Raw genomic sequence first — 57,671 nt, 5'->3', positions numbered from 1 at the left:
GTGTAGCTTACCGGCACCAGGGCCGCACCATCGGTGATCACAAAGTTCACGGCCATGCCTTGATTACCGCCCCGGCGGATGCTTTCCATCTGCACGATGCCTCCCACCCGAAACGTACGGTTTTCCGGGCTCTTTCCTTCGCTAACTTCGGTAGGCGTGAAAAAGAACACCAAACTGCTTTGGAAAGCATTCAAAATCAGAGCCGTAGCAGCCCCCAGCACCACCAAGGCTCCTAGGATCAAGGCCAGACGATTCTGTCGTTTAGTCATGGCGGCTGTCTCCCAGGGCACGCTCATCACGTACCCGTTGCCAGGCACGTGCCCGCCCTGCCCGGACGCTGAGCACTTCGCCCAGCATCAACACGGTACAGGCCAGAACCGAGCCCCACACATACACGGCGTAGCCGCCCATAGCGAAAAAATCGCCCACACTCGACCAATGCATCATCAGCCCTCCGTCAAGTTGCGAACCCAGGCGGTATGCGCCTCACGTTCAAGAATCAAATTGCGCACCCGGTACAGTGCGATGGCAATGCTGTAGCACCACATGGCCAGACTCATCAGCAACATGCCCGTCAACATGACGGTGGCCATAGAGGGTGAGCTGGTCAGCGATACCGAAGCCCCTTGGTGCAAGGTGTTCCACCACTGCACCGAGAAATAAATGACGGGTATATTCACCACCCCGACCAAGGCCAAAATGGAGGCGGCTTTATCCGCGCGGCGCGGATCGTCGATCGCACCGCGCAAGCCCATGAAGCCCATATACAAAAACAGCAGCAACAGCTCGGACGTCAAGCGGGCGTCCCAGACCCACCAGGCACCCCACATGGGCTTGCCCCACAAGGCTCCGGTGACAAGCGACAAGACCGTACAGATTGCGCCTGTGGGAGCCAGTGCAGCGGCCATCATGGCGGCGGTCCGGCTGTTGAACACCAGACAGAGCAAAGACCAAAAGCCCATAGCCAGATAAATCAGCATGGACATCCAGGACACGGGTACATGCAGAAAAATGATGCGGTAGCCCTCGCCTTGCTGCGCGTCAGTGGGAGCCAGGAAAAAACCTACATAGGCGCCAAGGACAAACAGCAGCAAAGCCAGGATGGCGGCCCAAGGCACAATGCGTCCGGCCAGGACATAGAAGTTTTGAGGGGCGGCGTAGCGATACAAAAAGTTCATGGAATTTACTCAAGAGCAAGACGCAAAGCAGCTGCTGTCGCAGGCGGCGCAAAAAACAAAGCCAACAGTAAAAAAGCGGCCAGAACGGACAAGTGCGCTTGCGCGCCTAATCCGGCCTGAACCGCTTGCACCGCCCCCGCCCCGAACACCAGCACGGGAACGTAAAAGGGCAAAATCAGTAAAGCCAGCAACACCCCTGCCGAGCGCAGGCCCAGTACCAAGGCAGCGCCAATGGCCCCCAACAAGGTCAACACAGGTAAACCCAAGGCCAGTGACAGCATCAACACACCCAGGCTGGACGTGGGTAAGCTAAATTGCAGCCCCAGAATGGGAGCCAGCAACAGCAAAGGGACACCCGTCAACAAGGTATGGGCCAAGACCTTGCCCAAGACCCACAGGCTAAGAGGTAGATGGGAAAACAGAACCTGCTCCAGCGCACCATCCTGCTCATCTTGCTCGAACAAGCGGCTTAGCGAGAGCATGGTGGCCAGCAAAGCCGATACCCACAGTACGCCGGGTGCCATCTTGGACAGCAAAGCGGCATCCGCCCCTACGCCCAAGGGAAACAGGCTGCACACCACCAGAAAGAAAACCAGGGGAATCAAGACATCGCCAGGACGGCGCACAGCCAAGCGCCATTCGCGCCTCATCAAGGCCAAAAAAAGACTCAACATGCCCGCCCCAGATCCAGCTGTTGCACATCCAGCTTCCACGGCAAGGTCTGGTGGCTGGTCAGAATGACGGCGCCCTGCTTTTCCAGATGTCGCGCGATCAACTCACCCAAAAACTTTTGACCGGCACTATCCAGCGCGGTCAGTTGCTCGTCCAAAATCCACAAAGGGCGATTGCTCAAGGACAAGCGAACCAAAAAAACACGACGTCGCTGCCCTGCCGACAACTGCCGCACAGGGACACGACGGTATGCCAGCAAACCACCGCTCAGCAGAGCCTGGTCACAGGCCTCCTGCTTCAGGGCTACCCCGTCTTGCAACAGCAGGCTGTCCAGATTCTCTTGGACTGACAAGCTGCCATTCAGCCCAGGGGCATGGCCGCCGTACACCACCTGCTGTCGATAATCGCTGTCGTTGCGGTGCACGGGCCGGTCCTGCCAAATCAGTTGGCCTTCATCGGCCTGGGTGATATTGGCCAGGATGCGCAGCAAGCTGGTTTTGCCGCTGCCATTGGGCCCACTGACCAAACAACATTGGCCAGCATCAAGCCTGAGGCTTAGCTCGGAGAACACACGGCGCTGGCCCCGTCTACAGGTCAGCGAAACAGCTTGGAGCACAGCAACCCCTTATCAAGAAAGCAGACAGAGCGAAGCCGCCTATGCATAAAGGCGGCTTGCTTAGCTCGCTAAGTAAAGACGAGCCTCTTTCAAGACAGGGGATGCCTCACTTAGTTCCGCAAAACCCAAGAGATGTCCGAGCTTTTTGATCTAGGCCAATCCTAGTGGGAAGTAGCATTCTTGCTAAGATGCTGCCTTACCGCTTTTTTTTGAGTGATTGACCATGAACACCCCTATCACCCTGACGCCCCAGTCTCTGAACCCCGAAGCATTTGCTCCTTATGGCTGGATGTTGGGTAAAGGTTTAGCCACAGCACCCGCTGCAGCCGCCTTTAGCAATGCCGCAACCGACTTCTGGCATGAACATGCTTTTGACACAGGACCAGGTGGTCAGACCGAAGTTTTATGGGTCAATTACCGCATCCAGGATCCCAACATCACGGCCCTGGAAATCCACCTGTTGACGCAGCAGGCCCTGATCCCGCTGACTGGTGAAGTGATCCATATCGTGGCAGATAGCAAGCCTGAGGGCGGCCCGGACCTAAGCACCTTGAAAGCCTTCAGAATTCCTCAAGGACAAGGCGTGTGCATGCGACCCGGTTGCTGGCATAGCAGCCGTGTTACCAGTGGCGAGGTAGCCTGTTTGATGTTGACGCGCATCTCCACCACGGTGGATTTAGTCGCCCATTTAAGCCAGAGTCAGCCCGCCGTAGAAAGCGAGCTTCGTCCCCTGGAACAGAGTGTCACGGTGACTCTATGAGGTTCCGGAGCAGAGCGTAAGGATAGCTCTACAAGTTGACTGAATTAAAACGTCGATGCCGCGCCGTATTTGAGTGCGAGCTCAATAAAGGCGCGCATCGCCGCAGACTGATAAGCACCCTTACGTTGCATCAAAATAGCCCGCCGTTGCGGCGGGGCCGGGTCAAGGCTGACAGCCACCAGATACTCGCTATTATTAGCAATGGCAGCTGGTAATAAGGTTGCCAAACCGGTGCGCCGCACCACCTCAATCACCGCGTTAAGCGAATTGGATTCCATCGAGACCTTCAAGTCCAGATCATGCTGGCGACAGTGCCGCTCGATCTGCCCACGTGTGGCAAATTCCGGCGTCAACAAGACCAGGGACTCACGCATCAAGGTGTCTCTATCAATGCTGCGTCGCTCGGCCAGAGGATGGGTCCGGCTCATTACCACCGCCAAAGTCTCCACCAATAAAGGCTGAAACTCCACCGCTGCTGAGGTCGGTTTTTCAAAAGCAATACCGATATCCAGTTCGTCCTCGACCAACTGGGTTTCCACGCGCTCTTGCAGCATCTCTTGCAACACCAGACGCACATTGGGATAGCGCCGGTGAAAGGCCTCGACCAAGGGACCGATCAGATACGAAGTGAAGGTAGGGGCTACCGCCACCCGCAAAGAGCCCCGGCTTAAATCACTGACATCATGTAAGGCCCGCCGCCCTTCTTCCAGGTCTTGCAAAGCTTGCCGGGCATAGCGCAGATACACCTCGCCGGCATCAGTCAAACGCACCAAACGACCGGTACGATCAAACAGTTGCGCGCCTAAGTGTTCTTCCAACTGACGCACCTGTTGCGACAAGGCAGGCTGAGACACATGCAGGGCCCGCGCCGCGCGGGTAAAGCTTTGATACTGAGCAACCGCCAGAAAGTAATTAAGATGGCGCAAAAGCATAAGGGGCCTTCGTATAAGTAAACCCAATGCAAAGCATCAGAAATCGGTATTTTACCTTATGACCATGAAGCGGTAATCTTCTGCCTAAGCCGAACAACAAGGACAAGGATGAAAGACATTATCGACGGTTTCCTGAAATTCCAACGGGAAGCCTATCCCAAGCGCGCCAAGCTCTTCAAAAATCTGGCCACGCAGCAAAACCCTCGCGCTTTGTTTATCTCTTGCTCCGATAGCCGTTTGGTTCCCGAGCTGGTGACACAGCGTGAACCCGGCGACCTGTTCGTGATTCGTAATGCAGGCAATATCGTGCCTTCTTATGGCCCGGAACCCGGTGGGGTGACAGCCTCGGTGGAATACGCTGTCTCCGCCCTGCGTGTGACAGATGTTGTGATCTGTGGTCACTCCGATTGTGGCGCCATGACGGCCATTGCAACCTGTCAGTGCCTGGACCACATGCCGGCGGTAGACCATTGGCTGCGCTACGCGGACTCGGCCCGCCTGGTGAACGAATCGCGCAAGCACGCCAGCGAACAAGATCGTATTTCGTCCATGGTGCGCGAAAACGTGGTGGCCCAGCTAGCCAATATCCAGACTCACCCCTCGGTGCGCCTGGGCATGTCCGAAGGCCGCCTGACGCTGCATGGCTGGGTCTACGACATTGAATCTGGCACCATCGATGCCTATGATGGCGGCAGCATGAAATTCGTGCCTTTGGCCGAAAACCCGGATGTGTGTGTGGCGCCGTTAGTACGCGGCTAAACGACACAGAATCGAGTAAAGGAACGCCATGCAACAGCATGGCGTTTTTTTATTTAGAGACAGCCAATCCTATTGTGCGTTTATCTTGTTCTCAACACCGTGTGCCCGTCTGTGTCAAAAATAAACGCCTTGTCACTATGATGGAGGTGATCCGATGATTTTTTTATCTACCTATTTCACCCAAGTCCCTCTTCCAAACTGAGCACCACGATAAAAAAAGCACAGGACTGTTCAGAAAATGTCACTCGGGGACTCTTTCTTTATTGGCTGATCCATGAAAAAAACTTGTCTCGCCTTGGCTTTACTGGCCCTACACACTGGCACACAGGCCCAAACTTTCTCCAATACCTACTTTATCGGTGACAGCCTGAGCGACAGCGGCCAATTCGGCTCCCGTTTCACCACCAACCCTGGCCAGGTCTGGTCGCAAGTGCTGGCGCAAAAACTGGGAACCGGGGCTGACCCCAGCAGTCAGAGCGGCAGCAACTACGCCGTGGGTGGCGCTCGGGTCGCTGTGGATGAGCTGCTTGACCCCACTAGCGCTCCGGGCCCCACCAACCCGCCCCTGCCCGCCATGACGACACAAACTGCACAGCTACTGGCTGCGCACAACGGGCGTTTGGACGGACAAGCGCTGTACAGCGTGTGGGGTGGCGCCAATGACCTGTTTGCCGTAGTGCAAGATCCGCTCAATATGTCCCAAATCGTGGCAGACTCCGTGGGCAATCAAGCAGCATTGATCAATACACTGTCACAAGCCGGTGCGCGCTACATTCTGGTCCCCAATATCCCCGATCTAGGCATGACCCCGGAATTTTCCGGCTCGGCTATCGGCGCTGGAATAGCCACCTTGCTCAGTGACACTTACAACCAAGCGTTTACTCAACAATTAAATAGCAGTCCAGCCAACATCATTCCGATGAACGTTTCGGCACTCTTGCACGAAGTCGCCGCGAACCCGCAAGCCTATGGTTTTAGTAACGTCAACACGGCAGCCTGCGGCAGTGTGTCCTCCCGCCTGTGCACACCAGCCGATCTGGTCGCTCCCGGTGCAGACCAAACGTATCTGTTTGCCGATGGCGTACACCCCACTGCAGGTGGCCATGCTGTCATTGCCGACTATGCCCACGCCATCGTCAGCGCTCCCAGTCAGGTTGCCATGCTGGCCTCCGCCGCGAACACGGTCGGTCAAATGCAAATGCAGCATATTGATCGTCGTCTGCAAACAGTGAGCTCATCGCAGGACAAGGACTTGTCGGTCTGGTTCCAGGGAGAGGCGGTCAACCGCAATAACAGCAGCGCGAACTCACGACTGGATGGTACACAGGCAGCATGGAAACTGGGTTTGGACAAACGCCTAGATGATTGGACGGTAGGTGCCTACCTCTCTTACGAAAATCTGGATGGCGATACAGACGAAGAAGGGACCTACAGCCAGAAGCGCCAGTCAGCCGGTCTGTACGGGCGCTGGCAGTCCGATAATCTGTGGGTCAACGCTCAGATTTTCTACAGTGACCTGGATAACAAAACTCGTCGCCATCTGCGTCTGGGCTCTGCCACGCGCGAGCACCAGGCCAAAGCGGGTGGTAAGCAGTACGGCGGTAAGATCAGCACGGGCTACGACTGGCAGGCCGGGACGGTTACCCATGGCCCACTGTTGAGCCTGAGCATGCAGAAATCCAAGATCAAAGCCTTGTCGGAAGATGGTCAGGGCCTATCCACTTCGATGGGTTTTGATGCTCAGGATCAGACCTCAGTACAAAGCAGCCTGGGCTACCAAATCAACGTGGCTGTCAGTAATCAGTGGTCCGTGTATGCCTCCGCAGAGTGGCTGCACGAATTCAAGAAACCCGCGGAACAACTGGGTGCGCGCTTGCAGGATGGCGTCTACAACAGTCGCCACTTTTACCTGCCCACCGGCCAGGAACGGGTACGCGACACAGGCCTGCTGGAACTGGGTACGGTGGGTCAGCTAAACAGCAAGTGGTCCCTGGGGGCAGGTGTCAGTACGCAAGTCGGTAAGGCCACCAGCTCGCAAACTTCGCTGTACCTGAATACGGCTTACCGCTTCTAAGTCTGTTTATCTTCAAACTTATTGCGGCATCCGGGCGTACCCTGGATGCCGCAATAGCAAGCTGTCTCGTATACCTGAGTTCTGATCAGGCCAGTAATGAGTCCAAGGTCTGATTCAGCGTTGCCAGAGGGGTGCCGACAGCCGGTAATTGCGTCACTTTTCGGCCATCAACAAACAGCAAGGTCGGGTAGGACTGCACGCCCAAGGCCCGCGCCAAAGCAAAGTCCGCCAAGGCTTGCTCCTTGCCAGAGCCATCGGTCAAATGACGCCGCACGGCCTCCACATCCAAACCATTGGCAGCGGCGATCTCCAGACAAACCTTCTGATCAGACAGACTGCACCCATTCAGGTAAAAAGCCTGCTGCAGTTCGTGTATCCAATGAATAGCCCGCTCGGGATCCTGGTCACGTAACACCGCCACCGCCGTCGCCGCATCCAGTGAATCCATGACGGTCGTGCCCTCCTCTGCCAAGGCTTTATAAGCGGCCCCAAAGGTCGCCCCTGTCATCTGAGCGATACGTTCGTTGGACTCGGAAATATAGGGATAACGGGACATAGGAGCTGCCCGGTCGCCCACGAACAGACCTCCCGAGACCGCTGTAAAGGGAATACGGTGCTTGTTGGCCGCCTCGAACTCAACCATGCGTTCGGCAAAACCCCAGCACCAACCGCAATACACATCCTGTACATACACAATCGAACGGGCGGGTAAATTGAACGTGTTCATGACATTCCTTCAAGACAATGCGGGGTTCTCGGAACCAAGGAAACCTGCTTGATAGTGGGTGCTGCCAGGATCAAAATCATCCAACAGGCACGGCGCGTATGGCTCCACTTTATTCAATAAAAACCCATAAATAAACGTCTTTTTTTAAGGCTGGATTTACATCAAACTACTGACGCCGTCTTTGCCCTGAAAGCCAAATGCTTTTATAGTGTGGCTTCGACTCATTTCCCGCGAGGTCTTCGTCCAATGCGCCACTAATGCCGCCGTCTCTTCGACGGCCAGTCTCGACCCGCCCCCACTACGCAGGGGGAGTTCTTGGCATTAATGGAAGCATCACGTATGACGAATCCTTATCTGACGCTGGAAGGCGTGTCCTATACCTTGCCACAAGGCAAGACTCTGTTTTCCCACCTGAACGAAACTTTCGACTCGCGCCGCACCGGTTTGGTCGGGCGTAATGGCGTGGGCAAAAGCATTCTGGCGCAAATCCTGGCCGGACAGCTCCAGCCCAGCAGTGGCCGTTGCCTACGTTCAGGCAAAGTCCATTATCTGGCCCAGCAAGTGGCCCCGGTCAGCGGCTTGCGCGTGGCTGATTTAGCAGGCGTAGGCCCGACATTGGATGCTCTCGGCCGAATTGAGACGGGCAGCAGTGCGGTGGAAGACTTCAATCTAATCGAAGACCGTTGGGACATTAGACAGCAATTACAAGAAGCGCTGGAACGCAATGGCCTGGGGCACCTGAATGCTGAGACGCCTGCCGATACATTAAGCGGTGGGCAGGCCATGCGGGTGTCCCTGATCAATGCCCTGTTATCGCAGGCGGATTTCTTGATCTTGGACGAGCCCAGCAACCACCTGGATCGGGACAATCGTCTTGCCTTGATCGAGCAACTAAAACACTGGCCCCACGGCTTGCTGGTGGTCAGCCATGACCGCCAACTGCTGGACACGATGGAACGCATTGTAGAGCTGTCGTCTCTAGGGCTGCGCAGCTATGGTGACAATTACAGCCACTACGCCGAGCAGAAAGCGCAGGAGCACCAAAACGCTCTGGATCAACTGGAACACCGCAAGCTGCAGAGACAGCGCGCAGAGAGCAGCATGCAGGAGCAGCGCGAGCGGCAGGAGCGTCGACAAGCGCGGGGAAATCAACAGGGCAAACAAGCCAATCAGGCCAAGATTCTGCTGGACAGACAAAAAGGCCGTAGCGAGGCCACGACCGGCAAGCTGCGCCAGCTACATGCCGCCAGCCAAAAGCAGCTTGCCCAGCGTGTACATGAGGCCGCTGAATTAATCGACAAAGACGAGACCATCAATCTGCATGCCCTGCCCTTGATGCCCTTAACACGCCAGCGTGTGGTGGAACTAAATGACGTACAGCTGCCTTTTGTCCCTGCGCATCAGAAACCGATCAATCTGCTATTAAGTGCTCAACAACGTGTTGGCGTCATCGGCCCAAATGGCTGCGGCAAATCCACTTTACTCAAAGTCATTACTGGACAACTGGTGCCCTTGGCAGGCAGTTGTAAAGTCGTGCCTCAGCATGTCTATCTGGATCAAGGGCTTGCCGATCTGGACCCTCAACAATCCGTGTTGGAGCAAATACAGGCGGTCAACCGCAAAAGCAGTGAAGGTGACTTGCGTATGCGTTTGGCACAGCTAGGCTTGGATGCGCAGAAAGTCACAGGCCCCAGCAGAGCCTTAAGTGGTGGCGAGCGCCTGAAAGCCGCTCTGGCCTGCGTGCTATACGCCGATCCACCACCGCAATTGCTGCTTTTGGATGAACCCAGCAACCACTTGGATCTACCTTCCACATTAGCCCTGGAGTCGATGTTGAGTAGCTACCAGGGCACGATGGTGGTGGTGTCACATGACGATGCTTTTATGAGCAATCTTGGACTGACGGAGCGGCTGGAATTTAAGGAAGATGGATGGGTATTGCGGCCTTGCTAAGGGTCGGAAAACACAAGAAGTACAAGGTACGGCTATAGGGCTGGTAGAACTGATGAGTGGCTAAATGCAGGTTGACTAATGCTTGGCGCCCAGCCCTCTCCACAAAGATCACTTTAAGCGGCACATTCACAAAACTAGCTTGAGACGTCTCACCAAATCCCGCGCCAGTTTCTCCACTTCTTCGGCCCTGCTCACCCAGTTGTCCACCACCTTGCCTAGATAAGCCAAGCGCGCATGCTCCAAGATGTCTGCCAGCTCAGGGCTCAGCAGCGGAATCGCCCACTCCGCTGCCTGATCCTTAGTCACAAAATCCCCTTGAACTGCGGTTCGCCACATCCGCGCCAAGGTCAGTAAGACATTGCGCTCGTCCCCCTCCAACCCTTCGCACAGGGACTCCAGGCCATCTCGCATCGCTTGGCGGATAGACGCCAGAGACGTAAGCGGTACAGTCGTCAGCACATCCTGCCCACATAGCAGGCGCGCCTGTTGACGGGCCTGGGCCAGAAGCAAGGTGTATTCAGGGTCAGCAGCCGTCTCTGACAGCTCCCCGGCCTTGAAGGCATCCCGCAGCCATTCACCGTAGATAAACTCCACCTTGGCGGGATAGGTGTTACTTTGAAGATCCGATAGACAGCAAACCACTAACTCGATGCACCGCAGGCCGCCCGGCGTAGCAGGATGGGGAGCGGAAACTGAGAGTAAAGCCGCAATCAAATCCTGACGTTGGGCATCTGACAAAGGCGCATCGACCACAGCCAGTAAATCCAGGTCGCTTTGCGGCTGAAGCCCTCCGGTCACAGATGAGCCGTGTAGATAGAAGGCCCGCAAATTAGCGCTCAACGTACGTTGAACATGCGCCAAGACGGTGTGCAATTGATCGCTGTGACTTTCCAGATCTGACATCAAACAATATCTCTTCAAAAGCAGAGTTGGGCGCATGAGAAAAGCATCATGCCCTCTTCGCAGTCCTTATGAATCTCTGTACATTGCCTCTTGCTGATCAACTGAGCCAAATGGACTTCTGACACACTCAACACATAAGCGACTGCCTGTTTGAAAGCTGTTTCCTCAATTCGCACGGTCTCTTTACGCAGAGCCATATGCAAAGAAGGCAGGCTCGTTGGGGCAGTAGAAAATAACTATGCGAAACCCAACGGACCTACAATGCCCTGCTTGCGGGCAAACCGCTCGAATCACGCATTTTTAAAAACTCCCCCTACCGCGACGAGCTTAATCTATACACCAGGTGTTATAGAAAATAGCAAAAAAATGGCAGGTCTCTGATTTCAGAGGCCTGCCACTTGGACACCCGATTGAAGACGCTTAGACGTTAAACAAGAAGTTCAGCACGTCGCCATCTTTAACCACATACTCTTTGCCTTCAGCGCGCATCTTGCCTGCCTCCTTGGCACCTTGCTCACCCTTGCAGGCCACAAAGTCGTCAAAAGCAATAGTCTGTGCACGAATGAAGCCACGCTCGAAGTCGGTGTGGATCACACCCGCTGCTTGAGGGGCCGTATCGCCCACACGAATGGTCCAGGCACGGACTTCTTTCACACCAGCGGTGAAGTAGGTCTGCAGGCCCAGCAAGCTGTAGGCGGCGCGGATAACGCGGTTCAAACCGGGCTCTTCCATGCCCAGGTCGGACAGGAACTCGATCTTGTCAGCATCGTCCAATTCAGCGATTTCAGCTTCCACAGCAGCGCATACAGCCACCACAGGCGCACCGTCAGCAGCTGCGTAGTTCTGCACAGCTTCCAGATGCGGGTTGTTGGTGAAACCGTCTTCTTTCACGTTAGCCACGTACATGGTGGGCTTGGCCGTGATAAAGCCGTAGGACTTGATCTGGTGTAATTCCTCTTCGTCCAGCTTCAGCGAACGCACGGACTTGCCTTGACCCAGGGCTGTTTCGATACGCTCCAGCAAGGCCACCAGCTTGCTCGCATCTTTGTCGCCAGAACGGGCCAGCTTATGATTGCGGTGTACCGCTTTTTCTACGATACCCAAGTCAGCCAGAGCCAGTTCGGTGTTGATGATTTCGATATCGGCCAGAGGATCGACTTTACCGGCGACGTGAATCACGTTGTCATCGGCAAAGCAGCGCACCACGTGCACGGTAGCATCGGTTTCACGGATATTAGCCAGGAACTGGTTACCCAGGCCTTCGCCTTTGGACGCACCTGCTACCAAACCGGCGATGTCTACAAACTCCACCACAGCAGGCAGGACACGCTCTGGGCTCACAATCTGTGCCAGAGCATCCAGACGCGGGTCTGGTACTTCGACCACACCCACGTTAGGCTCGATAGTGCAGAAGGGGTAGTTTTCAGCCGCAATGCCGGCTTTGGTCAGAGCGTTGAACAGAGTGGATTTACCAACGTTGGGCAGGCCAACGATGCCGCATTGCAGTGCCATGAGTATCCTGAAAATCAAAGAGTTATAAAACGATGCGCTATTGTAGCGCCCTTGGGCGCTACAGAGCCCGCAGGTGGCTCAGAACAGTCGTGTCGGGGACACAGGATAGCGCTTGAAAACGGGCGTGCTTAAACAGGAATGCCGTCAAAGAGCTTGAGCAAACCGATAATCAGCAGGACCGGGCCACCATTGAAGATGGCGTGCAGCACAATCGAGGCGCCAATGCCTCGACGCACACGCAGCCAAGCCAGCACCAGCCCCGTCAGACATTGAGGCAACACCAGCATGGGCAACAAGAACCAGCTCATGCTGTTGAGTTGGAAGTTATACAGATGCAGCGCGCCAAAGGCCAAGGTCGCCCCGTAGAACACCCATGGGAACCAGCGCCAATAACGTCGCATGGAAGAAAAACGCCATGCCCGCCCTTGCAGCGCACCCAAAAGCTTGCGCCACCAAGAGCTGTCCACAGGTAGTGCTGTACGTGACATGCCGGTATAGCGGCTGATCCATATCGCCAGTCCCAGCGCCAACAAAGCCTGCATGGCCCAACTAGGCCCTTGGAACATCAGGAACACCGCCAGCGGGACTACCGTCAGCCATTGAGAAGGTCGCCGCAGAACAAAGCGGAAAACTAGTTCCTCAACAATAGGGGCCCAGATAATAGCTTGCACCCATGGAATATTAGTAGGGTCCAGGCGATGTTGAGCACCACCCGCCCCCGCCACTGAGACCGCAATTGGGCCCAGCACCAACGCATTGATCAGCCACAGCATGCCCGCCCATTGCAACATGCGTTTCCAGGGCAAGGGAGCAAACCAATCCAGATACCAGCCATCCCCTTGCACTCTGCCGGGCAAACGCCGCGCACTGCGAGGGTTACGCAGGAAATGGAAGAAGTCTTTAAGCTCATCCCGAAAGCGCATCTGGCCACCTGCCACTGGCTTCATGCTTCAGGCCTTCTGCGGCGCATGAAGCTGCCGAGTCGCCTGCTCAAAATCCCCACGCAACAAGGCAGGCATCATGATGCGGCAACGATTCATCCCATCTTCAATCTCGCGCAGTTCTTCGTTGCGAGGGGTATGCAATACAAAGTTCACGACTTGCTGAGCCAAGCCCAGGGTACGCGGATGGCCGATACCCAGACGCAAGCGCCAGAAGTCCGGTGTACCAAACGCGGACTGGATGTCGCGCAGGCCATTATGCCCGGCGTGTCCACCACCTTTTTTCATCTTGACCTGACCGGGCAGCAAATCCAGCTCGTCATGCAAGACCAAAACCTGCTCGGGCTTGAGCTTGTAAAAACGCATCAAGGCTCCGGCTGCCTGCCCAGATTTATTCATGAAGGTAATGGGTTTGGCGATGATGACGTTCTCACCCTCAAAGCGCGCCTTGGCCACCCAGGAGAAAAAGGATTTTTCCAGGTTGAAGGAGGCATGCAGATCATCGGCCAACTGGTCAGCCAGCCAAAAGCCAGCATTGTGGCGGGTGGTTTCGTACTCGGGGCCAGGATTTCCCAGGCCAACAATCAAACGGATAGGCTCAGACATGAATGTTTTCGCAGGAAGCGGCTACACCACTAAGGTATAGGCACAAATAACAAACCCCCGCCAGCATACGCTGACAGGGGTTGATTCGCCAAGCTGCAAGCCGACCGGAGCCGGCTGGCAATCTTGATTACTCGGCGCTTTCTTCTGCTTCTTCCGAAGCAGCGGCACCACCAACTGGCAGAGCAGCAGCCAGCAGAGGGTTGGTATCGTTGCCAGCGTAAGTCACGCCCAGTGGCAGCTTGATGCTTTCCAGGTGCAAGTTAGCGTTGGCAGTCATGTTGCTCAGGTCCACAGTGATGGATGCTGGCAGGTTGCCTGGCAAGCAAGTGATTTCCAGATCAGTCAGGATGTGGCTGATAACCTGGCTGCTCAGCTTGACAGCAGGAGACACATCGCCACCTTCAAAGTTCAAAGGAACTTTGGTGGTGATGGCTTGCGAAGCCAGAACGCGTTGGAAATCAACGTGCAGAACTTGCTGCTTGTACGGGTGCCACTGAACCGAGCGCAACAGCACTTTTTCAGCCTTACCGTCCAGTTCCATCGTCAGGATGGAAGCGTGGAAGGCTTCTTTGCGCAGGTTGTGGTAAGTCTCGTTGTGATCCAGAGAGATCACGACGGGCTGTTCTTCGCCACCGTAAACAATTGCAGGAACTTGGCCAGCGTGACGCAGGCGGCGGCTCGCACTCGTACCTTGTACATCACGCGACGTAGCGGTGAATTTCATGGGAAACTCCATATTGCAGGGCCATCAGACCACTGCTAAAAAACGGTAGTGACCTACCTAGTTGACGTGTGCCGCGACCAGCACACGCTATAAAAACTTAATCGCTGAACAAGGAGCTGACAGATTCGGCGTTGGAAATACGCAAGATTGTCTCGCCCAGCAGAGCTGCACAGGACAATTGACGGATCTTTGTGCATTCACGTGCCTTGGCGGACAAAGGAATCGTGTCCGTGACAACCAGCTCGTTCAATTGGGAATTCGCAATACGCTCGACCGCTTCGCCCGAGAGCACGGGATGCGTACAGTAAGCGTAAACCGCTTTGGCACCGCGCTCTTTCAAAGCTTCAGCCGCTTTGCACAGCGTACCGGCCGTATCCACCATGTCATCCATCAGGATGCACGTGCGTCCGTTGACGTCACCAATGATGTTCATGACTTCAGAGACGTTGGCGCGCGGACGGCGCTTGTCGATAATAGCCAGATCCACTTCCAGCTGCTTGGCCAGTGCACGTGCGCGCACCACACCGCCGATATCAGGCGAGACCACAACCATATCCTGGTAGTTACAGCGCCAGATATCGCCCAGCAAAATGGGGGAAGCGTAGATATTATCGACAGGGATATCGAAGAAACCCTGAATTTGGTCTGCGTGCAGATCCATCATCATGACGCGATCAACACCGACCACTTGCAACATATTGGCTACGACCTTGGCAGAGATCGATACACGCGCCGAACGGGGGCGTCGATCCTGACGGGCATAACCAAAGTAGGGAATCGCTGCGGTGATGCGGCCGGCCGAAGCACGGCGCAAGGCATCGACCATCACCATGATTTCCATCAGATTGTCGTTGGTGGGGGCGCAGGTGGGTTGCAGAACAAAAACATCGCGACCGCGGACGTTCTCGTTAATTTCGACCATGGCTTCCCCATCGGAGAAGCGGCCCACCGTCATTTTTCCCAGCGACATATCAAGGTGGTTGACGACATCGACAGCAAGGCGAGGATTAGCCGTGCCGGTGAAGATCATGAATCGGTCTTGTGCCATGATAGGGAGATAGATTTTTGATGCAGGAAAAGCAAAGCTGTTGATCGGGACCTCGTTAAGGCAACGACTCAACAGCTTTACATTATCGCAGGCTAGGCCTGAAAGGTGGCTGGGGAAGAAGGATTCGAACCTTCGCATGCTGGAATCAAAATCCAGTGCCTTAACCAGCTTGGCGATTCCCCAAATACTTACTTTATCCAGTAGCGTAATGGATGATCTTGCAATCCAGAACAAACCCAAGTTTGTTCGACCAGCAATTTACCACTACTTGTTTCTGCGCTACCAGAAAAATCTATTTTACTGCGATTTCGGTCAATTTCAACTTGACCGTTCATGGCGCTTTGTTTGTCTCTGCACTCAACAAACAAACAAGAACCTGAGCCCGTCATTCTAGCATTCAATTTTAATCTTTGCAAACCCTGCTTCAAAACTTCTAAATCAGGATAAAGACTGAATGCGACTGACTCCAGATTGTTCCTGCCAAAATAAGGATTGTTGTCCTTGCCTTGCCAGAATTTTTCTTGCCAATCAGTAAAGAACGTCATTGTGGTGGGTTTTTCGTCTCGTGTCAAGCATTCGGAGCCGAATATTTTCCCCGTGGATATAAATTGCGGGGGCCGAATGATGAGGTAGTCCCGTGGCGGCATCTGAATGGCTTGCAACTGCTCGCCCACGCCTTCGGCAAAAGCGGCTTGGCCAAACACAAAAACCGGCACATCCGCCCCCAAGGGCAAGGCAATATCCATCAAGGCCTGACGGCTCAACCCTAGGCCCCATAAACGGTTCAAGGCGATCAAAGTCGTGGCGGCATCGCTGGAACCCCCTCCCATTCCCGCACCTGAAGGAATGTTCTTAATGCAAGCGATGTCTACACCCTGCTGTGTGCCAGTCGCCCGCTGCAAGGCACGCGCGGCTTTCACCACCAGATCTTGCTCGGGTTCTACATCGCTTAAGGTGGTGTGCGTCCGATGGATCTGCCCATCACTGCGCGGCACAAAGCTCAGGTAATCATTCAGATCAATGAAGCGAAAGGCAGTTTGCAGGAAGTGGTAGCCGTCTTCACGACGGCCCGTGACATGCAAAAACAAATTGATCTTGGCCGGAGCCGGGACATGATAGAGCGCCATTAGACAAACCTGCTCGGGCTTTATTGATCCACAACCAGACGCACACTAATAGAGCGGCTGGCTTCATGGCGGTTCAACTGCAACAAGCGCGGGCCTTGTTCATCGTAACGCGACAGCGTCACGCGCCAGCCCGACTGCTCAAAGCTGCTTAATTGTTGCTGTTCATCTAAACGCTGATTTTGAACGGCGGACGGCCCTGTCCGACCATGCAGCCAGTCACGTAAACCGGCAACCGGCACTGGGCTACCTAACACCTGCTCCACCAAGGCATCGGGATGTGAAGCCACTTCCTGACTGCCATCGGTACGTTCCAGCATGGCCTGACCAGGCAAGACCCAAACACGCGCCAAGGTATTACCCAAGGGATTGCTCAGGTCCAGCATCAGCTTGCGGCCATCATCGCGCCAGGAAAAACCACCCTGCACGGCTTCCACCTGGGAGCTAGCATGGGTCACGCTCAAGGCAAAACGACCAGAGCGTGACAGGGCTGAGTCGGCGGTAGCCGCATCTGTGCTGCCGACAGCCTCAGGTTTAGGAGGAGTTGCACAAGCGCTCAGTAAGGCTGCCAATGCCAGTGCGCCCGCACGAGCCCAGATTCGCTGTTTCAAGATACTCACGGCAGCGGTACTCCCAGGCGCTTGATGGCTTCAGTCAATGTGCGGTTCTCTGCGTCTTTGCTCAAGCCCGCGCGAAATACCAGCATGGCATCATCGCGGCGGCCCTTCACCCACAAGACTTCACCCAAGTGCGCCGCCACATCAGCCTCCGGCAAGCGCTCGTAAGAGCGCTGCAAATATTCCAGCGCCGCTTGCAAATCACCAATACGAAACAGATACCAGCCCACGCTATCCAGAATATAAGGATTGTCCGGCTCCAGCTCCATGGCACGTTCCAGCAAATCCTGTGCCTCATCCATACGGCGATTCTGATCCGCATAGGTATAGCCCAAGGCGTTATACGCATTGGCATGGTCTGGACGCAGCTCAATCACGCGGCGCATCAAGGTTTCAAACTGATCGTGCTTGGCACGCTGCTCGTAGAGCATGGCCAGGTTGTATTTGATCTCGGGACTGTCAGGCAATTCCCGGTCAGCGCGTTCCAGCGCTTCCAGAGCTTGATCCGTACGACCACTATCTTGATAGATAGAGGAATACGTCAAGGCCACCACGACTTGTTCGCTCATGTCGCGCGGACGAGAGTTTTCCAGGGTACGACGCGCCTGGGGCAAATTGCCCTGGCGAGCTTGCAAGACGGCTTTATGAATTTGGGCCTGAAAGCGCAAGGCGGGTTCTTCGATCAGATCCAGCTGACGAATCGCCTCGTCCATATTGCCCTGGGCTTCGGCAATCTGTACCAAAGACAGGCGTGCTTCGGAAATACTGGCCAAAGCGGTGCTGACGGCATCATTCAAAGACTGACGACGCTGTTGCTGGACCGTAATGTATTGCTCCAGCAATTGGCGAGCCTGATCGAACTCCTGGGCACGAATATGAATCTCGGCCTGGGTATAAAGCAGATCAAAGTCTTCGGGGTTAGCACGCTGCAAGGCGGTGACAATAGCCTGGGCCTCTTCAAACTGCTGACGCTCCACCAGGCGATTGGCTAACAGTAATTGCAGCTTGCGGCTGTCTGGATTGGCTCGCACAAAGTTGCGCGCGCTTTGCAAGGCAGCCGATGGGTCAATCTTAATACCGTATTCCAGCACACGCTGTGCAGCCGCTTCAGAATGCGGGTCCAGCTTCAGGGCTTCGCGGGCTTCACGCTCTGCACGCGCCATATCGCCTGCACTCAAGGCCGTATCGGCCAAGGCCAGACGGGCAATAGGAAGTGAACGCACCGGTTGCTGCAAGGCTTTGTCCAACACTTCCAGCGCCAGACGACGATCCACCATTTTGCTGACCATACTCATGGCTTGCACCACGGCCTGCTCTTTATCCTGGGCGCGAGAAATACGCAGCCACAAAGCATCAGCCAAACCTTCGGTCTGACCGCTGGAGGCTTCCAGGGCCAGGGCGGTAGCTTTGGCTTCAGGATCATTGGGTGCCAGCAAGGCCCATTCTTTGGCAGCACGCAAGGCACGCGCCAAGTCACGGTCAGCCATCGCATATTGAAAGGCGTTCTGAGCCAGTCGAGGATCGCTGGTGTCACGGGCCAGAGACAAAAAAGTCTGGCTGGCAACATCAAACTCGCCTCGCGAGGCAGCCACTTCGGCGACCAGAATGCGATACAGAATGTCCGGGGTCAGACCTACCAGGGGCAATTGCCCTCCGCGCAAGCGGATGGTATCAGCAGGCGGCTCCGCCTTGAGGATGGGAAGTGATGGTTGTGCTTGCACCGAAACCGCTGCAAGCAACGACATCAGGCCCAGCTTTAGTGCTAAGGTCAGAGCATTCATCCAGAAAAACCCGTGCCGTGATACGCGCGAAAAAACGCCCGATGGCACAATAAAGGAATCAGATTTGTTGATGGTATCACCCCCCCATGCCTGAACTGCCAGAAGTTGAAACAACTCGTCGCGGAATTGCGACGGTTATCCAGGGAAAAATTGTCCGGCAATTCCTGGTCCACGAGCCACGTCTGCGCTGGCCCGTGCCTGTCTCCTTACCCAAATGGATTGAGGGGCAGACTGTCCAGAGCTGCGAGCGTCGCGGCAAATACTTGTTGTTGCATTTTGAACAAGGCGTCCAGATCATCCACTTGGGTATGTCCGGTTCCTTACGTCGCGTGGCCCTGGATGAAGATCGTCGCAAACACGATCATGCGGAATGGATTTTTGATGAGGCCCGCTTCCTGCTGCACGACCCACGACGATTTGGTGCGATATTATGGCACGCCCATAGCGATGGCCCCCTGGAAAACCACCCTTTGCTACGTACTTTAGGCGTAGAACCTTTCGATCCTTTGTTTACCCCGGAGTATTTGCACCGGCACTTGCAAGGTCGACGCATCGTGATCAAACAAGCCCTGCTAAGCGGTAAAATTGTGGTCGGCGTAGGCAATATTTATGCCTCTGAATCGCTGTTTTTAGCCGGTATCCATCCAGAACTACCCGCAGGCGAAGTCTCTTTGCACCGCTGCGAAAAACTGCATGCGGCTGTCTTGAGCACACTGCAATCCGCCTTGGACTCCGGCGGCAGCACCTTGCGCGACTACGTCAATGCCAGTGGGGAACCAGGCGCTTACTTCGATATCCACGCCAATGTCTATGAGCGTGCCGGGAAACCGTGCTCGCGTTGTACTCAGCCTATCAAGCGCATCGTGCAAGGCCAACGGGCGACCTATTACTGTTCGCGCTGCCAGCGCCGCTAACCCTATTTATGACAGTGCCTGATGCCGGATAAGGCAGGCAGGCGCTCGTCTGCCTTGTCTGACTATTCCTACCTTATTCAGGTATTCACCTATATCTAACTGATTCGCCATAAACTAATCTGACTCCATCCCTATCGACCGTGGAGTCATTTTCATGAGCAAGTCCTTCGCCTCGCATAACGACCTGGAAGACAAAGTCGTTGCCTTTGAAAAACTGTCCGATAACGCCTACGCCTATACGGCCGAAGGTGATCCCAATACCGGCATCATCATCGGTGACGAGGCCATTATGGTGATCGACACCCAAGCCACCCCCGTGATGGCTGAGGACGTGATCCGCCGCATCCGCGAAGTCAGCGACAAACCCATCAAGTACATCCTGCTGTCGCACTACCATGCCGTGCGCGTGCTGGGTGCCGCCGCCTACGATGCGCAGGAAATCCTGGCCAGCCGCGACACCTACGATCTGATCGTAGAACGCGGTGAACAAGACAAGGCTAGCGAAATTGGTCGCTTCCCCCGCCTGTTCCGCAACGCAGAATCCATTCCTCCTGGCCTGACCTGGCCCACCATGACCTTTGAAGGTCACATGACGGTGGACCTGGGCAATCTGGAAGTCCACCTGATGCAAGTGGGCCGTGGCCACACCAAGGGTGACACCATTGCCTGGTTACCCAAGCAAAAAATCCTGTTTGCCGGTGACTTGGTTGAATATCAATCCACCCCGTATGCGGGCGACTGCTACTTCCGTGAATGGCCTCGCACGCTGGACCGTCTGGGCGAGTTCAACGCCGAGCAAATGGTGCCAGGCCGTGGTCCGGCTTTAAAAAATGCCACGGAAGTGCGTCAAGCCCTGGCAGGTACTCGTGCCTTTCTGACGGACTTGTACTCCAGCGTGCAGCAAGGCGCTGTTGCCGGTAAGGATTTGAAGACCATTTACCGCGAAACCTACGACTTCATGAAACCACGTTACGCAGACTGGGTCATTTTTGATCACTGCATGCCCTTTGACGTGTCCCGTGCCTACGACGAAGTCAACGGCCACGAAGACCCACGCATCTGGACCGCCGAGCGCGATCTGGAAATGTGGAAACAGCTCGAAGGCCAGTAAGACGCGCGACCAGGGAGAAAGAAAATGGGAGACATTAATTACCAGACCCTGGAGCTGACGCAAGCGCCCCCACCAGCTACCCACACTCGCCACCCTGTTGTGGTGGTGGGCGCTGGCCCGGTGGGGTTGACTATGGCCCTGGATCTGGCGGCTAAAGGCCACCGGGTCGTGGTTCTGGACGATGACACCAGTTTGTCCAAAGGATCACGGGCCATTTGCTTTGCCAAGCGCACCCTGGATATCTGGGACCGGCTGGGTGTAGGTTCACGCATGATGGAAAAAGGCGTGTCCTGGAATGTGGGCAAGGTTTTTTTTCGCAACCAGGAAGTCTGGAGTTTTAACCTGCGGCCCGAAGAAGGCCACCAGCGCCCCGCCTTTATCAATCTGCAGCAGTACTACTGCGAAGGCTACCTGTACGAGGCTGTCTGCGCGCAGCCGCTGATTGAACTGCGTTCCGGCCATAAAGTGCTGAACGTACTGAATCAGGCTGAAGGCGTACATCTGGATGTAGAAACCGAGCAAGGCAGCTACACATTGGAAGCTCAATGGCTGCTGGCCTGCGACGGCTCACGATCAGCCATACGCCGCGCCTTGGGTGAAAGCAGCAGTGGACGCGTGTTCAAAGACCGCTTCCTGATCGCTGACGTGCGCATGCAGGCCGACTTCCCGGCAGAACGCTGGTTCTGGTTTGATCCACCCTTTCACCCCAATCAATCTGTTCTGCTGCATAGCCAGCCGGACAATGTCTGGCGTATCGACTTCCAATTGGGCTGGGATGCCGACCCAGAGGAAGCCGTCAAACCAGAAAATGTGCTGCCCCGCATTCGCGCCCTACTAGGTGCCGACGCCCCCTTTGAGCTGGAATGGGTCAGCATTTACACCTTTGCCTGCGAACGCATGGAACGCTTCCGTCATGGTCGTATTCTGTTTGCTGGGGACTCGGCCCACCGTGTCTCGCCTTTTGGTGCACGCGGCGCAAATAGCGGCATTCAAGATGCTGACAACTTGGCTTGGAAGCTGAATCTAGTTCTGAACGCCCAAGCGCCCGACTCTCTGCTGGACAGCTACAGCCACGAACGCGAACTGGCCGCCGACGAGAATATTCGTCACTCCAGCCGCTCAACAGACTTCATCACGCCTAAAAGCGAAATCAGCCGCCTATTTCGCGATGCGGCTCTGATTCTGGCCCGCCGTCACGCCTTTGCCCGTGTGCTGGTTAATAGTGGTCGTCTGTCTTTGCCTAGCGCTTACCCAGACAGCCCCTTGAATACAGCGGACGAACACGAGTTCGCCCCACAGGCCACACCACTAGGCGCCTGCGTGCCCGATGCCCCTATCGAGCAAAACGGCCAGCAAGGCTGGTGGCTGGCTCAACTGGGTCGCGGCTTTACGCTACTGGAATTTGGTGAAGGCGCCAGCAGCCATCTGGAATCCGTAGACGAACTGGTCGCCCAAGGTTTGTTAACCCGTCTGCGCGTCTGGCCAGCTGGCACTAGCCCAGCACAAGCCCAAGGTGGCGTGATCGATAGCGAGGACAGGTTGCGCCAGCGTTACGACGCCCTGTCCGGCAGTTGCTACCTGATCCGCCCCGACCAACACCTGTGCGCCCGTTGGCGTCACCTGGATGGGCAAGCTGTCCAGGCTGCCTTACACAAAGCCTGTGGCCATTTCCTGGAGAGTGCTTCATGTCTACACTGAATACCGATACCCCCCTGGAACGAGCTGACGATTTCTACCAAATGTTGATCGACGCGCACCACGGCCTGAGCACGGCACAAAGCCATGCCATGAATGCGGCATTGGTGCTTTTGCTATGCAATCATGTCGGCTCGCTGGATGTGATCAAGCAAGCCTTGGATGCCGCCCGCCAGACCTGCCTGGAGCAGGCTGCCTGAATCTGGAGACCCACAATGAGCTCGTTGAATTATCAGATTGGTTTTGGTAACGCCTTTGCCACCGAGGCCCTGCCTGGTGCCTTGCCTGTTGGACGCAATTCGCCGCAACGCTGCCCCTATGGCTTGTATGCCGAACAATTGTCCGGCACGGCATTTACTGCGCCACGCGCCGAGAACCGTCGATCCTGGCTGTATCGCATTCGCCCCAGCGCCAAGCAAGGCGCATTTGCGGCATTTGAAGGGGCGCCTCATTGGAATGAAGACTTTGGCCAAGGTCCAGCCAACCCCAACCGTTTGCGCTGGAGCCCACTGACGCCACCCAGCACCCCTACCGACTTTTTGACTGGGGTACATACCTGGGCGGGCAATGGCAGCAGCGATTCACAAAGCGGCATTGCTATCCATCTGTACGCCATCAACCAGTCCATGGAACGGCGCGTGTTCTACAACGCCGATGCTGAAATGCTGTTCGTTCCCGACCACGGCCGCCTGCGTCTGGTCAGTGAACTGGGCATTATGGACATTGAGCCTTGCGAGATTGCCGTCATGCCCCGCGGTGTACGCTTCAAGGTGGAATTGCTGGACGATACGGCTCGCGGTTACTTGCTGGAAAACTTTGGTGCTCCACTGCGCTTACCCGAACTGGGCCCCATCGGCTCCAACGGTCTGGCCAATGCACGCGACTTCAAAACACCGGTCGCCTGGTACGAAGATATCAGCGAGCCCCATGAGCTGATCACCAAATTCACGGGCGGCTTCTGGGTTGCGCAACTGAGCCACTCCCCACTGGATGTGGTGGCCTGGCATGGGACCCACGCCCCCTACAAATACGATCTGCGCGACTTCAATGTCATCGGTTCGATCAGCTACGATCATCCCGACCCCTGCATATTCAGCGTGCTGACCTCGCCGTCCGACACGCCCGGTACCGCCAATCTGGACTTTGCGATTTTCCCGCCCCGCATTCTAGCCATGGAAAACACGTTCCGCCCACCGTGGTTCCACCGTAACTTCGCCAGCGAATTCATGGGCCTGATCCAGGGTGTGTACGATGCCAAGGCCGACGGCTTTGCGCCCGGCGGCTCCAGCCTGCACAATTGCATGAGCCCGCATGGCCCCGATGCCAGCACCTTTGACAAGGCCAGCAGCGCGGATCTGAGCAAGGCGGATTATCTACGCGGTACCATGGCCTTTATGTTCGAGACCCGCAAAGTCATCCGCCCCTCCCCGCAGGCCTTGCATAGCAGTAACCTGCAGGCCAATTACGATGCCGTCTGGGACGGATTGGAAAAACACTTCTCTACGGAAGCAAAGGCATGACCCGTATTTATCTGAATGACACACACGACCCCAAGCTGCAAAGCTGGGTACACGGCGCGAACGAGGCCGATAACGGTTTCCCCATCCAGAACCTGCCCTTTGCCGTGGCCCGTCGCCGTGACAATCAGGAAGACTTCCGCGTCATGGTAGCCATTGGCCCTTACGCGCTGGACCTGGGCCTGTTGGCCTGCGATACCCCCTGGAAAGGTAAGGCCGCTGAAGCCTTGGCCGCTTGCGTCAAACCGGCTCTGAATGCCTTGATGGCATTAGGGCAGGATCACTGGAGTGCCTTGCGCGTTGCTTTGTCGCACGACCTGCGCCAAGGCTCGTCCGCCGAATCGCGCCTGCGCCCCATGCTGATCGAACGCACAAAGCTGGAGTACGCCCTACCCGCACAGATTGGCGACTACACCGACTTCTACATTTCCGTGCATCACGCCACCGCCATCGGCAAGCAGTTCCGCCCCGATGCCCCGCTGCTGCCCAACTACAAATGGGTACCCATTGGCTACCACGGCCGTGCATCCAGCATTGGCGTATCCGGCCAACAATTCCCCCGTCCGCTTGGGCAAACCCGCCCGTCAGAAGGTCAGGAAGCACCCAACTTCGGTCCTTGCGAACGTCTGGATTTCGAGCTGGAAATGGGTATTTTGATCGGTACAGGCAACGAAGCAGGTCGCCGTATCCCTATCGGTGAGGCCAACGAACACGTCTTTGGCCTGTGCATCTTCAACGACTGGTCGGCACGTGACTTACAGGCCTGGGAATACCAGCCCTTAGGCCCTTTCCTGGCCAAGAACTTTGCCTCCACTATCTCGCCTTGGGTGGTAACACTGGAGGCTCTGGCCCCATTCCGTCGTCCATTCAGCCGTCCTGAATCCGACCCTCAGCCTTTGCCCTATCTGCAAGATCAGGCTAACAAGGACAGTGGTGTTCTGGACGTGGAGCTGGAGGTGTACTTGAGCACCGAACAGTCCCGTCAGCAAAAGAAAGACCCGGCTCTGCTGTCGCGCAGTAACTTCAAAGAAGCGTATTGGACCGTGGCACAACTGGTGGCCCACCACAGTGTGAACGGCTGCAATTTGCAAACCGGCGACTTGCTGGGCACAGGCACCTTGTCCGGCCCGGCCAAAGGACAGGAAGGCTCTTTGCTGGAAATGAATCAGGGCGGTAAAAACCCCATTGACCTGCCTTGGGGTGAACAGCGCAAATTCCTGGAAGATCAGGATGAAATCATTTTGAAGGCCCAGTGCCGTCAGGAAGGTTACCCGACGCTGTCTTTTGGCGAATGTGCCGGTCGCGTGTTGCCTGCCGTTCTTTAAGCTCAGGTCCGTAAAGGTCTGATTGGTAAGATGCGCTTGCCTGTCAGCGACACCCCGAAACCTCTATCTGGCTTCGGGGTGTTTTTACGTAACGCCTATCGCAGTGGGACTCGTAAACAAAAAAAGGGGACTTCAAGTCCCCTTTTCCAGATTCAGAAAGCCACTAGACGGGCAACTGCTTGCGTCTGGCCCAAGACCACAATATATAAAACAGCACGCAACCATACAGCCCCAGCACAGCGCCTGAAGCCAGCACCTGGCTAAGAAAATGGTAGCCCTGCATGATGCGCAAAAAGCCAAATACGAGGCCAGCGCTGATACCCAGCACAAAGCCCAAGGCCGCAAGTTTGCGGCAGCCTATCAGCACACCCACAAAAAACAGTGATAAGAGGACAAAGCCGGATGCGGCGTGCGCGCTGGGCAAGGCATTGCCTGCTTCGGCCCAGGAGTGCGCCCAAAAATAAGTAGGCATGGACTCCACGCCACCAAACATGGCCAGATTAAAGGGGCGTGGCATGGCAGTGAGATGTTTGAGCACACCGACTAACAAAGGGCCGCTGCCCATATAGAACGCCGCCCCCGCCCAAGCCAATTGGCGGCGAGAGCCTTGGGGCTGCCGCCAAGCCACAATCGCCCAAACGACCGCACCGCCAAAGGGAACGAACCACACCAGCCTGCGCCCGAACAAATCAATAAAGGGCTGCAAGCGCCAGGAAAAATCCTGTACTTGCGGATCGTAGAAATAGGCGCTGAGAGACAGGTCCGTCGCAGACCCCATCGTCACAAACGCGGCGATTCCTAAAACAATAAATAAGACAGCGCTAGCCAGGATATAAGGGCGAAAGAACATCTTAATACCAAACAACGGCAATCAATCAGGCAAAACTTTACCGGGGTTCATGATGCCCAAGGGGTCCAACGCCGTCTTGATTTGCTTCATCAAGCTCAGCGCAACCGGATCTTTATAGCGTGGCAACAGCTGACGCTTGAGTTGGCCCACACCATGCTCCGCACTGATGGAACCGTGGAAGCGGTGCACGCTGTCATGCACCAAGGTGTAAATCTCGTCCTGGCGCTTTAACAACTCTTCTTCTGTAAAGGCCGTGCCGCGTGCCACGTTGTAGTGCAGATTACCGTCGCCCAAATGCCCGAAGGTTACGTTTTCCAGACCGGGGAAAGCTTCTTGCAGAGCCTTATCCGTTTCGTGCACAAACTGGGACATCACGGACACCGAGATGGACACGTCATGCTTGATGCTTTTGCCATAGGCTTTTTCAGCCAGTGGAATGCTTTCGCGCAAATGCCAAAGTGCCTTGCTCTGCGCGATGGTCTCGGCGATCACCGCGTCTTGCACCAGTTCTTGCTCCAGCGCCTGCCCAATCACGGTTTCAAAACGCTCACGGGCATGTTCCAGGCTTTCGCTATCCGATAGCTCCAGCAAAGCGTACCAAGCCGCCTTTTCTGCCGGGCCTTGGAAAGGCATGCGTTGATCAGGATAGCAATGCAGCACAGCTTGCAGACAATTACCGGCGATCAGCTCAAAACCAGTCAAGGACGCGGCCAAGCCCTGGCGCGCCAAAGCCAACACCTGCACCGCATCTTCAATGGTGTTCAGCGCCAACAAAGCAGTGCACGACGCCACAGGTTGGGGGTACAGCTTGATGGTAGCGGCGGTGATGATACCCAGCGTGCCCTCACTGCCAATAAACAGATTACGCAGATCGTAGCCGGTGTTGTCTTTGCGCAGGCCGTGCAAGCCGTGCAGGATTTCGCCTTGGGCGGTGACCACTTCCAGGCCCAGGGTCAGATCTCGCGCATTGCCATAACGCAAAACTTGCGTCCCCCCCGCATTGGTCGCCAGATTACCGCCAATGGTGCAGCTGCCTTCTGCTGCCAGACTCAGGGGAAACAGACGCTGGTGATCTCTAGCCGCCTGCTGCACATTTTGCAAAATGCAGCCTGCCTCCACCACCATAGTGTCGTTATCAATGTCCACACTACGAATCTTGTTCAGGCGCTCCAGGGACAAAACCAATGCAGTGGCACTGTTATCCGGGGTCGCGCCCCCGCACAAGCCCGTATTGCCACCTTGAGGGACGATAGGCACCCGATGCTCGGCACACAAGCGCACAACCAGAGCGACTTCTTCCGTGCTCGCAGGCCGGGCAACCGCCACCGCCGTACCGGTATAGCGTCCGCGCCAATCCTCCAGATACTGCTGCATGGATTGCCCCGTCAGCACATGTTGCTGACCAATACGCTGTTCAAGTTCGTTTAGAAAAGTCATGACCCAAGCCACTCAAGAAAAACAATCAGGCGCTCTTGCTGTCGCGCTAAAGCTCTTAATGGTAACTCACGAAAGCCAGTGGCATTCGCGCTAAACTGGTTTCTTTGTTTATCTACCCAGGACGCAACAGTGACCCAAACCCCTGCCCTACCGACCGCTGTGTTCAAGGCCTACGATATTCGAGGCACCGTTCCCGAACAACTGAACCCAGACTTCGCCTATCAATTAGGCCTGGCCCTGGCGGCCTCTGCCCGCGAGCAGGCTGTTCAAACCTTGGTAGTGGGCTACGACGGTCGCCACAGCAGCCCGGCGCTGTCTCAAGCATTGCAAAAAGGGATTCAGGCCGGTGGAGTCAATACGGTCGATTTGGGCATGGTTCCCACTCCCGTCGTGTATTTTGCAGCCAATGTGCTGGAAACCGGCTCGGGCGTCGCCATTACAGGCAGCCACAATCCGTCCAATTACAACGGCTTCAAAATGATGATGGCTGGCAAGACGCTGCACGGCGACGATATCCAAGCCTTGATGAAGCGTATGCAAGCCGGTATTGAACCAGCGGCCCAAGAGGGTACAGGCCAGAAGAAAGACGTGCTGGATCTGTACGTCACCACGATCACTGAACGTGTGAAGCTGGCCCGCCCCATGAAAATTGCGCTGGACTGCGGCAATGGCGTGGGTGGTGTCGTAGCGGCCCGCCTGTTCAAGGCCCTGGGCTGCGAAGTGGACATGCTGTTTGAGGATGTCGATGGCAGCTTCCCCAACCATCACCCCGATCCGGCTGAACCACACAATCTACAAGACTTGATCGCCCATGTTCAAAACACAGACTGTGAAGTGGGCTTGGCCTTTGACGGCGATGCCGACCGCCTGGGTGTGGTGACTCGTTCCGGAGAGATCATCTGGCCTGATCGCCAGTTAATTCTATACGCACGCGATATTTTGCAGCGCGAGCCTGGCTCCACCATTATTTTTGACGTGAAATGCAGCCGCCACGTGGCCCTGGAAATTACCAAGGCCGGTGGTCAGCCTTTGATGTGGCAAACCGGCCATTCATTGATCAAGGCCAAACTGGCTGAAACCGGCGCTCCCCTGGCTGGCGAGATGAGCGGCCACGTGTTCTTCAAGGAAGGCTGGTACGGTTTTGATGATGGCCTGTACACCGGGGCCCGTTTGCTGGCGATTCTTTCGCGCGGCAACGATCCCACATCGGAACTGGAAGCCTTGCCCCAAGATCTGTCCACACCAGAGCTGAAACTGCCGCTGGCCGAGGGCGAACCTCATGCTTTGATCGCACGCTTGCAAAAAGAAGGCCGTTTCCCTAGCGCCAAGCAACTCAACACCATTGATGGCGTACGTGCGGAGTACTCGGACGGCTTCGGCTTGGCCCGCGCCTCCAACACTACACCAGTGATTGTGCTGCGTTTTGAAGCCCAGTCCCAGGATGCTCTGGATCGTATCCAGGCCGAATTCCGGACCGCTTTACTGGCTCTCAAACCTGATGCCGCTCTGCCTTTTTAAAAAGGCAGAAACTCGCTCCAGGCGCCAACGCAGTATAAAAAAGAACGGGCTGAACTGCTCACTCTAGATGGGACTTAAACCCAAAATTCCAGAGGCAGTTCAACCCATGCTTTTTAACAGATCAATCTAGGCCCAAAGCGGGAAAACTTAGCGGCTCAAGTACTGGTACAGATCCAGATGGGCCTCGCTGATACGTTCAATATCAAAGGCTTCTTCCGCTAAGCGACGGCTTGCCTCACCCATCGTCTGACGCCGGGCCGTATCCTCACCCAGTTCCATCACTGCCGTGGCCAAAGCTTGTGCATTGCGTACCGGTACCAATACACCCGTGACACCAGGCTCGATCGCATCCCGGCAGCCGGGCACATCGGTGGTGACAACCGCCCGTCCGCAAGCCGCCGCTTCAACCAGCGATTTGGGCAAACCTTCTCGGTAAGAAGGCAGCACGGCAATATGTGCTTGGGCGTAGAGCTGCGCAATATCGCTGCGTTCGCCCAAACACTCCACCACGCCCTGCTTCTGCCAGCTCTGCCATTCCTGGTCGCTGATGCTGGCTGGATTACCGGGATCTGGGCTACCTGCCAATACCCATTTGACCGGACTGCCTTGAGCCGCGCTGATACGAGCCGCTTCCACAAATTCGCGCACCCCTTTATCCACCAAGAGACGCGAGACCATCAAGGCCACAGGCGGGCCTTCAGGTTCCGGTAGGGCCTGGAACTCGTTCAAGTCCACTCCCGAACCCCGAATCAGGATGCACTGATCACGCTTGACCACACGATCTTCCAGCAAGACATCGCGATCATTGCTGTTTTGAAAAATCACGCGGCTATTGGAATGTCCCAAAGCCATGCGGTAAAGCTGCAAAGCAATCCAACGCACTGGGTCCACGGACTTGTCGCGCTTGGTAAACACATAGCCCAAACCGGAGACCGCTGCCAGAAAACCCGGCACACCAGCCAGCCGCGCGGCAATACCGCCATACAACACGGGTTTGATGGTGACGGCGTGCACCAGCTCGGGGCGTTCACGGCGAAACAGCCGCCACAACGCCCAGATGGTTTGCAGCTCTTGCAAAGGATTCGTCCCGCTACGTGTCATGGGCAAAGCATGGTGCTGCAAGCCGTTGCGCTCAATCTCTGACACGGCCGGGCCGTCCATGGTGGCCACGTGTACGTCATAGCCCTCTTTTTTTGCGGCCAGAGCCAGAGGCAAGCGATGCGACAGGAAAAATGCCGGGTTATTAACCACGAACATCAGCATGCGCGTCTTGTTACCGGAGTCATCTGTCAGCACATTCAAGGTTTGTCGACTACGCTTGCGCTTGGGCGGGTACTGTGCCGTCAAGGTTTTCCAAGCCTGCGTGTAGTTTTTGACCATACCTTCCAGAGAAAACAGGCGGGCAACGCGTTCACGCGCATGCTCGTGCCGAGCCTGCCAGGAAGGCGCACCTAGCTCATCGACGGCGCTATTAATGGCACCGGCTAAGGCTTCGGCATTGCTGGGAGGCACAATCCAACCTTCATTGCCGACGATCAAGGCGGCATCACCCACGTCGGTGACAACATTGGACACGCCCGCCGCCATGGCTTCACACACCACATTGGGGAAGCCTTCTGCCGAGCTGGACAGCACGTGTACATCCAACGCGTTCATCAAGCGAGGCACATCGCTGCGCCGTCCCATCAAGATGACGCTCTCGCGCAGCTGATGCTGATCCAGCAAACGCATCAAAGTCTCGTTACTGCTGTCCATGCCGTCGCCAATCAAGAGGCAACGCAGGCCAGGATGACGATGCAGGCTGCGAGCCAAGGCCGCCAACAAATTAGGATGATCTTTCAACGGATTCCAGCGGGCCACACTACCAATGACCGGTGTATCCAGCGACAAGCCCAGCTCCTCGCGCACTTCTTCGCGAGCTTGCTGATCAGGATGCCAACGGCTTAAGTCATAGCCATTGGGAATCACCTTCATGATGTCTGCACGATAGCCCCACTGCTTATGACGTCGGGCGGCATTTTCGGCGCAAGACACAATCAGCTTGGGAATAAAGCGCGACAGGCGGGCACACAACCAGGCCACCATGCGGGCTTTGGGGCTACCTTGGTACAGGTTGGCCCCGGAATTACGGATGCCCCAAGAAACCGCAGGAATACCAACCACACGCGCAGCAGCGCCACCAATCAGGTCAGAGTGATACATCCAGGTCTGCACAACGTCCGGCTGAACCTCGCGTAGCACGCGCGTCAAGGCGCGCAAGCCTTTCAAAAAGCCCAAGGGTGAGTGCATGTTCAGGCAATACAAAGGAATACCTGCAGCACGCAATTGCGGCCCAAAGACGTCCTCTCCGCCCAACGAAATCACAATATGTTCGGTTTCCTGCCCTGGCGCTGTCGCCAAACGGAACAAGACTGTTTCTGCACCGCCCTGCCCCAGCCCCGCAATAATATGCACGACCCGCAACGGCGGACTTGTTTTTTCCGGTTTGCCGTCCACGGCATCCGTCTCATGATTCAAAGACGCTGGCTGCAATGCGCTCATGCTTTGGCTCCTTCTTCTATACCGCCACGGGCGGCCTGAAAGACCTGGTCCCAGTTAAGCAATACCTGCTCTAGTTCATAACGCTGACGCACCGCTGCAGCGGCACGGCGTCCCAATACACCCCGAAACACGCCATCGCCCATCAGTTCGGCCAGGGCAGCGGTCAAAGCGCCTTCGTCTCCTACCGGCACCAGCAAAGCATCTTTGCCATCAGAGCTGATCTCACGCGGGCCGCTGGGGCAATCAACCGTCACCGCTGGCAGGCCCATGGCCATGGCTTCCAACAACACATTGGGGAAACCCTCCACTTCGGAGGTCATGACAAAGGCGTGGGAACGTGCCATCTCCTGCCAGGGTTGAGCCGTCTTTCCGGCCAACTCGATACGGTCTCCCGTACCTGATAGGGCAATCTGCTGCACCAAATGAGCACGCTGCGGACCATCACCCCAGATCTTCAGCTTCCATTCGGGATGCTCAGCCGCCAAGCTGGCAAACACACGAATCAAAACATCGAAACGTTTAGACGGTACCAACCGTCCCATTGCCATCAAAGTGCAATGGCGGTTTTCTTCCACCCGCACTTCACGTTGGACTGCATCCAGCGCTTGCGGCAGAGGGTTCGGTACCACCATGACCTGTTTCATACCGGGCACCATGGCCTGAAAAGCTGCCACACTGGCGCGGGTCTGGACTGTGACTACCTGCGCTTTAGGATACAAGCGGCGTCGCAGGCTTTGCAAAAGTTTGCCCGCACTGCTGCTGAAAGCCGGGTTAGTACGCTCACCCACCACAATGGGGACGCCCATATTGCCCAATCCCAGCAAGACATTGATATTCACATTGGTCAGAAAGGACACAATGACATCGGGCTGTTTTTCACGTACCAGCTTGCGCATGGCACGCAACTTGGCCAGCGGCTTAGGCAGCCAGCTACCGCGCATGCGATGGGCCAGCCACACCAGCTCTACTTTGGAGTCGATAGGATAAAAGGCACTGCCACCACCGCCATAGGTAGGTACCAAGGTGACCTGATCTCCCCGCAAACCCCAGGCATTAGCCAGGGTGGAGGCGACTCGCTCAGCGCCACCTGCATTCAGGGAGCTGACAAAAAACAGAATTTTCACTGGGCCTCCGTGGGCTCATCGACCGGGGCAGATAGGCAAAGCGCCATTTTAAGGCCGACGCAAGCACTGTTCCAGCACTTGCTGCCACAAGGCCAAAACACGGGCCGAGGAGAAGCGGTCACGCACATCCGTTGCACGCCGCGCCAGACGCCGGCGCTTGTCCTCGTTGGACATCACGTCTGACAAATGGGCGGCCAGGGCTTCGACGTCGTCCGTTGGGCGCACCAGGACGCCGTCAATATTGGCGCGAATAATCTCGCGCGGGCCGGTGTCACAATCAAAGGCCACGGCACTTAAACCACTGGCCATCGCTTCCAGCAAGCTATTCGACAAGCCTTCCATATGCGAGCTGAGCACATACAGATCAGACTGTTCGTACCAGTCCGCCATATTGCCCACCCGTCCAGGCAGCTGAACACGCTCTTGCAGAGCCAACTCTTCAATCCGCGCTTCCAACACTGCGCGCTGCTCGCCTTCACCCAAAATCACCAAATCCCAATCTGGGAAATAGTTGGACAACATGGCAAAGGACTCAATCAAAGTGTGAAAACCTTTAACTGGGTGGAGTCGTCCCACAGCCAGCAGACGCTTACGTCCTTCTGGCAGTTCGGGTACCGGCACAACAGGCTCGGCGCTATCCATAGGCCAACGCACTGCATTGGGGATGACTTGCACTTGGCTACCCGGCACATTTTCCCGCAACCAGTCTGCCGTACCCGCAGTCAGCGCAATAACAGCATGCGCTTGCGGATACGTGCGCAGACGGGCTTTTTGCCAGAAAGCAGATAAAGACTGGGAAGGAGGATGGGTATGTTCAGTAGCAATGACCTTGCAAGGCAGGCCCTTGGCCGCCGAGATCGCCAGCACGGACGAGGTCGTCATCATGCCCAGAACCACATCTGGCTTAGTCTTGCGTATCAAGGAACGTACACGGCTGACTCGACGCCAGTTTTTCCACAAGGCATCCAGACGACCACGGCTACTCCCCGCCGTCCCCAAGGCATGACGCTCTACGCCATCGGCCACGGTATAGGCATCTTTATCGCGACCGGCCTGGGTCACCAGGGACACTCGATAGCCACGCGCCACCCAGGCGGCACTTAGATCGACTGCGACACGTTCTGCCCCGCCCCCACCCAAAGAGTGGATGAGCAACATGATATGCGGGCGAACTGCGGAATGACTGTGCACGTTTTCCTATTCCTGCGAACCAGGCGTGATCGCTCTGGCTGGTTTTAAGGCCAAGATGAAATAACAAGTGAAAGAAGCCGCGTACATCAGGCTGGTAGCCAGCATGATGCCCGACGGCCCCATGTGTTCGGCCAGCACCGGGTTCAGGGCGGCTTTCACCAAAAAATTGATCACGGCAATGATAGCCATGGACTTATAACGGTTCTGACTGGCCAGCAGCTGCACCAGAATCAGCACCCCAAAATAAAAGGGCAGCTGCACCAGCCCCCAGCTAAAGACCTGGGCGACGGTAGCGGTATCCTGGGCAGTGAAAGCACCGCGCTCAAACAACAGGGCCACTCCCCAGGGGGCCAGCACGACACCGATCGCAGCCGCCACGGCACCTGCCAGCACCATCATGACCGACCACTTCAAGGCCATGGAGCGGGCGCGGGCATTATCGCCACGGCTTTGAATATCGGCCAGCACAGGCAAGGCGGCACGGCCTACCGAGGCCGCTCCCACGCCCAGCACCAAAGCCAGCAAACGAGTGGCATAGCCCAGGGTGGCGTTGGCATTGGCGCCCAGATTGGCCGCCGTATATTGGTCAATCGGCCCCACGAAACTCATGGCGACCTGCCCGACCAACATGATGGTGGCTGCCTTGAGCAAATCCGGCCATTGTTCGGCACGCAGGCTGACCGTGGGGCGAGCCCAAATCTGGTCGGCCCGCGAGGCCAGAATCATCAGCCAGACCGCTTGAATTGTCATGCCCAGCAAGGTGCCCCACAGCAAGGGACCAATACCGGCATTCCCGCCAGCGGCCAGCACCCAGATCAGGATGACAAAGGCTGGAACGCTTTCCAGCAAGGTGTTGATATGACGCTCATGTGCCCGTAACCGGGCAGCACTCAGGCCAATCATCAAGGTCAGGACTGCCGCCGGGGCAAAGGCAAACAACAGCTCCTGGCTCATTTCGTGGACGGCGGGGCTTAGCCCCTGCCCGGTCCACTCCAACACCCAGGGCCAACTAATCCAGATCAGCACTCCCAGAACACAACCCAGCACAATGCACCAGGCTTTGAGTTCCCCCAGGAAACGGCTGCGAGCCGCCGGTTCCAAGCGGTGCAGACGGACCAGAACCGGAATCAGCACCACCGACATGGAGCCTACGATGGTAACGGGCAACCAGTTGGCCATGACCATCGTGAACTGATAGGCATCGACCACATCGCTGACGCCGTAGCGATACGCCACGGCCATTTCTTTGAAAGCGCCCGCTGCCTTGCCCAGCAATAGAAAAAACGCCACCCGCATCGCCCCAAGGGCGATGCGACGATGGTCGTCGTGCAGACTAGAGAGGCGTGCTTTCAGGCCGAGCCAAATCAACTCAGAAACGCCACATACCAGGGCATGGCAGTGTTCAAGCCCTGCAAGATCGTGTGAGTCGGCTCGTAACCCAGCTGCGTGCGGGCCTTGGAGATATCAGCCTGCGAGTGCAGCACATCACCCGCGCGGAAATCCGCATAGACGGGCTGCTTGGTGTAGTTAATACCGTTACTGCTCAAGGTCTGCTTCAAATGCTCGAACAATTCGTTCAGACTGGTGCGAGCATTAATCGCCACGTTATAGACCTCGGCCACAGCAGGTTTTTGCTGCACAGCGGCCAAAATATTCATTTGAATAACGTTTTCGATAAAGCAGAAATCGCGGCTGGTCTGGCCGTCCCCATTGATTTGTACATCCTGGTTCTGGATCATGGCCGAGACCCACTTGGGAATCACTGCCGCGTACGCACCGTTGGGGTCCTGACGCTTACCAAATACATTGAAGTAACGCAGGCCAACGCTGGAGAAACTGTAGGCACGAGCGAATACATCCGCATAGAGTTCGTTCACAAATTTGGTGACTGCGTAAGGCGACAGTGGACGGCCAATCGTGTCCTCCACTTTGGGCAGTCCGGGATGATCGCCATAGGTGGAGCTGGAAGCGGCGTACACAAAGGCTTTGACCTGTTCATCACGCGCCGCCACCATCATGTTCAAGGCACCGTTCACGTTGACTTCATTGGAAGTCAGCGGATCGTTCAAGGAACGGGGCACCGAGCCCAAAGCCGCCTGATGCAGGACATAGTCCACACCCTTGACGGCCTCACGACAGGTTTCCAGACTGCGGATATCCCCTTCGATGAAGCGGAAACGCGCCCAACGTTCAGCCCCAACCTGGTCGCGTACTTCGTCCAAATTGTACTGATGGCCAGTTGCAAAGTTATCCAAACCCACCACCTGCTGGTCCAGCGTCAGCAGTGCTTCTAGCAGGTTGGAACCGATAAAGCCGGCACAACCGCTAACCAGCCATGTTTTAGGCTGATTACGCAGTTGCTGGCTCGCCTGCTCAAATGCAGAGCTCATAATGCTTTCCAAAATTAAAGGCGCAGATCGGACTGTTCGCGATCAAACACATACTTCAAGTCGTAGAGCACATGCTCGGGCTTGCCCCATTGGCGCACGCCCTCCACACCCAGTTCCTTGAACTGCTTGTGGGCCACGGCAACGATCACACCATCGTATTCGCCCGCTTTGGGGGTCTCGACCGGTGTAATACCGTATTCGTGCTCAGCTTCTTTAGGATCAACCCAAGGATCGTAAACGTCCACATGTACATCGTACTGTTTCAGTTCATGCACGATGTCCACGATACGGGTATTACGCAAATCCGGGCAGTTCTCTTTAAAGGCCAGCCCCAGCAGCAGCACACGCGCACCTTGAACCTGAATGCGGCGCTTGGTCATGGCTTTGACCAGTTGGGAGGCTACATAACCACCCATAGAGTCGTTCAGTCGACGGCCCGCCAGAATGATTTCGGGGTGGTAGCCAATAGCCTGGGCCTTGTGGGTCAGGTAATAGGGGTCCACGCCGATACAGTGACCACCCACCAGACCAGGGCGGAAAGGCAGGAAGTTCCACTTGGTGCCCGCCGCTTCCAGCACGTCCAGGGTATCAATACCCAGACGATTGAAAATCAGAGCCAATTCATTGATCAGAGCAATGTTCACATCGCGCTGGGTATTTTCAATAACTTTGGCGGCTTCAGCCACACGGATGGAACTGGCTTTGAAGGTGCCCACTACAATAATTTCGCGGTACAGCGAGTCCACCAGCTCAGCGACCTCTGGGGTCGAGCCCGACGTCACTTTCTTGATGGTGGAGACGCGGTGCTCTTTATCACCCGGATTGATGCGCTCGGGGCTGTAGCCCGCGTAGAAATCTTCGTTAAAGCGCAGTCCCGATACTTGTTCCAATACAGGCACACACACTTCTTCGGTCGCGCCAGGGTAGACCGTGGATTCGTAAATCACGATATCGCCGCGCTTGAGCACCTTACCAATGGTTTCAGAGGCACGCACCAGCGGGGTCAGGTCGGGCTGTTTGAATTCATCAATAGGCGTGGGCACCGTCACAATGAACACGTTGGCCTGAGCCAGTTCATCGGCCTCGCAGGAATAGCTCAAGCCGCTGGCCTCGGCCAACTCTGCGCTCTCGACTTCCAGGGTGCGATCCACACCTTCCTTGAGTTCGGCGACACGACGCGCATTAATGTCAAAACCGACTACGGAACGCTTTTTGCCAAATTCCACTGCCAAAGGCAAACCGACATATCCCAAGCCGACAATGGCCAGTTTTACATTCTCAAGTTGCAACTTCATTCTCCAGTTAGCGCAATGCGCAAGGAATAATCTTGAACATCGGACAGTATCAGTCCCGATCGACTCGCCGCCGTACCGAGGGCAGCAATAACCAGGAGGGGCGACGCCACGACACCAGACGGGAATACAGCCAGATATAAACCAGTGAGAAGACCAGCATGCTGGCACACAGAATCCAGGTATTGTCCCACCAGATCGTGGCTGGAACCAAACCGATCAAAGCCAGCACCCACAGGTAGGGCGAGGTCATGGCATTGCAAAACGCGGGCAAGGCCCCGCCACTGTCACGGCTGAACGTAGAGCGCACCAAACGACGGAACACAAGCTGGTGCAGGTGCAGCGCGTCCGGTTGATCCACGGGCACACCGCGTTTGAAACGACGACGCCAGATCGAAAACAGGGTTTCAAAAACAGGGTAGAACAGAACGGCCAAAGCGTAAAACGGCGAGACACTGGGGTTACGCACCACCAACTGCACGGCCAGTTCGGCCAGCATAAAGCCCAGAAAATACGCCCCGCCATCCCCCAGGAAGACCCTCCCGAAGGGAAAGTTCCAGACCAGAAAACCCAGGGTGGCCGACGCCAGTGAGGCCGCAATCAGGAAAATCGGGATGTCCTGCACCTGCAAGGCCACCAGGGCCAACGACAAGGACATCAAAGTGGCAATCATGCCCGCCAGGCCATTCATACCGTCAATAATATTGAGAGCATGGGTACAGCCACCCACGGCAATCATGGTAAAGAGCAGCGAAATAGGCCAGAAACCCAGGATCCAGTCTGCCCAGGTCACACCAACTCGCGACACGCCGCCCAATAGCCACCAGGCAATAGCCGCCGACAGAAAGGCGGCCAGCAAGCGTTTCAGTGATCCCACATCCTTAGTGATGTCCTCGACCAGACCAGCCACAAAAACGGGCATCGCCGCCAGAAACAACACCGGCCACAACCAGGTCAGCGTCATATTGCTGGGTCCCAGCACCAACAAGCCCGCCAAACTGCCCGCGACAACCGCCAGGCCACCAACACGAGGCGTGGGACGGGAATGGGACGCTTGGGGTTTACTGAGATCGCTATCCCCGGTTAAGCGGCCGTGCCAACGTTCGGAGGCCACAATAAGCCCGCCGACCATAAAAGCCACGACACAGATATACAACCAGGTAAAGGATTCCCCCATCTGAGGTAAAGACACCGCGAAACACCTGCAAGGTTAGGAACTACTTATTATCAACCTGCCTTCCGGCTTGTGCCCGTGACCAGTCGCATTAAATGCAACAATTTTCGTCAAGTTCCGTATCACTTCCATGTCGGCAGGAGTAGCTCGCTAATTTGCCCGAGCGCGAGCCCGAAAGCAAGTATTTTGCGGGATTGAGGCTCAGGAATCGGGCTGTGCCAAAGGTTCAGTGGAGGCCAATTGATTGCCGCACTCAGTCAAAAGTCGCCGTAACCAGCGATGGCTGGGCGAATGCCGGTTACGTTCATGCCAAAGCTGGTAAAAGCGCATAGGCGGAAACTCCAGCGGAGCTTCCAAAATCGCCAGAGGCAATAAACGGCAGTAAAACTCGGCAAAGTGACGCGAAGTAGTGAAAATCAGGTCTGTATTCTGTAGCAAATAAGGTGCGGCAGAAAAAGACTGCACCGCTACGCTCTCGTCACGCTGGATACGCAAAGCCGACAAGGTCGCGTCAATAACCCCGCGCTGATTGATCGAATAAGGCATGGGCACCACATGGCGGGCCCGCACATAATCGTCCATGGTCAGACCTTTACGGGCCAGCGGATGCGTGGCGGCAACCAGACAAACAATCTGATCTTCCAGCAGCACCGATAAATGCATGCGATCCGGGGGCTCGGGCCAGTTGCCGATCACCATATCCAGATCCCCCTCAGCCAAAGAACGCTCAAAATCAAAACTGGCGTCCAGCGAGTGCAGGTTCAGACGGGCGCCCGGCGCTTCACGACGCATGCGCTCGACGACACCGCCAATAAAAACAGGCGCCAGATAATCTGGCGCACCAATATGGAACTCGCTACGGCTGACCTGGGGATCAAAACTGTCTGGTGCATTAACCATACAGTCGATCTCTGCCAAGGCTCCTTTCGCGTGAGCCAACAGTCCAATGGCCCGTTCGGTTGGCACCATACCGCCTTTTTCCCGAACCAGCAAAGGATCGCCAATAATGTCACGCAAACGTCGTAAGGCCGCACTGATGGCAGGCTGCGACTGGTTCATTTTGAACGCGGTACGCGAGACACTACGCTCGGTAACGAGTAAGCAAAATACCCTCAGAAGATAGGTATCAAGCGGGTTATCCCCACGTCGGGCGGCCATCTTATTCTCTCCTTCTTATGCTTTTTTCCAGCATGATAATGACACACATGCACAATATGAGATGGCATATATCATTTATACGCCTAATTCTATTTTATTTATAAACAGAAAACTTAAACTGGTCCCATATAAGAAAATCATAGCCCACAGGCGGCAGCTTATAAGGGTTTACATAAATCAAACAGCCCTTGTAAACGCCCTCTCACTACCCTTGAAAAATGGCCTTGAGGCAACCGCCTGAAGCCGCTTCGGCTCGCTCTATTTACGCTTAGATAATCGGACTGACACATGACCACTCAAACCCTCACCACCACACAGGCCCTGACCGAACTCTCCAGCCTGGATCAAAGCCAGTTCGTCGACAAGCTCGAAGGTATTTTTGAACACTCGCCCTGGGTGCCCGAGCGTAGCTGGAACCAGCGTCCGTTTGAAAGTGTGGATCAGTTGCATGCCTGCATGGTGCAAGTCGTTAAAGAAGCATCGCATGACGAACAAAAGAACCTGATCTGTGCTCACCCGGAGCTGGCTGGCAAAGAAGCCGAGCAAGGCACACTGACCAGCGCCTCTACCGGTGAGCAACGTGGTGCGGGCCTGGACCAATGTTCGACCGAAGAACTGGCCCGTTTGCGTGGTCTGAACGCTCAGTACCGCGAACGCTTTGGTTTTCCCTTCGTGATTGCCGTTAAAGGTTTGAGCCGTTACCAAATCATGGATACAGTGGAAGCACGCCTGAACAACAGTGCTGACACCGAGTTTCAAGCCTGCCTGACCGAAATTGGCAAAATTGCCCGCTTCCGTCTGGATGCGCTGCTGGGCTAATTCTGTTGCATGCTGGATCAAACCGCTTGATTCATGCTTTTCGCGGGGTAGCGCCGGCCCACAGGCACGCTACCCTATTGTTTCTTCTGACTGCACGTGGTGCGGCTGCTTTCAGCCCCACGCCGGTCTGCCTAACAAGGACCTGCCATGACTATCACCTTGAAACTGGAAACCCTGACAGCCGAAGCCTTCGCACCTTTTGGCGATGTAATCGAAGCCTCCGACACCGTTCAGCACTTCACCATCAACGAAGGCAACACCGAGCGCTATCACGACCTGGCCAAGATCGAGCCCGGTCAGGACGGCCAGGCGATTGTGTCCATTTTCCGTGGCCAGCCGCGCAGCTTGCCTTTTACCGTGGAAATGATGGAACGCCACCCCAAGGGTAGCCAGGCCTTCATTCCCCAGTCCGGCCAGCCTTACCTGGTGATCGTGGCGCCTGCGGGCCCAACACCCAAAGCCGCAGAGCTGCGCCTGTTCCTGGCCCGTGGCGACCAGGGCGTGAACTACGCAACTGGCGTTTGGCACCACCCCTTGATGGCTCTAAACCAAGTGGCAGACTTCATCGTGATCGACCGTAAAGGTCCCGGAGACAACTGCGACGTCATTCAGCTGGAAGAAAAAGCCATCATTGCTGAACTGGAAACCACAACAGCGTGAGCCAGTCCTGTCCTATCACGCCGGACATAGAGGCTATTTACGCTCATCGTCCGACAAATATTGATCCCGAGCATTGGCGCGCCCGTGTCAATCTGGCCGCTGCTTACCGGCTGGCGGCCCGTCAAGGCTGGGACGATATTATCTACACGCATATCTCCCTGCGCCTGCCCGGCCACGATGACATTTTCCTGATCAATCCCTTCGGCCTGCGCTTTGATGAAATCTGCGCCTCCAATCTGCTGCTGATTGATACCCAGGGAAAGGTCGTCGACGGCACCGGTCATCGTGCCAATCCCAGCGGTTTTGCCATTCATGGGGCCGTACACCGTGCCCGTGACGATGCCCACTGTGTCATCCACTTACACACTGACGCCTCCATTGCGGTCTCGGCCTTATCCTGTGGACTGCTGCCCCTGTCACAACACGCCATGCGTTTTTGGCAGGATATTGGCTATCACGACTACGCAGGACTGGCCTTCCCGGCAGAAGAACAAGCAACTCTGCTTAAGCAATTAGCGTCCTATCCCGCCCTGCTCTTACGCAATCACGGCGCGCTGACCTGTGGCCGGACCGTTGCGGAAGCCTATGTCTTGATGGATGCGCTGGAGCGCGCCTGCCGCATTCAGCTCTCGGCCATGGCGGCCAGCAAGGAGCTGCACCTGCCGCCTACCGATGTGCTGGATTTGACACACCGCCAGCTTTTACCTGGGGACGAACCAGAGGGCTTGTTAGAATGGCCAGCCTTGCTGCGCAAGCTTTACCAGAGCGAGCCGGATTTTTGCAGCTAGCCCCTTTGCCACCCCTACGGAGCTTTTATGCCTTCTATTAACGTACAACTATTCGACGGCCGTCCCGTGGAAATCAAACGTGAACTCGCTCAGGCCCTGACCAAAGAAGCCTGTCGCGTGCTTGGCTGTACGCCTGATGCCGTCGATATCGTCTTTACCGACGTCAAACGCGAAAACTGGGCCACCGCTGGTGTCCTGTGGTCGGACAAGTAAACCAGACCCCTCAAAAAAGCGGCCAACAGGCCGCTTTTTTTATATCTTTCATTAACTTAGATCGACTCAAAACCTAGGTTCATAAGGGCATTCTGAGCTGGTTAACATAGATTTTTGTAACAGACTAGGTGGGCAATACCCCTAGCGCCTTAAAACCCATGAAAAAAGCAGGAATCTGCTAGAGGCCAGCATGAACACAGCCCCTATCTACCGGGCTTATATCCTTCCGCCCCGTGAGGCGCGGCCTGCCATACGCTTTTCCGTATTCTACTTATCAAGTCGTACTGCCTTCCAGTGATACGGCCCATCCGATAACTTTATGCTTACGCGGCCCAGGCATCGGCTGCGCATAACGTATTAATAAGGAGACCCTGATGTCCGCCAACCCAGAAGTGTCCACACCAGCTGATTGTGACGGTGTAGACGAACGCCTACCAACGGGACGCCTGGCAACCCTTGGTTTGCAGCACGTCATGGTGATGTACGCGGGCGCAGTTGCTGTCCCCCTGATCATTGGCGAAGCCTTGGGCCTGACCAAAGAGCAGATTGCATTCCTGATCAATGCCGACTTGCTGTGCTGTGGCCTGATCACCATCATTCAGGCGCGTGGCGCCGGTATCTTCGGCATCAAACTGCCCGTGATGATGGGTGTGTCGTTTGCCGCCGTCAGCCCTATGGTCGCTATCGGCCTGGACCCCCAACTGGGCCTGCCCGGTATTTTCGGTGCCACGATTCTGGCCGGTATCTTCAGTATTCTGATTGCCCCGGTATTCAGTCGCCTGATGGGTCTGTTCCCCCCGGTCGTCACCGGCATCATCATCACCGTTATTGGTGTGACTTTAATGCGGGTAGGCCTGAACTGGATTGGCGGTGGCGCTCCCACGATTACGGATCCTGTTACCGGCATGTCCATGCCCAACCCGGATTACGGTTCACTGGAAAACCTGGGCATTGCTCTGATGGTCCTGACCGTTATCCTGCTGATTACCAAGTTTGCCCGCGGTTTTCTGGCGAACGTGGCCGTGCTGATTGGTTTGCTGGCGGGTTTCTTCGTCTCCCTGGCCATGGGTCGCATCAGTTTTGAAGGTCTTGACCAAACCAGCTGGTTTGCCATCGTGACACCATTTCACTTTGGCGTACCCACCTTTAGCTGGGCCTTGCTGGGCGCGGCTGCCGTGCTGTCCCTGATCATGGTGGTCATCATGGTCGAATCCCTGGGCATGTTCCTGGCACTGGGTTCCATTTGTGGACGCCCCACCGACCGCGAAGCACTGGTCCGTGGTCTGCGCACCGACGGCCTGGGCACCCTAGTGGGTGGCATCATGAACACCTTCCCACACAGCTCTTTCTCGCAAAACGTAGGCCTGGTCAGCGTGACCGGTGTACGCAGTCGCTGGGTATGTGTGATGGGCGGTGCATTCCTGATCATGCTGGGTCTATTTCCCAAGATGGCTTTTGTTGTCGCCTCCATTCCTAACTACGTATTGGGCGGCGCTGGCATTGTTATGTTTGGCATGGTGGGTGCCACTGGCATCAAGATCCTGATGTCTGCCAACCTGAACCGTAACCCTTACAACCCCTACATCGTGGCGATCAGCCTGGGTTTTGGCATGATCCCTCTGGTTGCCGAGCACCTGCTGGACAAGATGCCTCCTGCCCTGGCTCCCTTGCTGCATAGCGGAATTTTGCTAGCTGCCGTGTCGGCCATCGTGTTGAACCTGTTTTTCAACGGTATTGAAAAATACGCCGATCAAGGCCATACCGTTGAATCGTCCGCTGCCACTCAGGCCCGTAAACAGGCCAACGCTGAAAAAGCAGCTGAAGAAAACAGCACTCAACTAGCCTCGCAAAACGGCTAAGTCCCCCTTTTTGAATCGCCGCCCGAGCTTGAAACAGGGCGGCGATTCAAATTTCTGCAGTACCCATGTAAAAGTATCGACTGTCCATAATTAATCTAAGTAAGGCCAGTAACACCCACACAAAGAAAACCAAAGCCGCAGGCCATAAGGGACATCAGATCCCAAGGACCTGTTTGCGCTCAAACAAAGAGGAGACACTATGAAACACCTACACCCTGCACGCTGGGCATGTGCCCTGCTGGCTGCCCCTATCCTGTCCACCCCGGCCCTGGCGGCAGACTGGAGCGACACCTTTCTAGGCTATCGTTTCAGCACGCAATACACCGAGCCCATGAATGATCGGACGATCCAGAAGCACATCCTGAGCCTGACGCACGTTAACGGCTACAGCCTGGGGCAGAACTTCTTCAACCTGGATATTCTGCAGTCTGACCGCTACGACCCCTCCAATGGCAACGGCAGCAATGGCGCCACCGAGTTCTACGCGACCTACCGCCATCAGCTCTCCATGGGCAAGGTCTTTGACAAAGACATCAGCTTTGGCCCGATCAAGGATGTGGCCGTTACCGCGGGTTTTGACCTGAATACCAAGAACACCGCCTTTGCCCCGCGTAAACGCCTGCTGGTGCTGGGCCCGACCTTCAAATTCGATGTACCCCGAGGCTTTGTGGACCTGAGCTTGATGGTGGGTAAGGAATGGAACCATTGCGGTCTGGGCGCCCCAGCGTGTCCGAATAGCCGCAGCTCCTTTCACACCCAGTTCCTGGCCAGCCTGAACTGGAACCTGCCCTTCGATGTGGGCTCAGTCCCTCTGAAGTTCCAGGGCTTTGCCAACTACGCGGGCCCCAAGGGTGACGACTACGCCGGCATCAGCACCAAGTCTGAAGTGCTGGTACGCACCTCCTTGATGGCGGACGTTGGTAAAGTAGCCTTCGACAAGAAGAACACCCTGTGGGTGGGGATTGGCTACGAGTACTGGTACAACAAATTCGGCAATCGCTACATGGCGGATGGCCGCGTGAAACCCGGTATCAAAACCAGCGCACCTACTGTGCAGGTGGAATGGCACTTCTAAATGCCATGCCAAAAAAAAACCGCTTCGAGAAGCGGTTTTTTTTGGACTACTAGAACTGCACCTCACCATCCCAGTAGCCGGGCGTGTTGTAGATGGCTCGCAAATAGTCAATAAAGCGTCGTACTTTTGCAGGCAAATAGCGCTGCTGCTGGTACACCGCCTGAATGTCATAGCTGGGAATTTCAAACTCGTTCAGCACCGTCACCAGCTCACCGCGCTTGAGTTCAGGCTGAATCTCCCAGGTGGAACGCCAGCCTATGCCCCAACCTTGCTTTACCCAGTTGAAGAGCAATTCACCATCGTTGCAATCCAGATCACCATCCACCCGCACCGCCAAAGGACGACCATCACGCAGGAAGGTCCAGCCACGCTGCTGCCCACCTTGCAGATTGAAGGCCAAGCAATTGTGACGAGCCAGATCCTCGGGCACACGTGGCACACCATGACGCTCAAAATACTCTGGCGTGCCACAGACTACACGTCGGTTCGGGTACAGGCGTACCGCCACATAGTTGGGGTCGGTCACCTCGCCAATACGCAAGGCCATGTCATAGCCTTCGCGCACCAGATCGACCACACTGTCCGTGAAGTTAAAGGACAGCTTCAATTCGGGGTAACGCTTCTTGAAGGCCAGGGCGTGCGGGGCCACATGACGACGGCCGAAGGCTGCCGGAGCAGAAACCACCAAGTGCCCACGCACCACTTTACGCTGTGCGCTGATACTGGCTTCCGCCTCCTCAAAGTCCTTCAGAATTTGTTTGCACTGCTCCAGAAACTGCTCACCCAGATCAGTCAGGGTCAGCCCGCGCGTGGACCGGTGCATCAAACGCACACCCAGACGCTGCTCCAACGCATCCAGGCGGCGACCCATAACGACGGGGGTGACACCTTCGACCACGGAAGCAGCCGCAAAACTGCCTTTTTCAGCGACCAGCGCAAAGCTTCTAATTTCGGTATAACGGCTCATTCAATACTCCAAGTATCGATAGAAACAATCGTACCACCATTTCTAGGGCCGTCCATCACTCCTTATTATCGAGGTGTGAATTTCGTCAAACGATGATCTAGGAGATATCAATGGCTCGAATGAGAGCAGTGGACGCCGCCGCCGCAATTTTACGTAAAGAAGGCGTGAGCACCGTATTTGGCGTGCCCGGCGCCGCCATCAACCCCTTCTACTCTGCAATGCGTAAAGAAGGTGGCTTTGAGCACATTCTTGCCCGCCACGTGGAAGGCGCTTCCCACATGGCTGAAGGTTTCACACGTGCCAACCCCGGCAATATCGGCGTGTGTATTGGTACATCCGGCCCTGCCGGTACAGACATGATCACCGGCCTGTACTCCGCATCGGCTGACTCGATCCCAATCTTGTGCATTACTGGCCAGGCTCCCCGCTCGCGCCTGTACAAGGAAGACTTCCAGGCGGTGGATATTGAATCCATTGCCAAACCTGTGACCAAGTGGGCCGTGACCGTGCGCGAGCCAGACCTGATCCCACGCGTGTTCCAGCAAGCATTCCACATCATGCGCTCCGGCCGCCCAGGTCCTGTGCTGATCGATATGCCTATCGACGTGCAGATGGCTGAAATCGAATTCGATCTAGACACCTATTCGCCGCTGGAAGCCTACAAGCCTATCGCCACCCGCGCCCAGGCTGAAAAAGCTATCGAACTGCTGAACGCCTCCGAGCGTCCACTGATCGTATCCGGAGGTGGCGTAATCAACGCCGACGCCGCTGGCCTGTTGCAAGAATTTGCTGAACTGGTGAACGTACCCGTGATTCCAACCTTGATGGGCTGGGGCACTGTGCCGGACGATCACCCGCTGATGGCTGGTATGGTCGGTCTGCAAACCTCGCACCGCTATGGCAACCAAACTTTGCTGGCATCGGACTTTGTATTCGGCATCGGTAACCGTTGGGCCAACCGCCATACCGGTTCCGTGGACGTTTACACCGAAGGCCGCAAGTTCGTGCATGTGGACATCGAACCCACACAGATTGGCCGCGTATTTGGCCCTGATCTGGGTATCGCCTCGGACGCAGGTGCCGCACTGAAACTGTTCATTGAAGTGGCCAAGGAATACAAGGCCGCCGGCAAGCTGAACGATCGTGCAGCCTGGGTCGCCGACTGCCAGAAACGCAAAGCCACCTTGCAGCGCAAGACCAACTTCGACAACGTGCCCTTGAAACCCCAGCGCGTATACGAAGAAATGAACCGCGCCTTTGGCCCCGCCACCACCTACGTCAGCACCATTGGTCTGTCGCAGATTGCCGCCGCTCAGTTCCTGCACGTGTACAAGCCACGTCACTGGATCAACTGCGGTCAGGCAGGCCCGTTGGGCTGGACCATTCCAGCCGCGCTGGGTGTGGTTGCTGCCGATCCAGGCCGTGAAGTGGTGGCCATTTCGGGCGACTACGACTTCCAGTTCATGATTGAAGAGCTGGCCGTCGGCGCCCAGTTCAAACTGCCTTACATCCATATTCTGGTCAACAACGCCTACCTGGGTCTGATCCGTCAGGCACAGCGGGGCTTTGAGATGGACTATTGTGTACAGCTGGCCTTTGACAACATTAACGCCCCTGAGACCGAAGGCTATGGTGTGGATCACATCACCGTGGTTGAAGGTCTGGGTTGCAAAGCCATCCGCGTACACAAACCTGAAGACATCCAGGCCGCCATTGAACAGGCTCGCGCATGGATGAAAGAGTTCAGCGTGCCGGTTGTGATCGAACTGATCCTGGAGCGCGTCACCAACATTGCCATGGGCACCGAACTGCACAATGTGACGGAATTCGAGTCCCTGGCCGAGGCGGGTATTGACGCCCCCACCGCCATCTCGCTGATGGACTGATTGTTGATTTAAAAAACGGAGTAGCACTATGCCAAAATTTGCCGCCAACCTGACCATGCTGTTTAACGAGCACGACTTCCTGGATCGCTTCCAGGCAGCGGCCGACGCCGGGTTCAAGGGAGTGGAATACCTGTTCCCCTACGCCTACGACAAACAGCAGCTGGCCGACAAACTGCAACAGCACGGCCTGACCCAGGTTTTGCACAACCTGCCTGCGGGTGACTGGGACGGCGGCGAACGCGGCATTGCGATCCTGCCCGAGCGCGTAGGTGAATTCCAGGACGGCGTAGGCCGTGCCATCGAATACGCCACCGCGCTGGGCTGCAAGCAAGTCAACTGCCTGGCCGGCAAGCTGGCCCAAGACGCTGACCGTGATGCGGCACACGCAACCTTGGTCAGCAACTTGCAGTTTGCTGCGGCCAAGCTCAAGGATGCCGGTCTGCGTTTGCTGGTTGAACCCATCAATACCTTCGACATTCCAGGTTTCTACCTGAACCGCACCGAACAGGCCGCGGCACTGTTGCAAGACGTGGGTTCGGACAATCTGTTCATTCAGTACGACGTTTACCACGCCCAACGCATGGAAGGCGAACTGGCCGCCACGATGAAAAAGCACCTGGACAAGATTGCACACATCCAGATCGCAGATAACCCCGGCCGCAACGAACCCGGCACGGGCGAGATCAACTATGCGTGGCTGTTCAAGTACATCGACAGCCTTGGCTACCAGGGCTGGATCGGCGGCGAGTACAAACCCGCTGGCGCCACCAAGGACGGCCTGGGCTGGATGACTGAGCTGACTGAAGTCACCGCCTGATCGTCGGACATCTGTACATAATTACTAGGAGATTACACAATGGCTAAAATCGGTTTTATTGGTTTGGGCATCATGGGCGCACCCATGGCCGTCAACCTGATCAAGGGTGGTCATGAGTTGTTTGCCTACACCCGTGGCGATTTCCCCAAAAGCGTGAAAGAAGCAGGTGCAACCGTTTGCGCCAACGGCACCGAAGTCACCCGTCAGGCTGACATCATCATCACGATGGTGCCTGATACCCCTCACGTGGAAGACGCACTGTTTGGCGAAGACGGTGTTGCTGCTGGCCTGAGCGCTGGCAAGATCGTGGTGGACATGAGTTCCATCTCGCCTGTTGCCACCAAAGGCTTTGCCGAGCGCATCGTCAAACTGGGTTGTGAGTACCTGGACGCTCCAGTATCCGGCGGCGAAGTCGGTGCCAAGGCAGGCTCGCTGACCATCATGGTGGGCGGCAAGCAAGAAGCCTTCGACACGGTCAAGCCTTTGTTTGAACTGATGGGCAAGAACATCACTCTGGTCGGCGCTTACGGTGACGGTCAAATCACCAAAGTAGCTAACCAGATCATTGTGGCCTTGACCATTGAAGCCGTGGGTGAAGCGCTGCTGCTGGCTTCTAAGGCGGGGGCTGATGCAGGCAAGGTCCGTGAAGCACTGATGGGCGGTTTTGCAAACTCGCGCATTCTGGAAGTTCACGGCGAGCGTATGGTCAAACGTACTTTTGATCCAGGCTTCCGCATCGAACTGCACCAGAAAGACTTGAACCTGGCCCTGACCACCGCGCGTCAACTGGGCGTGGCTCTGCCCAACACCGCAACGGCACAGGAACTGTTCAATACCTGCGCCGCTCACGGTGGCGCAGGGCAGGATCATTCGGCTATGGTTCGTGCGCTGGAGATCATGGCCAACTACGAGATTGGTCAGTAAGATCGGCTCAAGAAGGTTCCCGTCCGCGCTGGCTTGACTCCTGGACCAAGCCGGCCTTGTCGGTACATTTTGCAAGCGGGCTACAGCCCGCTTTCTTTACCGCCGGGCCACTCCAAGGCGCGAAGCTCCTCGGGGCAGCAAGCCAAAGGGGTAGCATGGGAGCCTTTTTAAGCGCTGTATGCTGGGCCTGACCCAGTCTTTGCGCGTATTCTAGTTCGTGCCCAAAGATGCCCTGCACCGATGCAGCGGCATCCATATTGCGCAGTGAGATGTCCCACGCCGCCATCACTCTGCCTTAGGATTGACCCATGAAGATCGAGCCACAAGACTTACTCAGCAAAATGTTTCAAGCTGCCGTCAACGCGGCTCAACCTGAACATTGCATCCCCCCTTATCTGCCCGAGGCCCCAAAAGGGCGCACGATTGTAATCGGTGCCGGCAAGGCATCGGCGGCAATGGCCCAGGCGCTGGAGCGTCACTGGGACAAAGGCCCCATCAGTGGTGTAGTGGTTACCCGTTATGGCTACGGCGTGCCCTGCGACCACATCAAGATTCTGGAAGCCTCCCACCCCGTTCCCGATCAGGCCGGTGAAGACGCGGCCCGCGAGATTTTGCGCACGGTCAGCGATCTGAACGAAGATGATCTGGTGATCTGTCTGATTTCCGGCGGTGGCTCGTCCCTGCTGCCCCTGGCGGCAGAGGGCGTTACCCTGGCCGACAAGCAAGCCATCAATAAAGCGCTGCTGAAATCGGGCGCTTCGATTGGCGAGATGAATACCGTGCGCCGTCACCTATCCGCCATCAAAGGTGGGCGTCTGGCAGCGGCCTGCGCCCCTGCCCGTGTTCTGAACCTGCTTATTTCCGATGTCCCCGGCGACAAGCCCATGGACATCGCTTCTGGCCCTACGGTGGCAGATCCCACCACGTGCGAGCAAGCGCTGGAAATCATTGCCCGCTATGGCATCGAGATTCCTGCCGCAGCCCGTGCCCTGCTGGAAAGCGGCGACGGTGAAACCATCAAGCCGGACGACTCACGCCTGGCTCATGTCACTACCCATCTGGTCGCCACTCCGCAACTGGCTTTGCTGGCAGCAGCCCGCGTAGCAGAATCGTGCGGTGTGCGCCCGGTATTACTGGGTGACAGTATCGAAGGCGAAGCCCGCGATGTGGGTAAAGTCATGGCCGGTATTGCACTGAGCGTGTCCCAACACGAGCAACCTGCCCAGGCACCCTGCGTGCTGCTGTCAGGTGGTGAAACCACCGTGACCTTGCGCGGCCAAGGCCGTGGCGGTCGCAATGTGGAGTTTCTGCTATCCACCGCCATTGCCTTGAATGGAGCCCCCGGTATCTACGGTTTGGCAGGCGATACAGACGGCGTTGATGGCCAGGAGGAAATTGCTGGAGCCTTCTGCAGTCCCGATACTTTGGAGCGAGCTTGGCAACAAGGTATACGCCCAAGGGACAGTCTGGACAATAATGATGGTCATGGCTTCTTTGAAGCCCTGGACGATGCCTTGGTTACGGGCCCAACCCTGACCAATGTCAACGATTTCCGTGCAATTCTGGTTTTACCCCCTAGCGATTAACGCTTTTCATAAAGGAATGGACATGAGAGACACGAAAGTACTGACCCTGAACGATGTCAAAAAAATTGCCGCCGCTGCCGAACAAGAAGCGCTGAAGAACAACTGGGCTGTCACCATCGCTATTTGCGATGCAGGCGGTCACGCACTTTGGATGCAGCGTATGGATGGCGCCCCTATGATGAGCGCCACGGTTGCTCCCGAGAAAGCGCGTACCTGCGTGCTCAGCGGTGGCAAGCCCAGCAAGGTATTTGAAGACATGGTGAACAACGGTCGCTTTGCCGCTCTGTCCATGCCCATCACGCCACTGGAAGGCGGCGAACCGATTTTGGTGGACGGTCTAGTCATTGGTGCTGTCGGCGTGTCCGGCGTGAAAGCACCGGAAGATGCTCAGATCGCCCGCGCCGGTATCGCTGCTCTATGAGCTCTCGATCCCCAAAGGACAACAATTCATGAAACGTCAACGTCATTCCCGCATTCTGGCCACGCTGGGTCCTGCCAGCTCCACGCCAGAACGCATACGTGAACTGTTCGAGGCCGGAGCTGATGTATTCCGCCTGAACTTCAGCCACGGCACACACGAGGACCACGCCGCGCGCTATCACACCATTCGTCAGATTGAAGAAGAGACGGGGCGCAGCATAGGCATCTTGATGGACTTGCAAGGCCCCAAGCTGCGCGTGGGTAAGATGAAAGACGGCCGTGTGACACTGGAAACCGGCCAGAAATTCCGCCTGGATCTGGACCCTGCTGAAGGGACCAGCCAGCGGGCCTACCTGCCCCACCCCGAGATTTTTGCAGCCCTGGAAAACGGCACGGCCCTACTGCTGGACGACGGCAAACTGCGCCTGCGTGTAGACAGCTTTGGCCCTGATTTTGCCGAAACCACGATTATGGTCGGTGGCCCCTTGTCCGATCGCAAGGGTGTGAACGTGCCCGGTGTGGTGCTGCCTATCTCGCCCCTGACCGAAAAGGATCTGATTGATCTGAAGTTCGGTCTGGAGCTGGGTGTGGACTGGGTCGCCCTGTCGTTTGTACAGCGTCCCGACGATATCCGCGAAGCCCGCGAACTGATTGGCGACAAAGCCTGGATCATGGCCAAGCTGGAAAAACCGCAAGCGCTGGAGCACCTGGAAGAAATCGTCCAGCTGTGTGACGGCGTGATGGTCGCCCGTGGCGACCTGGGCGTGGAAGTCCCACCCCAGCGGGTTCCTGTGCTGCAACGTCAGATCGTGCGTACCGCTCGTGCAGCGGGCCGCCCGGTAGTTGTAGCTACACAGATGCTGGAATCCATGATTACCTCGCCAGTTCCTACACGCGCCGAAGCATCGGACGTGGCAACGGCAATCTACTCAGGTGCGGATGCCGTCATGCTGTCCGCCGAATCGGCCTCGGGCGAATTTCCATTAGAAGCCGTGGCCATTATGGACAGCATCATCAAGGAAATCGAAAACGATCCTAGCTGGCGCACCATTCTGGAGGCGAACCATAGCACGGCTGAGGCCAGCACGGCAGACGCCATTTGCTGCGCCCTGCGCCGCGTGGCCAACATTCTGGAACCGGCAACCACGGTGGCCTACACCACCACGGGCTTTAGCGCTTTGCGCGCCAGCCGCGAACGGCCCATTGCCCCCATCCTAGCACTGACACCGCGTCTGGAAACCGCACGTCGTCTGACCCTAGCTTGGGGCGTACACGCAGTACCGTGCGAAGACGTCAGCGATCTGAGTGAAATGGTCGATCACGCCACGGATATGGCAACACAACATGACTTCGCCCAAGCCGGCGACACCATCGTCATGATTGCTGGTGTACCTTTTGGCACTAGCGGCCGCACCAACTTGCTACACGTGGCAACCGTTCCACAGAAGTAAGCTATTTAGTACGGCCAATAAAAAACCTTGTCCATCCACTGCGATGGGCAAGGTTTTTTTTGCCTTGTATTCTGCACTCCCCCACGCTGGCCTCAAGCCATACATTTGGAGCGCACAAAAAAAAACCCGAGATCTAAAGATCTCGGGCAAATCCACCAAAGGAGGAGGGTGGAGGAGACAATCGTGGCAAGTTGGGCTGCTAGATAAGGTATCGAGCCTGAAAGCTAGGGTTATTACGCTTGTTTTTCCCGCTTTCTTTTCAACATCCAATAACTAAAGTCTACCCATAAAAATGGTGCAATGCAAGATAAATACCGTGGAAAACCCTTAGTTTCCAATCCTGTCGCTTTAACACATCAATTTCCTAGCGCAAATTCATCGCCGGGTATCTAGTCGTTATCCCTATGAGGCTCAAAAACGAATCACTCTGACTGTAGGGCCACGTCTATTCTGATCCAAACAAAAAGGGTGTCAGCTCTTGGAACTGGCACCCTTTTTCATAAGCGTCCTGAGCTGCAGCCTGAACGTACTGCCAGCCAAGAAACGCTGATTACAAGCGATACGCCGTCGTCGTCATGACTTTGGACATCATGCGCATCAAAGTTTTAACCGGAGGCGGCAAGCTCGCAGCCCCATGATTTTCTGCAGTACGGCGATGCTCAATTTCCTCGTCGCGCATTTGCTCAACAATACGGCGCGAGCGATTGTCGCTGGCAGGCAAAGACTGCAAATGGCTTTCCAGATGCTCTTCAACCTGCCGCTCGGTCTCGGCCATAAAGCCCAGGTTATAGGGCACACCGGCGCGGCTGGCCAGCAGCCCCAACGCGAAGGAGCCGGCATACCACAAGGGATTGAACACGCTGGGGCGGCTATCCAGCTCACGCAAACGGTCGTCGCACCAAGCCAGATGATCGACTTCTTCCTGGGCGGCTTGCAACAAGACGGCCGTGGCCTGCGGATCTTTGCACAACATGGCCTGACTGCGGTACAGCGCTTGGGCGCAAATCTCGCCCACATGGTTCACACGCATCAAACCGGCGGAGTGACGAGCCTCATCGGCACTGATCTCGGAGACTTCCTTACCAGCGGGATTGGGGCGCGACGCGCGTGCCGAACGTCCCAATACTTCCAGGGCTCGATTCGTCTCGCTCAGAAGCTGATCAAACAAGCTATTACGTCTGTACAGCCGGGAGGCATTATCGGAAACGGTATGGCTCATGAGGACACCTGCAAAACAAAATGGATGGGTATTATTGCCGCAAAAAGGCCATCACTGCCTTGCTCTCGGACAAGAGCCAAAGCAATGGCAAAACACACGCCATGATAACCAGACCTATGCCGGCAATCTCTTGGTCGGACTGTAGATAGAAATTACAGAGCCGAACGGGATTGTCGTAATACAACAAACCGACAATCGCCATCATCCAACTGAAATTGCCAAAGAAAAACAAACGAAACACCAGATGGGCGCGTCGCCAGGACTCCATAAACAACATGCCCATCAAGACCAGCCCTATGTATTTGGCAGTGGCCATGGCAGGCGATACCAGCACATCGTCCAGCGCTTTGGGGATCATCCAGTAACCCGCCGCAAAGCTGACCAGGATCAGGCCGGGCAGGCCGTATTCATTCAAGGCGTAATAAGGGCGCAGCAAGGCCTGCATGAACGGCGAACGCCCTACGCCCTGATACCGCAAGGACAGTTGCAAGACCACACCCGAGAGCACCAATAAAGGAATATGCACCAGCATGTGCAGGCTCATGGACACGGTCAGGTCTCGGTCCCAGAAAGCGGCTGAGGCAAATAGCACCGCCGCCAGCAAAGCCAGCGCACTACCAAAATAAGGGCGTACCTTGGGGGATTCGACTACACGCTTTAAAGACATTACATCGCCCCCTTCTTCTCAATGTCCTGGACAGCACGCTTGGCATAAGCCAAGGCCAGCATGGGCTCGCCATAATCCACAATGCGACCCAAACGCGGCTCGGAACTGACAACGTGGTAGGCCGCGTTATGTTCGTACTCGTCGAAAGGAGCAGGAATGACGACAATGCCAAAATCGTCCAGCACACGCTGGCGCTGCTCGCCAGGCATCATGGTGACGAATTGCCAGACATCGGGATTGGCTTTCATGGTCTTGCTGTAACGACGCAAGTGATCGGGCGAATCGGTGGGGTCAAAGCTGATGCTCAGCAGACGCACACGGTCCTGCAAGCCTTCATCCACAATTGCCTGCTGCAATTGCTGATACTCCGAGCCCATCGCCAAACATAGCGTTACGCAGCGGGTATAGATGAAATTGACGATGGTGATACGACCATCGTTTTGCAACAGAGAGCTAAGCTGGGCACTGCCCCCGGCCGGGAGCAGCACTTCAACATCGGAGATCAGACGCGGCGAGGCAGCCACATCGTTGCGACGGGCTGTCTCGGCTGTCAGGGCGGTAAAGCCCTGCGTCAAATGAGCCAGCGCCCCTATGCCCAGGGCACAAACCAGGAGGATACTTAAAAATAGTCTCATCGCTGGCCCATTACTTCAGTCCTACTCTTCCATGGGAGCCAGGTCGGCGTCCCCATTCCAATGATCGGTTTTATCAGCTGTTTTTTCACGTTCGGCTTTGACAAAGGCCATATCCACGGGATCGGCGCTGTTGCCACCTAATTCAGTACGCAGGTAGTTAACAACTGCCGTCATTTCCTCGTCGTTGAACTTCTCGCGGAATTCCGGCATTGCACCATTGTACTTATTACCCTTGACCGTGATCTCGCCGGTAATACCGTGCAGCATGATCTGGACCAATACTTCAGGTTTACGCAGCACCCACTCGGAACCCACCAGTGGCGGGAACACGCCGGCCACACCCGCACCTGTTGCCTGGTGACAGGCGGCACACTGGGCCACAAACAGTTGATGTCCATCTACTGCGCCTTCTGGCAATTCGAAGTCGGCAACGATACGGTTGTCGCCCACGGTTGCGTCATGACTCAGGTCACTGCTGAAAATATAGTAGATCCCCCACAGGAACAGACCTGCAATGATCAGCAGGACCACCCAAGGAATCGGTGCCGCATTTTCTTCCGGATCGGAATACTCACGCTGCTGTGCTTCATATTTACGATTGTCGCTCATTCTAATTCTCCGAGGCGCCCCGCCTTGCGGGGCGCGCTAGCTCAGCAATGCCTGTTTATTTGATAACGCTGGCTGGCGATACGGGATACGTACGATCCAGAGCCAACAGGTATTGAACCAGGTCCAGGGCCTCTTGCTTGGCCACAACCACCTTGCCTTCCGGAGCAAAAGCGCCCGGCAGGTTCACAACCTTATCGCCTTCCTCTGCCTTGTCCTTGAGCTCGAACATGAAGGGGTAGGAAGGCATATTGCTGCCAGGGGTGTAAGCACGAGGCTGATACAAGTGACCCAGATGCCAGTCCACGCTAGGCTGGCGAGCACCAATATTGAGCAAGTCAGGACCAGTACGCATGGTGCCGAGCAAGTGTGGAGTGTCGTAGAAGTAGTCGCCTGCTACCGACGCACGACCCCAGCCACGCTGGAAGTCAGGAGCCTGATTCTGGCTACGCGGCTGCTGCGAGTGACAGTACACACAGCCCATATCAATGTATTCCTGACGGCCGCGCAGTTCCACCTCGGTGTAAGGCTTGAGCCCTGGAGAGGGCTCCACCTTTTTAACTTGCAGGTAAGGGACAACGACCAGAGCCGATGTGGCCAGGGCCAGCGTCACCATCGCGCCGCCCAATAGTTTGTATTCGCTTTCCATGACTAAATCATGCCTCCACTACATTGCGAGTTGCCGAGCGCTGGTGAAACAGGGCTGGACCAATACGACGGCTGCCATAGCGCAAAGCCATTGCCACAAAGTGGAAGGCAAACACAAGGTGACCCAGAGTCATCAAACCACCACCGATAGAGCGCGACTTCAGGTAAGGCATCGTGACAAACACCGATTCCATGAAGGTTTTAGCAGGATCCAGCATAGCCAGACCTTGCAGCCAGCCGCCAATACTCAGACCAATGGCGTAGATG

At 56.1% G+C, this 57,671-nt stretch carries 56 protein-coding genes, 1 tRNA gene and 1 pseudogene (2 of these 58 cut by a window edge); 23 read left to right on the top strand and 35 right to left on the bottom strand.

Going from position 1 to position 57,671, the window contains the following annotated elements; translation table 11 throughout:
* The 5 genes in view from ccmE to ccmA are tightly spaced (at most 5 nt apart) and all read right to left on the bottom strand, a layout consistent with a single transcriptional unit that may run on beyond the window.
* Positions 1-269 carry the 5' portion of a cytochrome c maturation protein CcmE gene (gene ccmE / locus IE156_RS06745; protein ID WP_189391766.1) on the bottom strand. It extends 181 nt beyond the left edge of the window, so 269 of the gene's 450 nt are visible here — the first part of the coding sequence; the start codon lies at positions 267-269; its stop codon lies off the left edge, out of view.
* Positions 262-447 carry a heme exporter protein CcmD gene (gene ccmD, locus IE156_RS06740; RefSeq protein WP_081045431.1) on the bottom strand — a complete coding sequence of 62 codons (186 nt, stop codon included), beginning with the start codon at positions 445-447 and terminating at the stop codon, positions 262-264. Before ccmD ends, ccmE begins: the two co-directional genes overlap by 8 nt.
* Entirely contained in the window at positions 447-1,178 is a 732-nt protein-coding gene (gene ccmC / locus IE156_RS06735; protein WP_189391765.1) for a heme ABC transporter permease CcmC, read from the bottom strand. Before ccmC ends, ccmD begins: the two co-directional genes overlap by 1 nt.
* Before the next feature lie 5 nt (positions 1,179-1,183).
* Positions 1,184-1,852, bottom strand: coding sequence for a heme exporter protein CcmB (gene ccmB / locus IE156_RS06730; protein WP_189391764.1), 669 nt, complete (start codon positions 1,850-1,852; stop codon positions 1,184-1,186).
* Positions 1,846-2,466: a cytochrome c biogenesis heme-transporting ATPase CcmA gene (gene ccmA, locus IE156_RS06725; protein WP_189391763.1), complete on the bottom strand. Its 621-nt coding sequence runs from the start codon at positions 2,464-2,466 to the stop codon at positions 1,846-1,848. Before ccmA ends, ccmB begins: the two co-directional genes overlap by 7 nt.
* 223 nt (positions 2,467-2,689) lie before the next feature.
* On the opposite strand from ccmA, the gene IE156_RS06720 reads away from it, so the two are divergent.
* Entirely contained in the window at positions 2,690-3,226 is a 537-nt protein-coding gene (locus tag IE156_RS06720) for an ureidoglycolate lyase (protein WP_189391762.1), read from the top strand.
* Between the two features lie 44 nt (positions 3,227-3,270).
* On the opposite strand, the gene cynR is transcribed toward IE156_RS06720, so the two are convergent.
* Complete coding sequence (gene cynR / locus IE156_RS06715; protein WP_189391761.1) at positions 3,271-4,158, bottom strand: transcriptional regulator CynR; 888 nt, start codon at positions 4,156-4,158, stop codon at positions 3,271-3,273.
* Positions 4,159-4,266: 108 nt separating this feature from the next.
* Here cynR and IE156_RS06710 point away from each other — a divergent pair, with 108 nt between their 5' ends.
* Both IE156_RS06710 and IE156_RS06705 read left to right on the top strand, forming a co-directional pair.
* Positions 4,267-4,917: a carbonic anhydrase gene (locus IE156_RS06710; protein WP_189391760.1), complete on the top strand. Its 651-nt coding sequence runs from the start codon at positions 4,267-4,269 to the stop codon at positions 4,915-4,917.
* 274 nt (positions 4,918-5,191) lie between these two features.
* A complete protein-coding gene (locus IE156_RS06705; protein WP_189391759.1) occupies positions 5,192-6,991 on the top strand; it encodes an autotransporter outer membrane beta-barrel domain-containing protein in 1,800 nt (599 codons plus the stop codon).
* Between the two features lie 85 nt (positions 6,992-7,076).
* Here IE156_RS06705 and IE156_RS06700 read toward each other — a convergent pair whose 3' ends face one another.
* On the bottom strand, positions 7,077-7,718 hold the full coding sequence (locus IE156_RS06700; protein ID WP_189391758.1) for a DsbA family protein: 642 nt from the start codon (positions 7,716-7,718) through the stop codon (positions 7,077-7,079).
* A gap of 339 nt (positions 7,719-8,057) precedes the next feature.
* On the opposite strand from IE156_RS06700, the gene IE156_RS06695 reads away from it, so the two are divergent.
* Positions 8,058-9,671: an ABC-F family ATP-binding cassette domain-containing protein gene (locus IE156_RS06695; RefSeq protein WP_189391757.1), complete on the top strand. Its 1,614-nt coding sequence runs from the start codon at positions 8,058-8,060 to the stop codon at positions 9,669-9,671.
* A 126-nt stretch (positions 9,672-9,797) separates the two neighbouring features.
* Here the strand turns inward: IE156_RS06695 and IE156_RS06690 are convergent, their stop codons facing one another.
* The 10 genes from IE156_RS06690 to IE156_RS06645 all read right to left on the bottom strand — a co-directional run bounded on the left by IE156_RS06690 (position 9,798) and on the right by IE156_RS06645 (position 18,891).
* Positions 9,798-10,574, bottom strand: a complete 777-nt coding sequence (locus IE156_RS06690; protein WP_229841070.1) for an aminoglycoside adenylyltransferase domain-containing protein — start codon at positions 10,572-10,574, stop codon at positions 9,798-9,800.
* A gap of 420 nt (positions 10,575-10,994) precedes the next feature.
* Complete coding sequence (ychF, locus tag IE156_RS06685) at positions 10,995-12,086, bottom strand: redox-regulated ATPase YchF (RefSeq protein ID WP_189391756.1); 1,092 nt, start codon at positions 12,084-12,086, stop codon at positions 10,995-10,997.
* Between the two features lie 128 nt (positions 12,087-12,214).
* Entirely contained in the window at positions 12,215-13,033 is an 819-nt protein-coding gene (locus IE156_RS06680; RefSeq protein WP_189391755.1) for a CPBP family intramembrane glutamic endopeptidase, read from the bottom strand.
* Between the two features lie 3 nt (positions 13,034-13,036).
* A complete protein-coding gene (gene pth / locus IE156_RS06675) occupies positions 13,037-13,633 on the bottom strand; it encodes an aminoacyl-tRNA hydrolase (protein ID WP_189391754.1) in 597 nt (198 codons plus the stop codon).
* Positions 13,634-13,760: 127 nt separating this feature from the next.
* Positions 13,761-14,357, bottom strand: a complete 597-nt coding sequence (locus tag IE156_RS06670) for a 50S ribosomal protein L25/general stress protein Ctc (RefSeq protein WP_229841068.1) — start codon at positions 14,355-14,357, stop codon at positions 13,761-13,763.
* Positions 14,358-14,454: 97 nt separating this feature from the next.
* Positions 14,455-15,405, bottom strand: coding sequence for a ribose-phosphate pyrophosphokinase (locus IE156_RS06665; RefSeq protein ID WP_189391752.1), 951 nt, complete (start codon positions 15,403-15,405; stop codon positions 14,455-14,457).
* 106 nt (positions 15,406-15,511) lie between these two features.
* Positions 15,512-15,588 (bottom strand) — tRNA-Gln (locus IE156_RS06660).
* Between the two features lie 5 nt (positions 15,589-15,593).
* Entirely contained in the window at positions 15,594-16,532 is a 939-nt protein-coding gene (gene ispE, locus IE156_RS06655; RefSeq protein ID WP_189391751.1) for a 4-(cytidine 5'-diphospho)-2-C-methyl-D-erythritol kinase, read from the bottom strand.
* 20 nt (positions 16,533-16,552) lie between these two features.
* Positions 16,553-17,149, bottom strand: coding sequence for a lipoprotein insertase outer membrane protein LolB (lolB, locus tag IE156_RS06650; RefSeq protein ID WP_189391750.1), 597 nt, complete (start codon positions 17,147-17,149; stop codon positions 16,553-16,555).
* Positions 17,146-18,891 (bottom strand): tetratricopeptide repeat protein, encoded by a 1,746-nt coding sequence (locus IE156_RS06645; RefSeq protein WP_229841065.1) that lies wholly within the window; start codon positions 18,889-18,891, stop codon positions 17,146-17,148. Before IE156_RS06645 ends, lolB begins: the two co-directional genes overlap by 4 nt.
* 122 nt (positions 18,892-19,013) lie before the next feature.
* Here IE156_RS06645 and mutM point away from each other — a divergent pair, with 122 nt between their 5' ends.
* The 6 genes from mutM (at position 19,014) to fahA (ending at position 25,489) form a co-directional block, all read left to right on the top strand.
* Positions 19,014-19,841 (top strand): bifunctional DNA-formamidopyrimidine glycosylase/DNA-(apurinic or apyrimidinic site) lyase, encoded by an 828-nt coding sequence (gene mutM / locus IE156_RS06640; protein ID WP_189391748.1) that lies wholly within the window; start codon positions 19,014-19,016, stop codon positions 19,839-19,841.
* Between the two features lie 154 nt (positions 19,842-19,995).
* Positions 19,996-20,952: an MBL fold metallo-hydrolase gene (locus IE156_RS06635; protein ID WP_189391747.1), complete on the top strand. Its 957-nt coding sequence runs from the start codon at positions 19,996-19,998 to the stop codon at positions 20,950-20,952.
* 24 nt (positions 20,953-20,976) lie between these two features.
* The gene (locus IE156_RS06630) at positions 20,977-22,650 is read left to right on the top strand and encodes an FAD-dependent oxidoreductase (protein WP_189391746.1); all 1,674 of its coding nucleotides are present in this window, start codon (positions 20,977-20,979) and stop codon (positions 22,648-22,650) included.
* Positions 22,638-22,847: a DUF2783 domain-containing protein gene (locus IE156_RS06625; RefSeq protein ID WP_189391745.1), complete on the top strand. Its 210-nt coding sequence runs from the start codon at positions 22,638-22,640 to the stop codon at positions 22,845-22,847. The genes IE156_RS06630 and IE156_RS06625 overlap by 13 nt, the downstream gene beginning before the upstream one ends.
* A 15-nt stretch (positions 22,848-22,862) precedes the next feature.
* Positions 22,863-24,167, top strand: a complete 1,305-nt coding sequence (gene hmgA / locus IE156_RS06620) for a homogentisate 1,2-dioxygenase (RefSeq protein ID WP_189391744.1) — start codon at positions 22,863-22,865, stop codon at positions 24,165-24,167.
* Positions 24,164-25,489, top strand: coding sequence for a fumarylacetoacetase (fahA, locus tag IE156_RS06615; RefSeq protein WP_189391743.1), 1,326 nt, complete (start codon positions 24,164-24,166; stop codon positions 25,487-25,489). The genes hmgA and fahA overlap by 4 nt, the downstream gene beginning before the upstream one ends.
* Positions 25,490-25,652: 163 nt before the next feature.
* Here the strand turns inward: fahA and IE156_RS06610 are convergent, their stop codons facing one another.
* Both IE156_RS06610 and IE156_RS06605 read right to left on the bottom strand, forming a co-directional pair.
* Entirely contained in the window at positions 25,653-26,339 is a 687-nt protein-coding gene (locus IE156_RS06610; protein ID WP_189391742.1) for a phosphatase PAP2 family protein, read from the bottom strand.
* A 21-nt stretch (positions 26,340-26,360) separates the two neighbouring features.
* Positions 26,361-27,776 carry an FAD-binding oxidoreductase gene (locus IE156_RS06605; protein ID WP_189391741.1) on the bottom strand — a complete coding sequence of 472 codons (1,416 nt, stop codon included), beginning with the start codon at positions 27,774-27,776 and terminating at the stop codon, positions 26,361-26,363.
* Between the two features lie 129 nt (positions 27,777-27,905).
* On the opposite strand from IE156_RS06605, the gene IE156_RS06600 reads away from it, so the two are divergent.
* A complete protein-coding gene (locus IE156_RS06600; RefSeq protein WP_189391740.1) occupies positions 27,906-29,294 on the top strand; it encodes a phosphomannomutase/phosphoglucomutase in 1,389 nt (462 codons plus the stop codon).
* Positions 29,295-29,441: 147 nt separating this feature from the next.
* Here the strand turns inward: IE156_RS06600 and IE156_RS18530 are convergent, their stop codons facing one another.
* The 9 genes and pseudogenes from IE156_RS18530 to IE156_RS06560 form a co-directional block, all read right to left on the bottom strand.
* Positions 29,442-30,557 (bottom strand): glycosyltransferase family 4 protein, encoded by a 1,116-nt coding sequence (locus tag IE156_RS18530; protein ID WP_308430473.1) that lies wholly within the window; start codon positions 30,555-30,557, stop codon positions 29,442-29,444.
* A gap of 207 nt (positions 30,558-30,764) precedes the next feature.
* Positions 30,765-31,835, bottom strand: a pseudogene (locus IE156_RS18525) (glycosyltransferase family 4 protein); the annotation flags it as partial.
* Complete coding sequence (locus IE156_RS06590) at positions 31,832-32,959, bottom strand: glycosyltransferase family 4 protein (RefSeq protein WP_189391738.1); 1,128 nt, start codon at positions 32,957-32,959, stop codon at positions 31,832-31,834. The pseudogene IE156_RS18525 and the gene IE156_RS06590, both read right to left, overlap by 4 nt.
* A gap of 48 nt (positions 32,960-33,007) precedes the next feature.
* Complete coding sequence (locus IE156_RS06585; RefSeq protein WP_189392234.1) at positions 33,008-34,117, bottom strand: glycosyltransferase family 4 protein; 1,110 nt, start codon at positions 34,115-34,117, stop codon at positions 33,008-33,010.
* A gap of 39 nt (positions 34,118-34,156) precedes the next feature.
* Complete coding sequence (gene murJ, locus IE156_RS06580; protein ID WP_189391737.1) at positions 34,157-35,518, bottom strand: murein biosynthesis integral membrane protein MurJ; 1,362 nt, start codon at positions 35,516-35,518, stop codon at positions 34,157-34,159.
* Positions 35,515-36,540 carry an SDR family oxidoreductase gene (locus tag IE156_RS06575; RefSeq protein WP_189391736.1) on the bottom strand — a complete coding sequence of 342 codons (1,026 nt, stop codon included), beginning with the start codon at positions 36,538-36,540 and terminating at the stop codon, positions 35,515-35,517. Before IE156_RS06575 ends, murJ begins: the two co-directional genes overlap by 4 nt.
* 14 nt (positions 36,541-36,554) lie before the next feature.
* Entirely contained in the window at positions 36,555-37,835 is a 1,281-nt protein-coding gene (tviB, locus tag IE156_RS06570; protein ID WP_189391735.1) for a Vi polysaccharide biosynthesis UDP-N-acetylglucosamine C-6 dehydrogenase TviB, read from the bottom strand.
* A gap of 49 nt (positions 37,836-37,884) precedes the next feature.
* Positions 37,885-39,009 (bottom strand): MraY family glycosyltransferase, encoded by a 1,125-nt coding sequence (locus IE156_RS06565; RefSeq protein WP_189392233.1) that lies wholly within the window; start codon positions 39,007-39,009, stop codon positions 37,885-37,887.
* Positions 39,010-39,207: 198 nt separating this feature from the next.
* Entirely contained in the window at positions 39,208-40,164 is a 957-nt protein-coding gene (locus tag IE156_RS06560) for a LysR family transcriptional regulator (RefSeq protein ID WP_189391734.1), read from the bottom strand.
* 288 nt (positions 40,165-40,452) lie between these two features.
* Here IE156_RS06560 and uraD point away from each other — a divergent pair, with 288 nt between their 5' ends.
* The 6 genes from uraD to IE156_RS06530 all read left to right on the top strand — a co-directional run bounded on the left by uraD (position 40,453) and on the right by IE156_RS06530 (position 45,578).
* The gene (gene uraD, locus IE156_RS06555) at positions 40,453-40,983 is read left to right on the top strand and encodes a 2-oxo-4-hydroxy-4-carboxy-5-ureidoimidazoline decarboxylase (protein ID WP_189391733.1); all 531 of its coding nucleotides are present in this window, start codon (positions 40,453-40,455) and stop codon (positions 40,981-40,983) included.
* Between the two features lie 147 nt (positions 40,984-41,130).
* Complete coding sequence (locus tag IE156_RS06550) at positions 41,131-41,643, top strand: ureidoglycolate lyase (RefSeq protein WP_189391732.1); 513 nt, start codon at positions 41,131-41,133, stop codon at positions 41,641-41,643.
* Positions 41,640-42,431: a class II aldolase/adducin family protein gene (locus IE156_RS06545; protein WP_189391731.1), complete on the top strand. Its 792-nt coding sequence runs from the start codon at positions 41,640-41,642 to the stop codon at positions 42,429-42,431. Before IE156_RS06550 ends, IE156_RS06545 begins: the two co-directional genes overlap by 4 nt.
* Positions 42,432-42,458: 27 nt before the next feature.
* Positions 42,459-42,644: a 4-oxalocrotonate tautomerase gene (locus IE156_RS06540; protein WP_121738061.1), complete on the top strand. Its 186-nt coding sequence runs from the start codon at positions 42,459-42,461 to the stop codon at positions 42,642-42,644.
* Between the two features lie 374 nt (positions 42,645-43,018).
* Positions 43,019-44,503 (top strand): nucleobase:cation symporter-2 family protein, encoded by a 1,485-nt coding sequence (locus tag IE156_RS06535; RefSeq protein WP_189391730.1) that lies wholly within the window; start codon positions 43,019-43,021, stop codon positions 44,501-44,503.
* A gap of 199 nt (positions 44,504-44,702) precedes the next feature.
* The gene (locus IE156_RS06530; RefSeq protein ID WP_189391729.1) at positions 44,703-45,578 is read left to right on the top strand and encodes a hypothetical protein; all 876 of its coding nucleotides are present in this window, start codon (positions 44,703-44,705) and stop codon (positions 45,576-45,578) included.
* 49 nt (positions 45,579-45,627) lie between these two features.
* On the opposite strand, the gene IE156_RS06525 is transcribed toward IE156_RS06530, so the two are convergent.
* Positions 45,628-46,545 carry a LysR family transcriptional regulator gene (locus IE156_RS06525; protein WP_189391728.1) on the bottom strand — a complete coding sequence of 306 codons (918 nt, stop codon included), beginning with the start codon at positions 46,543-46,545 and terminating at the stop codon, positions 45,628-45,630.
* A gap of 110 nt (positions 46,546-46,655) precedes the next feature.
* On the opposite strand from IE156_RS06525, the gene gcl reads away from it, so the two are divergent.
* From gcl to pyk, 6 genes are all read left to right on the top strand, one after another.
* Positions 46,656-48,431, top strand: a complete 1,776-nt coding sequence (gene gcl, locus IE156_RS06520; protein ID WP_189391727.1) for a glyoxylate carboligase — start codon at positions 46,656-46,658, stop codon at positions 48,429-48,431.
* A gap of 28 nt (positions 48,432-48,459) precedes the next feature.
* Positions 48,460-49,248 (top strand): hydroxypyruvate isomerase, encoded by a 789-nt coding sequence (gene hyi / locus IE156_RS06515; protein ID WP_189391726.1) that lies wholly within the window; start codon positions 48,460-48,462, stop codon positions 49,246-49,248.
* A 39-nt stretch (positions 49,249-49,287) separates the two neighbouring features.
* Positions 49,288-50,172, top strand: coding sequence for a 2-hydroxy-3-oxopropionate reductase (locus tag IE156_RS06510; RefSeq protein ID WP_189391725.1), 885 nt, complete (start codon positions 49,288-49,290; stop codon positions 50,170-50,172).
* A 308-nt stretch (positions 50,173-50,480) separates the two neighbouring features.
* A complete protein-coding gene (locus IE156_RS06505) occupies positions 50,481-51,758 on the top strand; it encodes a glycerate kinase type-2 family protein (protein WP_189391724.1) in 1,278 nt (425 codons plus the stop codon).
* Positions 51,759-51,780: 22 nt separating this feature from the next.
* Complete coding sequence (locus tag IE156_RS06500) at positions 51,781-52,179, top strand: GlcG/HbpS family heme-binding protein (RefSeq protein WP_189391723.1); 399 nt, start codon at positions 51,781-51,783, stop codon at positions 52,177-52,179.
* Positions 52,180-52,207: 28 nt separating this feature from the next.
* Complete coding sequence (pyk, locus tag IE156_RS06495) at positions 52,208-53,629, top strand: pyruvate kinase (protein ID WP_189391722.1); 1,422 nt, start codon at positions 52,208-52,210, stop codon at positions 53,627-53,629.
* A 550-nt stretch (positions 53,630-54,179) separates the two neighbouring features.
* On the opposite strand, the gene coq7 is transcribed toward pyk, so the two are convergent.
* The 6 genes in view from coq7 to IE156_RS06465 are tightly spaced (at most 55 nt apart) and all read right to left on the bottom strand, a layout consistent with a single transcriptional unit that may run on beyond the window.
* Positions 54,180-54,848 (bottom strand): 2-polyprenyl-3-methyl-6-methoxy-1,4-benzoquinone monooxygenase, encoded by a 669-nt coding sequence (coq7, locus tag IE156_RS06490; protein WP_189391721.1) that lies wholly within the window; start codon positions 54,846-54,848, stop codon positions 54,180-54,182.
* Positions 54,849-54,879: 31 nt separating this feature from the next.
* A complete protein-coding gene (locus tag IE156_RS06485) occupies positions 54,880-55,515 on the bottom strand; it encodes a hypothetical protein (RefSeq protein ID WP_189391720.1) in 636 nt (211 codons plus the stop codon).
* Entirely contained in the window at positions 55,515-56,150 is a 636-nt protein-coding gene (locus IE156_RS06480; protein WP_189391719.1) for an SCO family protein, read from the bottom strand. The genes IE156_RS06485 and IE156_RS06480 overlap by 1 nt, the downstream gene beginning before the upstream one ends.
* 21 nt (positions 56,151-56,171) lie before the next feature.
* Positions 56,172-56,759: a c-type cytochrome gene (locus IE156_RS06475; protein ID WP_189391718.1), complete on the bottom strand. Its 588-nt coding sequence runs from the start codon at positions 56,757-56,759 to the stop codon at positions 56,172-56,174.
* Between the two features lie 55 nt (positions 56,760-56,814).
* A complete protein-coding gene (locus tag IE156_RS06470) occupies positions 56,815-57,405 on the bottom strand; it encodes a cbb3-type cytochrome c oxidase subunit II (protein WP_189391717.1) in 591 nt (196 codons plus the stop codon).
* A 7-nt stretch (positions 57,406-57,412) separates the two neighbouring features.
* Positions 57,413-57,671 carry the final stretch of a cbb3-type cytochrome c oxidase subunit I gene (locus IE156_RS06465; protein ID WP_189391716.1) on the bottom strand. The gene runs 1,397 nt beyond the window's last position, so the window shows 259 of its 1,656 coding nt (coding positions 1,398-1,656); its start codon lies off the right edge, out of view; it ends in the stop codon at positions 57,413-57,415.

The sequence above is a fragment of the Alcaligenes pakistanensis genome (assembly GCF_014652815.1).
GTDB lineage: Bacteria > Pseudomonadota > Gammaproteobacteria > Burkholderiales > Burkholderiaceae_B > Alcaligenes > Alcaligenes pakistanensis.
Note: the sequence above shows the minus strand (reverse complement) of the source record. Positions and strands in the feature narration are given on the sequence as shown.

Coding starts and splice junctions, on each gene's coding strand:
- ccmD (WP_081045431.1), bottom strand. CDS start 447: ATGATGCATTGGTCGAGTGTGGGCGATTTTTTCGCTATGGGCGGCTAC.
- ccmC (WP_189391765.1), bottom strand. CDS start 1,178: ATGAACTTTTTGTATCGCTACGCCGCCCCTCAAAACTTCTATGTCCTG.
- ccmB (WP_189391764.1), bottom strand. CDS start 1,852: ATGTTGAGTCTTTTTTTGGCCTTGATGAGGCGCGAATGGCGCTTGGCT.
- IE156_RS06720 (WP_189391762.1), top strand. CDS start 2,690: ATGAACACCCCTATCACCCTGACGCCCCAGTCTCTGAACCCCGAAGCA.
- cynR (WP_189391761.1), bottom strand. CDS start 4,158: ATGCTTTTGCGCCATCTTAATTACTTTCTGGCGGTTGCTCAGTATCAA.
- IE156_RS06710 (WP_189391760.1), top strand. CDS start 4,267: ATGAAAGACATTATCGACGGTTTCCTGAAATTCCAACGGGAAGCCTAT.
- IE156_RS06705 (WP_189391759.1), top strand. CDS start 5,192: ATGAAAAAAACTTGTCTCGCCTTGGCTTTACTGGCCCTACACACTGGC.
- IE156_RS06700 (WP_189391758.1), bottom strand. CDS start 7,718: ATGAACACGTTCAATTTACCCGCCCGTTCGATTGTGTATGTACAGGAT.
- IE156_RS06695 (WP_189391757.1), top strand. CDS start 8,058: ATGACGAATCCTTATCTGACGCTGGAAGGCGTGTCCTATACCTTGCCA.
- IE156_RS06690 (WP_229841070.1), bottom strand. CDS start 10,574: ATGTCAGATCTGGAAAGTCACAGCGATCAATTGCACACCGTCTTGGCG.
- ychF (WP_189391756.1), bottom strand. CDS start 12,086: ATGGCACTGCAATGCGGCATCGTTGGCCTGCCCAACGTTGGTAAATCC.
- IE156_RS06680 (WP_189391755.1), bottom strand. CDS start 13,033: ATGAAGCCAGTGGCAGGTGGCCAGATGCGCTTTCGGGATGAGCTTAAA.
- pth (WP_189391754.1), bottom strand. CDS start 13,633: ATGTCTGAGCCTATCCGTTTGATTGTTGGCCTGGGAAATCCTGGCCCC.
- IE156_RS06670 (WP_229841068.1), bottom strand. CDS start 14,357: ATGAAATTCACCGCTACGTCGCGTGATGTACAAGGTACGAGTGCGAGC.
- IE156_RS06665 (WP_189391752.1), bottom strand. CDS start 15,405: ATGGCACAAGACCGATTCATGATCTTCACCGGCACGGCTAATCCTCGC.
- ispE (WP_189391751.1), bottom strand. CDS start 16,532: ATGGCGCTCTATCATGTCCCGGCTCCGGCCAAGATCAATTTGTTTTTG.
- IE156_RS06645 (WP_229841065.1), bottom strand. CDS start 18,891: ATGTCGTTGCTTGCAGCGGTTTCGGTGCAAGCACAACCATCACTTCCC.
- mutM (WP_189391748.1), top strand. CDS start 19,014: ATGCCTGAACTGCCAGAAGTTGAAACAACTCGTCGCGGAATTGCGACG.
- IE156_RS06635 (WP_189391747.1), top strand. CDS start 19,996: ATGAGCAAGTCCTTCGCCTCGCATAACGACCTGGAAGACAAAGTCGTT.
- IE156_RS06630 (WP_189391746.1), top strand. CDS start 20,977: ATGGGAGACATTAATTACCAGACCCTGGAGCTGACGCAAGCGCCCCCA.
- IE156_RS06625 (WP_189391745.1), top strand. CDS start 22,638: ATGTCTACACTGAATACCGATACCCCCCTGGAACGAGCTGACGATTTC.
- hmgA (WP_189391744.1), top strand. CDS start 22,863: ATGAGCTCGTTGAATTATCAGATTGGTTTTGGTAACGCCTTTGCCACC.
- fahA (WP_189391743.1), top strand. CDS start 24,164: ATGACCCGTATTTATCTGAATGACACACACGACCCCAAGCTGCAAAGC.
- IE156_RS06610 (WP_189391742.1), bottom strand. CDS start 26,339: ATGTTCTTTCGCCCTTATATCCTGGCTAGCGCTGTCTTATTTATTGTT.
- IE156_RS06605 (WP_189391741.1), bottom strand. CDS start 27,776: ATGACTTTTCTAAACGAACTTGAACAGCGTATTGGTCAGCAACATGTG.
- IE156_RS18530 (WP_308430473.1), bottom strand. CDS start 30,557: ATGCTGATGTTCGTGGTTAATAACCCGGCATTTTTCCTGTCGCATCGC.
- IE156_RS06585 (WP_189392234.1), bottom strand. CDS start 34,117: ATGTTGCTCATCCACTCTTTGGGTGGGGGCGGGGCAGAACGTGTCGCA.
- IE156_RS06575 (WP_189391736.1), bottom strand. CDS start 36,540: ATGAGCTCTGCATTTGAGCAGGCGAGCCAGCAACTGCGTAATCAGCCT.
- tviB (WP_189391735.1), bottom strand. CDS start 37,835: ATGAAGTTGCAACTTGAGAATGTAAAACTGGCCATTGTCGGCTTGGGA.
- IE156_RS06565 (WP_189392233.1), bottom strand. CDS start 39,009: ATGGGGGAATCCTTTACCTGGTTGTATATCTGTGTCGTGGCTTTTATG.
- IE156_RS06560 (WP_189391734.1), bottom strand. CDS start 40,164: ATGGCCGCCCGACGTGGGGATAACCCGCTTGATACCTATCTTCTGAGG.
- uraD (WP_189391733.1), top strand. CDS start 40,453: ATGACCACTCAAACCCTCACCACCACACAGGCCCTGACCGAACTCTCC.
- IE156_RS06550 (WP_189391732.1), top strand. CDS start 41,131: ATGACTATCACCTTGAAACTGGAAACCCTGACAGCCGAAGCCTTCGCA.
- IE156_RS06540 (WP_121738061.1), top strand. CDS start 42,459: ATGCCTTCTATTAACGTACAACTATTCGACGGCCGTCCCGTGGAAATC.
- IE156_RS06535 (WP_189391730.1), top strand. CDS start 43,019: ATGTCCGCCAACCCAGAAGTGTCCACACCAGCTGATTGTGACGGTGTA.
- IE156_RS06530 (WP_189391729.1), top strand. CDS start 44,703: ATGAAACACCTACACCCTGCACGCTGGGCATGTGCCCTGCTGGCTGCC.
- IE156_RS06525 (WP_189391728.1), bottom strand. CDS start 46,545: ATGAGCCGTTATACCGAAATTAGAAGCTTTGCGCTGGTCGCTGAAAAA.
- gcl (WP_189391727.1), top strand. CDS start 46,656: ATGGCTCGAATGAGAGCAGTGGACGCCGCCGCCGCAATTTTACGTAAA.
- hyi (WP_189391726.1), top strand. CDS start 48,460: ATGCCAAAATTTGCCGCCAACCTGACCATGCTGTTTAACGAGCACGAC.
- IE156_RS06510 (WP_189391725.1), top strand. CDS start 49,288: ATGGCTAAAATCGGTTTTATTGGTTTGGGCATCATGGGCGCACCCATG.
- IE156_RS06505 (WP_189391724.1), top strand. CDS start 50,481: ATGAAGATCGAGCCACAAGACTTACTCAGCAAAATGTTTCAAGCTGCC.
- IE156_RS06500 (WP_189391723.1), top strand. CDS start 51,781: ATGAGAGACACGAAAGTACTGACCCTGAACGATGTCAAAAAAATTGCC.
- pyk (WP_189391722.1), top strand. CDS start 52,208: ATGAAACGTCAACGTCATTCCCGCATTCTGGCCACGCTGGGTCCTGCC.
- coq7 (WP_189391721.1), bottom strand. CDS start 54,848: ATGAGCCATACCGTTTCCGATAATGCCTCCCGGCTGTACAGACGTAAT.
- IE156_RS06485 (WP_189391720.1), bottom strand. CDS start 55,515: ATGTCTTTAAAGCGTGTAGTCGAATCCCCCAAGGTACGCCCTTATTTT.
- IE156_RS06480 (WP_189391719.1), bottom strand. CDS start 56,150: ATGAGACTATTTTTAAGTATCCTCCTGGTTTGTGCCCTGGGCATAGGG.
- IE156_RS06475 (WP_189391718.1), bottom strand. CDS start 56,759: ATGAGCGACAATCGTAAATATGAAGCACAGCAGCGTGAGTATTCCGAT.
- IE156_RS06470 (WP_189391717.1), bottom strand. CDS start 57,405: ATGGAAAGCGAATACAAACTATTGGGCGGCGCGATGGTGACGCTGGCC.